The organism is Bradyrhizobium sp. AUGA SZCCT0169, assembly GCF_018130085.1.
GTDB lineage: Bacteria > Pseudomonadota > Alphaproteobacteria > Rhizobiales > Xanthobacteraceae > Bradyrhizobium.
Window position 1 is genome coordinate 112367 of the sequence record NZ_JAFCMC010000014.1, and the last position, 55058, is coordinate 167424.

The 55058-nt window shown below is 61.5% G+C and carries 58 protein-coding genes and 3 pseudogenes (1 of these 61 cut by a window edge); 33 read left to right on the forward strand and 28 right to left on the reverse strand.

Annotation, left to right across the window (positions count from 1 at the left end):
• Together gpt and JQ609_RS18095 are read left to right on the forward strand one after the other, a co-directional pair.
• On the forward strand, nucleotides 1-39 hold the end of the coding sequence (gene gpt / locus JQ609_RS18090; protein WP_212274392.1) for a xanthine phosphoribosyltransferase. It extends 477 nt beyond the left edge of the window; only the last 39 of its 516 coding nucleotides appear in the window; the start codon falls outside the window, past its left edge; it ends in the stop codon at nucleotides 37-39.
• A 73-nt stretch (nucleotides 40-112) separates the two neighbouring features.
• A complete protein-coding gene (locus JQ609_RS18095) occupies nucleotides 113-739 on the forward strand; it encodes a hypothetical protein (RefSeq protein WP_212204764.1) in 627 nt (208 codons plus the stop codon).
• 122 nt (nucleotides 740-861) lie between these two features.
• Here the strand turns inward: JQ609_RS18095 and JQ609_RS18100 are convergent, their stop codons facing one another.
• Nucleotides 862-1884, reverse strand: a complete 1023-nt coding sequence (locus JQ609_RS18100) for a methionine synthase (protein WP_212274393.1) — start codon at nucleotides 1882-1884, stop codon at nucleotides 862-864.
• 119 nt (nucleotides 1885-2003) lie between these two features.
• Between JQ609_RS18100 and JQ609_RS18105 the strand changes: the two genes are divergently transcribed.
• The 3 genes from JQ609_RS18105 (at nucleotide 2004) to JQ609_RS18115 (ending at nucleotide 4476) form a co-directional block, all read left to right on the forward strand.
• Nucleotides 2004-2705 (forward strand): glutathione S-transferase N-terminal domain-containing protein, encoded by a 702-nt coding sequence (locus JQ609_RS18105; protein ID WP_212204775.1) that lies wholly within the window; start codon nucleotides 2004-2006, stop codon nucleotides 2703-2705.
• Between the two features lie 176 nt (nucleotides 2706-2881).
• Complete coding sequence (locus JQ609_RS18110) at nucleotides 2882-3502, forward strand: 2-hydroxychromene-2-carboxylate isomerase (RefSeq protein WP_212274394.1); 621 nt, start codon at nucleotides 2882-2884, stop codon at nucleotides 3500-3502.
• Nucleotides 3502-4476, forward strand: coding sequence for an NADPH:quinone oxidoreductase family protein (locus JQ609_RS18115; RefSeq protein ID WP_212274395.1), 975 nt, complete (start codon nucleotides 3502-3504; stop codon nucleotides 4474-4476). Before JQ609_RS18110 ends, JQ609_RS18115 begins: the two co-directional genes overlap by 1 nt.
• A gap of 144 nt (nucleotides 4477-4620) precedes the next feature.
• On the opposite strand, the gene JQ609_RS18120 is transcribed toward JQ609_RS18115, so the two are convergent.
• From JQ609_RS18120 to JQ609_RS18145, 6 genes are all read right to left on the reverse strand, one after another.
• On the reverse strand, nucleotides 4621-5286 hold the full coding sequence (locus JQ609_RS18120) for an alpha/beta fold hydrolase (RefSeq protein ID WP_249128133.1): 666 nt from the start codon (nucleotides 5284-5286) through the stop codon (nucleotides 4621-4623).
• A gap of 94 nt (nucleotides 5287-5380) precedes the next feature.
• Complete coding sequence (locus JQ609_RS18125; protein ID WP_192734048.1) at nucleotides 5381-6271, reverse strand: crotonase/enoyl-CoA hydratase family protein; 891 nt, start codon at nucleotides 6269-6271, stop codon at nucleotides 5381-5383.
• Between the two features lie 184 nt (nucleotides 6272-6455).
• Entirely contained in the window at nucleotides 6456-7877 is a 1422-nt protein-coding gene (locus JQ609_RS18130; RefSeq protein ID WP_212204801.1) for an amidase, read from the reverse strand.
• A gap of 6 nt (nucleotides 7878-7883) precedes the next feature.
• Nucleotides 7884-9047, reverse strand: coding sequence for a M20 aminoacylase family protein (locus JQ609_RS18135; protein ID WP_212274397.1), 1164 nt, complete (start codon nucleotides 9045-9047; stop codon nucleotides 7884-7886).
• 6 nt (nucleotides 9048-9053) lie between these two features.
• Nucleotides 9054-10583: a M81 family metallopeptidase gene (locus JQ609_RS18140; protein WP_212274398.1), complete on the reverse strand. Its 1530-nt coding sequence runs from the start codon at nucleotides 10581-10583 to the stop codon at nucleotides 9054-9056.
• Nucleotides 10584-10844: 261 nt separating this feature from the next.
• Nucleotides 10845-11975 (reverse strand): M20/M25/M40 family metallo-hydrolase, encoded by a 1131-nt coding sequence (locus JQ609_RS18145; protein ID WP_212274399.1) that lies wholly within the window; start codon nucleotides 11973-11975, stop codon nucleotides 10845-10847.
• Between the two features lie 391 nt (nucleotides 11976-12366).
• Between JQ609_RS18145 and JQ609_RS18150 the strand changes: the two genes are divergently transcribed.
• From JQ609_RS18150 to JQ609_RS18165, 4 genes are all read left to right on the forward strand, one after another.
• A complete protein-coding gene (locus tag JQ609_RS18150) occupies nucleotides 12367-13947 on the forward strand; it encodes an ABC transporter substrate-binding protein (protein ID WP_249119465.1) in 1581 nt (526 codons plus the stop codon).
• Between the two features lie 61 nt (nucleotides 13948-14008).
• On the forward strand, nucleotides 14009-14950 hold the full coding sequence (locus JQ609_RS18155; RefSeq protein WP_212205015.1) for an ABC transporter permease: 942 nt from the start codon (nucleotides 14009-14011) through the stop codon (nucleotides 14948-14950).
• Nucleotides 14950-15873, forward strand: a complete 924-nt coding sequence (locus JQ609_RS18160; protein ID WP_212204809.1) for an ABC transporter permease — start codon at nucleotides 14950-14952, stop codon at nucleotides 15871-15873. Before JQ609_RS18155 ends, JQ609_RS18160 begins: the two co-directional genes overlap by 1 nt.
• A 1-nt stretch (nucleotide 15874) precedes the next feature.
• Nucleotides 15875-17491, forward strand: a complete 1617-nt coding sequence (locus JQ609_RS18165; RefSeq protein WP_212204811.1) for an ABC transporter ATP-binding protein — start codon at nucleotides 15875-15877, stop codon at nucleotides 17489-17491.
• 205 nt (nucleotides 17492-17696) lie between these two features.
• On the opposite strand, the gene JQ609_RS18170 is transcribed toward JQ609_RS18165, so the two are convergent.
• Entirely contained in the window at nucleotides 17697-18557 is an 861-nt protein-coding gene (locus JQ609_RS18170; RefSeq protein WP_212295617.1) for an alpha/beta fold hydrolase, read from the reverse strand.
• Nucleotides 18558-18711: 154 nt separating this feature from the next.
• Between JQ609_RS18170 and JQ609_RS18175 the strand changes: the two genes are divergently transcribed.
• The gene (locus JQ609_RS18175) at nucleotides 18712-19449 is read left to right on the forward strand and encodes a 1-acyl-sn-glycerol-3-phosphate acyltransferase (RefSeq protein ID WP_212204813.1); all 738 of its coding nucleotides are present in this window, start codon (nucleotides 18712-18714) and stop codon (nucleotides 19447-19449) included.
• Here the strand turns inward: JQ609_RS18175 and JQ609_RS18180 are convergent.
• Nucleotides 19446-20003, reverse strand: coding sequence for a TMEM175 family protein (locus JQ609_RS18180; protein WP_249128153.1), 558 nt, complete (start codon nucleotides 20001-20003; stop codon nucleotides 19446-19448). The two genes, JQ609_RS18175 and JQ609_RS18180, sit on opposite strands and share 4 nt — an antisense overlap.
• Before the next feature lie 658 nt (nucleotides 20004-20661).
• On the opposite strand from JQ609_RS18180, the gene JQ609_RS18185 reads away from it, so the two are divergent.
• Nucleotides 20662-21099: a twin-arginine translocation pathway signal gene (locus JQ609_RS18185; RefSeq protein ID WP_212274401.1), complete on the forward strand. Its 438-nt coding sequence runs from the start codon at nucleotides 20662-20664 to the stop codon at nucleotides 21097-21099.
• A 46-nt stretch (nucleotides 21100-21145) separates the two neighbouring features.
• On the opposite strand, the gene JQ609_RS18190 is transcribed toward JQ609_RS18185, so the two are convergent.
• Complete coding sequence (locus JQ609_RS18190; protein WP_212274402.1) at nucleotides 21146-22345, reverse strand: FAD-dependent monooxygenase; 1200 nt, start codon at nucleotides 22343-22345, stop codon at nucleotides 21146-21148.
• Between the two features lie 10 nt (nucleotides 22346-22355).
• Nucleotides 22356-22601 carry a zinc-finger domain-containing protein gene (locus tag JQ609_RS18195; protein ID WP_192734038.1) on the reverse strand — a complete coding sequence of 82 codons (246 nt, stop codon included), beginning with the start codon at nucleotides 22599-22601 and terminating at the stop codon, nucleotides 22356-22358.
• A 250-nt stretch (nucleotides 22602-22851) separates the two neighbouring features.
• On the opposite strand from JQ609_RS18195, the gene JQ609_RS18200 reads away from it, so the two are divergent.
• Both JQ609_RS18200 and JQ609_RS18205 read left to right on the forward strand, forming a co-directional pair.
• On the forward strand, nucleotides 22852-24000 hold the full coding sequence (locus JQ609_RS18200; protein WP_212274403.1) for a hypothetical protein: 1149 nt from the start codon (nucleotides 22852-22854) through the stop codon (nucleotides 23998-24000).
• 56 nt (nucleotides 24001-24056) lie between these two features.
• Nucleotides 24057-24809: an alpha/beta fold hydrolase gene (locus tag JQ609_RS18205; protein WP_212204824.1), complete on the forward strand. Its 753-nt coding sequence runs from the start codon at nucleotides 24057-24059 to the stop codon at nucleotides 24807-24809.
• Here JQ609_RS18205 and JQ609_RS18210 read toward each other — a convergent pair.
• Nucleotides 24795-26147 (reverse strand): hypothetical protein, encoded by a 1353-nt coding sequence (locus JQ609_RS18210; RefSeq protein ID WP_249128135.1) that lies wholly within the window; start codon nucleotides 26145-26147, stop codon nucleotides 24795-24797. The genes JQ609_RS18205 and JQ609_RS18210 overlap by 15 nt on opposite strands.
• Nucleotides 26148-26402: 255 nt before the next feature.
• Here JQ609_RS18210 and cysE point away from each other — a divergent pair, with 255 nt between their 5' ends.
• Both cysE and JQ609_RS18220 read left to right on the forward strand, forming a co-directional pair.
• A complete protein-coding gene (gene cysE, locus JQ609_RS18215; protein ID WP_212036171.1) occupies nucleotides 26403-27230 on the forward strand; it encodes a serine O-acetyltransferase in 828 nt (275 codons plus the stop codon).
• A gap of 108 nt (nucleotides 27231-27338) precedes the next feature.
• Nucleotides 27339-27557, forward strand: coding sequence for a DUF3126 family protein (locus tag JQ609_RS18220; RefSeq protein WP_192734033.1), 219 nt, complete (start codon nucleotides 27339-27341; stop codon nucleotides 27555-27557).
• 77 nt (nucleotides 27558-27634) lie between these two features.
• Here JQ609_RS18220 and JQ609_RS18225 read toward each other — a convergent pair whose 3' ends face one another.
• Nucleotides 27635-28348: a hypothetical protein gene (locus JQ609_RS18225; RefSeq protein WP_212204826.1), complete on the reverse strand. Its 714-nt coding sequence runs from the start codon at nucleotides 28346-28348 to the stop codon at nucleotides 27635-27637.
• A 222-nt stretch (nucleotides 28349-28570) separates the two neighbouring features.
• On the opposite strand from JQ609_RS18225, the gene JQ609_RS18230 reads away from it, so the two are divergent.
• Together JQ609_RS18230 and JQ609_RS18235 are read left to right on the forward strand one after the other, a co-directional pair.
• Nucleotides 28571-28900: a DUF6949 family protein gene (locus JQ609_RS18230; RefSeq protein WP_211996228.1), complete on the forward strand. Its 330-nt coding sequence runs from the start codon at nucleotides 28571-28573 to the stop codon at nucleotides 28898-28900.
• 118 nt (nucleotides 28901-29018) lie between these two features.
• Complete coding sequence (locus JQ609_RS18235) at nucleotides 29019-29549, forward strand: gamma carbonic anhydrase family protein (RefSeq protein WP_211996227.1); 531 nt, start codon at nucleotides 29019-29021, stop codon at nucleotides 29547-29549.
• Between the two features lie 9 nt (nucleotides 29550-29558).
• Here JQ609_RS18235 and JQ609_RS18240 read toward each other — a convergent pair whose 3' ends face one another.
• A complete protein-coding gene (locus JQ609_RS18240) occupies nucleotides 29559-29726 on the reverse strand; it encodes a hypothetical protein (RefSeq protein WP_212274404.1) in 168 nt (55 codons plus the stop codon).
• Nucleotides 29723-29959 carry a hypothetical protein gene (locus JQ609_RS18245; RefSeq protein ID WP_212274405.1) on the reverse strand — a complete coding sequence of 79 codons (237 nt, stop codon included), beginning with the start codon at nucleotides 29957-29959 and terminating at the stop codon, nucleotides 29723-29725. The genes JQ609_RS18240 and JQ609_RS18245 overlap by 4 nt, the downstream gene beginning before the upstream one ends.
• Nucleotides 29960-30073: 114 nt before the next feature.
• Here JQ609_RS18245 and JQ609_RS18250 point away from each other — a divergent pair, with 114 nt between their 5' ends.
• Both JQ609_RS18250 and JQ609_RS35580 read left to right on the forward strand, forming a co-directional pair.
• On the forward strand, nucleotides 30074-30562 hold the full coding sequence (locus JQ609_RS18250; protein ID WP_212274406.1) for a hypothetical protein: 489 nt from the start codon (nucleotides 30074-30076) through the stop codon (nucleotides 30560-30562).
• 198 nt (nucleotides 30563-30760) lie between these two features.
• Nucleotides 30761-30895: a hypothetical protein gene (locus JQ609_RS35580; RefSeq protein WP_283813865.1), complete on the forward strand. Its 135-nt coding sequence runs from the start codon at nucleotides 30761-30763 to the stop codon at nucleotides 30893-30895.
• A 94-nt stretch (nucleotides 30896-30989) separates the two neighbouring features.
• Here the strand turns inward: JQ609_RS35580 and JQ609_RS18255 are convergent.
• The 4 genes and pseudogenes from JQ609_RS18255 to JQ609_RS18270 form a co-directional block, all read right to left on the reverse strand.
• Nucleotides 30990-31295 (reverse strand): annotated as a pseudogene (locus JQ609_RS18255) (dienelactone hydrolase family protein); the annotation flags it as partial.
• A 573-nt stretch (nucleotides 31296-31868) separates the two neighbouring features.
• Nucleotides 31869-32384 (reverse strand): hypothetical protein, encoded by a 516-nt coding sequence (locus tag JQ609_RS18260; RefSeq protein ID WP_212274407.1) that lies wholly within the window; start codon nucleotides 32382-32384, stop codon nucleotides 31869-31871.
• Between the two features lie 158 nt (nucleotides 32385-32542).
• Nucleotides 32543-33439: an alpha/beta hydrolase gene (locus JQ609_RS18265; protein ID WP_212274408.1), complete on the reverse strand. Its 897-nt coding sequence runs from the start codon at nucleotides 33437-33439 to the stop codon at nucleotides 32543-32545.
• A gap of 337 nt (nucleotides 33440-33776) precedes the next feature.
• A complete protein-coding gene (locus JQ609_RS18270) occupies nucleotides 33777-34763 on the reverse strand; it encodes an ABC transporter substrate-binding protein (RefSeq protein ID WP_212274409.1) in 987 nt (328 codons plus the stop codon).
• A 52-nt stretch (nucleotides 34764-34815) separates the two neighbouring features.
• On the opposite strand from JQ609_RS18270, the pseudogene JQ609_RS18275 reads away from it, so the two are divergent.
• Nucleotides 34816-35516: pseudogene (locus JQ609_RS18275) on the forward strand (IS5 family transposase).
• 164 nt (nucleotides 35517-35680) lie between these two features.
• On the opposite strand, the gene JQ609_RS18280 reads toward JQ609_RS18275, so the two are convergent.
• The 4 genes from JQ609_RS18280 to JQ609_RS18295 form a co-directional block, all read right to left on the reverse strand.
• Nucleotides 35681-36310, reverse strand: a complete 630-nt coding sequence (locus tag JQ609_RS18280; RefSeq protein WP_212274410.1) for a transglutaminase-like cysteine peptidase — start codon at nucleotides 36308-36310, stop codon at nucleotides 35681-35683.
• A 331-nt stretch (nucleotides 36311-36641) separates the two neighbouring features.
• Nucleotides 36642-37256, reverse strand: a complete 615-nt coding sequence (locus tag JQ609_RS18285) for a PilZ domain-containing protein (protein ID WP_212204845.1) — start codon at nucleotides 37254-37256, stop codon at nucleotides 36642-36644.
• Nucleotides 37257-37352: 96 nt separating this feature from the next.
• Nucleotides 37353-38516: a CynX/NimT family MFS transporter gene (locus JQ609_RS18290; RefSeq protein WP_212204847.1), complete on the reverse strand. Its 1164-nt coding sequence runs from the start codon at nucleotides 38514-38516 to the stop codon at nucleotides 37353-37355.
• Between the two features lie 102 nt (nucleotides 38517-38618).
• Nucleotides 38619-38981, reverse strand: a complete 363-nt coding sequence (locus JQ609_RS18295; RefSeq protein ID WP_212274411.1) for a hypothetical protein — start codon at nucleotides 38979-38981, stop codon at nucleotides 38619-38621.
• A gap of 171 nt (nucleotides 38982-39152) precedes the next feature.
• Here JQ609_RS18295 and JQ609_RS18300 point away from each other — a divergent pair, with 171 nt between their 5' ends.
• A complete protein-coding gene (locus JQ609_RS18300) occupies nucleotides 39153-39926 on the forward strand; it encodes an enoyl-CoA hydratase-related protein (protein WP_212274412.1) in 774 nt (257 codons plus the stop codon).
• Here JQ609_RS18300 and JQ609_RS18305 read toward each other — a convergent pair.
• Nucleotides 39913-40473: a PAS domain-containing protein gene (locus JQ609_RS18305; protein ID WP_212274413.1), complete on the reverse strand. Its 561-nt coding sequence runs from the start codon at nucleotides 40471-40473 to the stop codon at nucleotides 39913-39915. The two genes, JQ609_RS18300 and JQ609_RS18305, sit on opposite strands and share 14 nt — an antisense overlap.
• A gap of 335 nt (nucleotides 40474-40808) precedes the next feature.
• Here JQ609_RS18305 and JQ609_RS18310 point away from each other — a divergent pair, with 335 nt between their 5' ends.
• The 9 genes and pseudogenes from JQ609_RS18310 (at nucleotide 40809) to JQ609_RS35910 (ending at nucleotide 49378) form a co-directional block, all read left to right on the forward strand.
• Nucleotides 40809-42077: a tyrosine-type recombinase/integrase gene (locus tag JQ609_RS18310; RefSeq protein ID WP_212274414.1), complete on the forward strand. Its 1269-nt coding sequence runs from the start codon at nucleotides 40809-40811 to the stop codon at nucleotides 42075-42077.
• Nucleotides 42078-42832: 755 nt separating this feature from the next.
• Complete coding sequence (locus tag JQ609_RS18315; RefSeq protein WP_212274415.1) at nucleotides 42833-43204, forward strand: hypothetical protein; 372 nt, start codon at nucleotides 42833-42835, stop codon at nucleotides 43202-43204.
• A complete protein-coding gene (locus JQ609_RS18320) occupies nucleotides 43201-43518 on the forward strand; it encodes a hypothetical protein (RefSeq protein WP_212274416.1) in 318 nt (105 codons plus the stop codon). The genes JQ609_RS18315 and JQ609_RS18320 overlap by 4 nt, the downstream gene beginning before the upstream one ends.
• Nucleotides 43515-44786 (forward strand): bifunctional DNA primase/polymerase, encoded by a 1272-nt coding sequence (locus JQ609_RS18325; protein WP_212274417.1) that lies wholly within the window; start codon nucleotides 43515-43517, stop codon nucleotides 44784-44786. The genes JQ609_RS18320 and JQ609_RS18325 overlap by 4 nt, the downstream gene beginning before the upstream one ends.
• A complete protein-coding gene (locus JQ609_RS18330) occupies nucleotides 44783-46027 on the forward strand; it encodes an AAA family ATPase (protein WP_212274418.1) in 1245 nt (414 codons plus the stop codon). The genes JQ609_RS18325 and JQ609_RS18330 overlap by 4 nt, the downstream gene beginning before the upstream one ends.
• A gap of 575 nt (nucleotides 46028-46602) precedes the next feature.
• Entirely contained in the window at nucleotides 46603-47190 is a 588-nt protein-coding gene (locus JQ609_RS18335) for a hypothetical protein (RefSeq protein WP_212274419.1), read from the forward strand.
• A 379-nt stretch (nucleotides 47191-47569) separates the two neighbouring features.
• Nucleotides 47570-48244 carry a recombinase family protein gene (locus JQ609_RS18340; RefSeq protein WP_212274420.1) on the forward strand — a complete coding sequence of 225 codons (675 nt, stop codon included), beginning with the start codon at nucleotides 47570-47572 and terminating at the stop codon, nucleotides 48242-48244.
• 499 nt (nucleotides 48245-48743) lie between these two features.
• Nucleotides 48744-48926, forward strand: a complete 183-nt coding sequence (locus tag JQ609_RS35905) for a DUF6894 family protein (RefSeq protein ID WP_409411185.1) — start codon at nucleotides 48744-48746, stop codon at nucleotides 48924-48926.
• Nucleotides 48927-48938: 12 nt separating this feature from the next.
• Nucleotides 48939-49378 (forward strand): annotated as a pseudogene (locus JQ609_RS35910) (YybH family protein).
• A 627-nt stretch (nucleotides 49379-50005) separates the two neighbouring features.
• Here JQ609_RS35910 and JQ609_RS18350 read toward each other — a convergent pair.
• Nucleotides 50006-50194, reverse strand: coding sequence for a hypothetical protein (locus tag JQ609_RS18350; RefSeq protein WP_212274421.1), 189 nt, complete (start codon nucleotides 50192-50194; stop codon nucleotides 50006-50008).
• Between the two features lie 433 nt (nucleotides 50195-50627).
• Nucleotides 50628-51656: an ABC transporter substrate-binding protein gene (locus tag JQ609_RS18355; RefSeq protein WP_312014869.1), complete on the reverse strand. Its 1029-nt coding sequence runs from the start codon at nucleotides 51654-51656 to the stop codon at nucleotides 50628-50630.
• 376 nt (nucleotides 51657-52032) lie between these two features.
• Here JQ609_RS18355 and JQ609_RS35790 point away from each other — a divergent pair, with 376 nt between their 5' ends.
• Nucleotides 52033-52554, forward strand: a complete 522-nt coding sequence (locus JQ609_RS35790; protein WP_212274423.1) for a septal ring lytic transglycosylase RlpA family protein — start codon at nucleotides 52033-52035, stop codon at nucleotides 52552-52554.
• 521 nt (nucleotides 52555-53075) lie between these two features.
• Here the strand turns inward: JQ609_RS35790 and JQ609_RS18365 are convergent.
• Nucleotides 53076-53663 carry a hypothetical protein gene (locus JQ609_RS18365; protein WP_212274424.1) on the reverse strand — a complete coding sequence of 196 codons (588 nt, stop codon included), beginning with the start codon at nucleotides 53661-53663 and terminating at the stop codon, nucleotides 53076-53078.
• A 55-nt stretch (nucleotides 53664-53718) separates the two neighbouring features.
• Here JQ609_RS18365 and JQ609_RS18370 point away from each other — a divergent pair, with 55 nt between their 5' ends.
• Nucleotides 53719-54225, forward strand: a complete 507-nt coding sequence (locus tag JQ609_RS18370; RefSeq protein WP_409411186.1) for an NUDIX domain-containing protein — start codon at nucleotides 53719-53721, stop codon at nucleotides 54223-54225.
• A gap of 223 nt (nucleotides 54226-54448) precedes the next feature.
• Nucleotides 54449-54640 (forward strand): hypothetical protein, encoded by a 192-nt coding sequence (locus JQ609_RS18375; protein ID WP_212274426.1) that lies wholly within the window; start codon nucleotides 54449-54451, stop codon nucleotides 54638-54640.
• Nucleotides 54641-54718: 78 nt separating this feature from the next.
• On the opposite strand, the gene JQ609_RS18380 is transcribed toward JQ609_RS18375, so the two are convergent.
• Complete coding sequence (locus tag JQ609_RS18380) at nucleotides 54719-54901, reverse strand: CsbD family protein (protein WP_212274427.1); 183 nt, start codon at nucleotides 54899-54901, stop codon at nucleotides 54719-54721.
• Between the last annotated feature and the right edge of the window lie 157 nt (nucleotides 54902-55058).

The window sequence follows — 55058 nt, forward strand, 5'->3', positions numbered from 1 at the left end:
GCGCTGTCGTTCCAGCCGCCGATCCGCGACGGCGCGTAGTAGGGAGCGAATAGCGAATGGCGAGTAGCGAATAGGGACATACCATTCGCTATACGCCATTCGCGGTCGCACAATGCCGCTGCAAAACCGCGTCACCCCCTCAGGCGACATCATCGCCGATCCGCACCGCGGCCTGTTCACCGGCAATCGGGGCATCATCCATGATCCCCTGACGAAGACGCTGCTGAACAAGCGCTGGGCGAGCCCGGCGTGGATCACCTGTGTCTGCGAGTTCAGGGGATGGCGGCGCCAGGTGATGGGGGCGCGCAGCTGGACCGAACTGTTCTTCCTCGATGAAGCGACCGCGTTCGCGGCCGGCCACCGTCCATGCTTCTTCTGCCGCCGCGATGACGCCAACCGGTTTCGTGCGGCGTGGCAAGAGGGCAATGGCGTCGCCAACGTCCTCGCGCGCGATATCGATGCCGTGCTGCATCGGGAGCGGCTGGAGAAAGGCAAGAAGCGGCTGCACGCGCTGCCGATGTCGGTTGAGAAGCTGCCTGATGGGGCGATGGTGCAGGCGGGGGCGGAGAGTTTTCTGGTCCTGCAAGGCAGGGCGCTGCAATGGTCGATGGCAGGATATCGACAGGCGGGCCATGCGATCGAGGACGCGATGCTGCTGACGCCGCCGTCGACGCTGCGTGCGATGGGTGCCGGATATCGGCCGGTGCTGCATCCCAGCGCGGGTGAATTGAAGGATTGAGCCGGACTCTATTCTTCGTCATGCCCGGCCTTGTGCCGGGCATCCACGCCTTACTTTGCTCATCGAAGAAAGACATGGATGGCCGGGTCAAGCCCGGCCATGACGGTGGTTGGGAGCGCTGCTCACCCCAATTGCTGCCGCGCCAGTTTCGCTCCGGCCCCGAGCGCCGCCAGCTTCGCCTCCGCGATATCCCGGCGCATCGGCGCCATGCCGCAATTGGTGGTCGCGACGATGTTGGCCTTCGGCACGAATTTCGACACCGCGTCGATCACCTTGACGACGTCTTCGGCGGTCTCGACCGTGTCGCTGGCGACATCGATCACGCCGGCCTGGACGATCTTGCCGGAGAGCAGCGCCAGCAAGTCGAGCGGCACCTTGGAATTGCGACATTCGATCGCGACCTGCTGGATCGAGCTTTTGGCGATCGCCGGGAAAATCTCCTCGTACTGCCGCCACTCCTTGCCCAGGGTTTCCTTCCAGTCGGTGTTGGCCTTGATGCCGTAGCCGTAGCAGATGTGCACGGCGGTGGCGCAGGTCAGGCCCTCAGCGGCGCGCTCCAGCGCCTTGATGCCCCAGTCCGAAACCTCGTCCATGAACACGTTGAAGGCGGGCTCGTCGAACTGGATGATGTCGACGCCGTCGGCCTGCAACGCCTTGGCTTCCTCGTTCAATAGTTCGGCAAAGGCGAACGCCATCTTGACGCGGTCGCCATAATGGCCGTCGGCGACGGTGTCGATGATCGTCATCGGGCCGGGCAAGGTGAATTTCAGCTTGTGCTTGGTATGGCTGCGAGCGACGCGGGCCTCGTCCGCGTGGACGCGGCCTTTCAGCGTCAGCGGCGCCACCACCTGCGGCACCATCGCCTTGTAGCGGTCCTTGCGGATGCCCATTTCGACCTTGTGGGCGAAATCGATGCCGTCGACTTTTTCCAGAAAGCCGTGGACGAAATGCTGGCGGGCCTGCTCGCCCTCGGTGACGATATCGACGCCGCAATCCTCCTGCAGTTTTACCGCCAGCATGGTAGCGTCGCGCTTGGCGCGGGCGAGCTCGTCGCCCTTGGATTTCCAGGGTGCCCACAGCGTGTTGGGCTCGGCCAGCCATTCCGGCTTCGGCAGTGAGCCTGCGATCGTCGTTGGAAACAGCATGGGAGCCTCCCGGGTGGTTCTGATTGAGCGCCTGTCTGCCATGTCTTATGATCGCCGTACAGAACAACAAAGTCGTTCTCGCCGGGAATAATCCGGCAGGTCCGGCAGCTGGGGAAACCATGATCGACCTGCATTACGCGCCGACGCCCAATGGCTGGAAAATCTCGATCATGCTGGAGGAACTCGGGCTCCCCTATACCGTGATCCCGGTCAACATCCGCGCCGGCGAGCAATTCAAGCCGGAGTTCCTCGCGATCAGTCCCAACAACCGCATTCCGGCCATCGTCGACCATGCGCCGGCCGACGGCGGCGCGCCGTTCTCGGTGTTCGAGACCGGCGCGATCCTGATCTATCTCGCGGAAAAGACCGGCCGTTTTCTCCCTGCGGACATGCGCGGCCGCTCCCACGCGGTGCAGTGGGTGATGTGGCAGATGAGTGGGCTCGGGCCGATGCTCGGCCAGCACGGCCATTTCGCGCTCTATGCGCAGGAAAAGATCCCATACGCGATCGAGCGCTACCGGGATGAGGCGGCGCGGCTGTACCGGGTACTCGATACGCAATTGGGCAAGACCGGGGCCTATATCGCGGGCGATTATTCGATCGCCGACATCGCCTGCTTTCCCTGGACCATGACCCACAAGGCACAGGGCTTTACGCTCGACGATTATCCGAACATCAAGCGCTGGTACGCCGTCGTACGGGCCCGGCCGCAGGTGCAGGCGGGATTGGCGATCGGCAAGTTCGTGAAAGAACCGTTCGACGAGGAAGCGCGGAAGAACATGTTCGGCCAGAAGGCGAAGGAGATGGTTGGACGGAAGTAGGTAACGTCATCCCGCGTAACGGCTTCGCCGTTATCGCTGGAGGTGCGAGCCCTTGCGAGCCTCGAAGGATGCGAAGGCACGGGCCCTCCACCCTTCGAGGCGGCCGCTGCGCGACGGCACCTCAGGGTGACGGGAATGTATAACGCGGCAAACACGATAAATAATAAGGAAACGCCATGATCGAATTTTTCTTCGACTGCTCCAGTCCCTGGACCTATCTCGCCTTCCACAACATCCAGCCACTTGCAAAAGAGCTCGGTGTCGAGATTTCGTGGCGGCCGATCCTGGTCGGCGGCATCTTCAACACGGTCAATCCCAGCGTTTACGCCCAGCGCGAGACGCCGGTGCCGCTGAAGGCGCGCTACATGAAAAAGGACCTTGCCGACTGGGCGCGCTCCGCGGGGCTTGCGATCAAGATGCCGCCGACGGTGTTTCCGGTGAACAGCGTCAAGGCGATGCGCGGCTGCATCTGGCTGGGCAACGAATCTGAAAAGCACATGGTGCCGTTCGCGCGCGCCGTGTTCGAGACCTATTGGGGCGGCGACAAGGATATTTCGCAGGACTCGGTATTGACGGAAGTCTGCAAGAGCGTCGGCGTCGACCACGTCAAGTTCTTTGCCGGCATTGGTGAGCAGGCAATCAAGGACCAGCTCAAGGTCAACACTGACGAAGTAATGGCGCGCGGCGGCTTTGGTTCGCCGACCATCTTCGTCGGCAAATCAGACATGTACTTTGGCAACGACCGCATGCCGCTGATCCGCGAAGCCGTGCTGCGGCTGCAAGAGAAGGCGGCCTGATGCCGAAAGCCGTCGTCTGCCGCGAACTCGGCCCGCCCGAAAGCCTGCGCCTGGAAACGTTCGACTCGGCACCGTTGGCGCCGGGGCAGGTGCGTGTTGCGATCCGCGCCGCCGGGATCAATTTTCCTGATATCCTGATGGCGGCCGGTCAATACCAGCTCAAACCGCCATTGCCGTTCACGCCCGGCGTTGAAGCCGCCGGCGATGTCGTCGAGGTGAATGATGCAACGGGTGTCAAGGTCGGTGACAAGGTGATCGTCAAGATGCGCCATGGCGCTTATTGCGACGAGGCCGTAACCACGCCTGCCCATCTGGTGCGGTTACCTTCGACCTTCGACTATGCGGAGGGCGCGACGTTCCTGGCCGGCCACGGCACCGCCTATCATGCGCTGATCGATCGCGGGCAGGTGCAGCCGGGTGAAGTGCTGCTCGTGCATGGTGCCGGTGGCGGCGTGGGACTAGCGGCGGTCGAGATCGGCAAGATGTTGGGGGCCATCGTGATCGCGACCGCGTCGAGTGACGAAAAACTTGCGATCGCCAAAGCGCGGGGCGCCGATCATCTGGTGCGCTACGACCAGGAGTCGTTTCGCGAAGCGGTCAAGCGCATCACCGACGGGCGGGGCGCGGATGTCGTGTTTGATCCCGTCGGCGGCGAGGTGTTCGAGAACTCCATGCGCTGCATCAACTGGGGCGCGCGGCTCTTGATCATCGGATTCACCGGCGGTATCGGGCTCGCCAAAACCAATTTACTGATGATCAAGGGTGCGAGCGTGCTCGGCGTGCGCGCCGGCGAAGCGGTGCGGAAAAATCCTGTTCTCGGCGAGGTCAGGATCAAGGCGCTGACGGAGTGGGCGGAAGCCGGAAAAATTCGCCCCAACATTTCGCACCGGCTGCCACTGGAAGACTACGCGCGCGCGATGCGGCTGTTGATCGACCGCAAGGCGATCGGTCGCGTTGCGCTGACGATGGGGTGATTACGTCGTCCCGGCCTTGAGCCGGGACCCATACCGCGTGATGTAGCGAGGAAGCAAAGTGGTAGACGCTCTTCGCAAAACTAAAGCCGGTGGCTATGGGTCCCGGCTCAAGGCCGGGACGACGCGAGGAGAGTTGGCTCCTTCTCATCCGCTCTCTTGCCTGTCGAACCTTCCATCCCTCAGAAATGCAATCGTCTGCGCAATCGCCACACGATTCCCCGGCAGCCAGGGATGCGCCGTGGCGATCACAACATGATCCGCCATCCCGTCAAGCTTGGTGTTCTCCACCGATACCCTGCCGTCATGCGGCTTCGGCAGGAACAATGAGGATGTCGGATCGATCGACTTGTTTCCCGCGATGATGCCGACGGGATAATCGACCGGCGGAAACAATGCGCCGGTTGCGGCATCGCGCCGGGTCACGAGTTGCTCGCCGGCGGGTCCAAACCAGCCGCGGTAGAGCGATACGTTCTTCAGGCGATCGGCGATCTCGCTGCCGCCATTGGGCGTGCCGAGCATCACCACGCGGCCGAGGCGCTCCGGCCGGTATCTGGAAAGGTAGACGCGGGCCAGCAGGCCGCCCATCGAATGGCCGACGAAATGAAGTTGGCCTGCGATCCCAGCGGCTAAGTGTGTGACGGCGGGATGGATGTGCTCAGCCAGCGCTTCCAGCGCGTGATGGCGGCTGGGATAGTCGATGTTCAGCGTGGCGAAATCGGCGGCCTCGAGCGCGGTCTGCATTTTACGGAATGACAGGGCCGTCCTGCTGATGCCATGCAACAGGACGACGCAGTCTTGAACATCCGTCATTTCGCGATCCGTCATTCCGGGATGGTCCGAAGGACCAGACCCGGAATCTCGAGATCCCGGGTTCGCTTCGCGCCCCGGGATGACCGCTGCGCGGTCACTTATACTCCCGCTCGTCCCACCACGGGTAATAGTCGGGCATATCAGATGAAACCTTGTTCTTGAATTGCGCCGGGCGCTTTTCCAGGAACGAGACCACGCCCTCCCTGACGTCATCGGAGCGTCCACGGGCATAAATGCCGCGGCTGTCGACCTTGTGGGCTTCCATCGGATCGTCGGCGCCCATCATGCGCCACATCATCTGGCGGATCAGCGCCACCGAGACCGGCGCGGTCTTGGCGGCGATTTCCTTGGCGAGTGCGCGGGCGGTCGGCAGCAGATCGTCCGGCGGCACCACCTTGCTGACGAGGCGGCCGGCGAGGGCCTCCTGCGCCGGGAAGACGCGGCCGGTGTAGCACCACTCCAGTGCCTGGGCGATGCCGACGAGGCGCGGCAGGAACCAGCTCGAGGCGGCCTCCGGCACGATGCCGCGCTGGGAGAACACAAAACCGAAGCGCGCGGCTTCAGAAGCGATGCGGATATCCATCGCGAGCTGCATGGTGACGCCGATGCCGACCGCGGGACCATTCACCGCCGCGATAACGGGTTTTAGGCACTTGAAGATGCGCAGCGTCACCTGTCCGCCGCCGTCGCGCACCTGCGGATCGCTGTAATCGACCGTGCCATCCGCAAGCCGCTTCACCGGCCCGCGCCGCGCGTCGCGATCGAACGTGTTGGCGCCGGAGGAAAGGTCAGCGCCGGCGCAAAAGCCGCGGCCGGCGCCGGTGACGATGATGGCCCTGACATTGTCGTCCTTGTCGGCCGCGTCGAACGCGTCGATCAATTCCTGCTGCATGGTGCCGTTGAAGGCGTTGAGCTTGTCGGGCCGGTTCAGGGTGATGGTGAGAATCTGCTCGGCGACCTCGTACTTGATGGTCTCATACGCCATGGGGTGTCCTCTCTCTAGATTGTTTTTTTCGTCTAGCTCATCCGCATCGTCATGCCCGGCCATAGCCGTCTGAAGGACGGCGTCGCTTTGCTCGCCTATGTGCCGGGCATCCAAGTCTTTCCTTGGCAGTAGCCAAGACGTGGATGGCCGGGTCAAGCCCGGCCATGACGGCGTTGAGGGATAATTACTTCTTCGGCGGGGCCGGCCACGGCTTTTGCGGGCCGCGCAGGCCTTCGAACGCCTTGGCCATGCCGAGCACGCCGAGATCGTCGAACCGCCGGCCCACGATCTGCACACCGATCGGAAAGCCCTTTTTGTCGTAGCCGCCATTGATCGAGATGGCCGGGTTCTCCGACATATTCCACGGCACGGTATAGGCGATGTGCTCGAACGGTTTTTCGGGATCGTTGACCGGGGAAGCGAACTCGGCCGGGAAGTTCACCACCGGCGAAACCGGGGAGACCACATAATCGAGATCGCAGAACAGCTTTGCCGCGGCGGTGCGGATCGCCATGGTGGCGTTGAAGCCCCTGATGACATCAAGACCTGACAGCTTCGCGCCGGCCTCCGCCCATTGAAGGATGTAAGGCAGCGTCTTGCTGCGCTCCTCCGGCGTCAGCCTGGACATATCGTCCCAGCTTCGCGCGCGAAAGAAATTGTCGATCCCGTCGAGCATCTCGCGCGTCAATATGCCGTCGATTTCGGTAACGACCGCGCCGGCGGATTCGAACGCCTTGGCGGCCTTGACGGCGACCTCGCGTACTTCCTTCTCCAGCGGCAGGCCGGTGCCGGCATCGAGCATCAAACCGATGCGCACTTTGCGCGGCGACTTGTCGAGCGCCTTCCAGGCGATTTCATGCGCGGGCAGGCTCATGCCGTCGCGCCGGTCGGGACGCGACAGTACGCTCATCATCAGCGCCGCATCGTCGACGATGCGGGTCATCGGCCCGGCGACGCGTCCGACATAGAAGGGATCGACCGGAACGCGTCCGAGGCTCGGCTTCAGCCCGACCAGGCCGCACCAGCAGGCCGGCAGCCGCACCGAGCCGCCGATGTCAGTTCCAAGATGCAGCGGGCCGTAACCGGCCGCACCCGCAGCACCGGCGCCGGAAGAGGATCCGCCGGGGTTCTTGCTGAGGTCCCAGGGATTGCGGGTGAGGGGATGGAAACTCGAAAGGCCCGACGACAGCATGCCGTAATCCGGCATCGTCGTTTTGGAGAAGATGATGGAGCCGGCTTCGCGCAGCCGTGCGGCGGGCGGCGCGTCCTTCGGTGAAGGCACCAGCTTGACGCTGGCGGCGCCGAGCGGCACCGGCTGGTCCTTGGTAGCGATATTGTCCTTGATGGTTACGGGCACACCGTCGAGCGTGCCGACGGGCTCGCCCTTCTGCCAGCGTTCGGTCGAGGCCTTGGCGACGGCGCGGGCGCCCTCGGGATCGAGCAGATAGAGCGCCTTGATGTGCGGCTCCCAGGCCGCGACATGATCAAGCACTTCCTCCAGCACTTCGGACGGCGAGAATTGCTTGGCACGGTAGCCGGCGAGAAGGTCGACGGCGCTGAGATCGTGCAGCGACGTGACCTCTTCTTCTTTTTTGGTTTTATGCATGGGCACCTAACCTACTGGCATGCGGGTCTCGACGATGCGCGCGAACATGCTGGCGCCGATCGGCAGGATCTTGTCGTCGAGGACGAAACCAGGGTTGTGGACGGGCACCGAGCCTTCATGACCGACCCAGAAATAGGCGCCAGGCACCGCCTGCATCATGTCGGCGAAATCCTCGCTGCCCATCTTCGGCTCGGTGCGGGTGATCACCTTGTCCGGATCGACCACCGTACGCGCCACCGCCTCAACGATCCGCGACTGCTCTTCCTGGTTCACCAGCACGCTGAAGGTGTCGCGGATGTCGGCAGTGATCTCGCACTGGAACGCGGCCGCGATGCCGGCGCAGATCGCGCGCATGCGCTCGCGGATCAGCGCACGCACGCCGTCATCGAAGGCGCGGACCGTGCCGCACAGCTTGGCCTGGCCGGGAATGACGTTATAGGCCGAGCCGGCATGGATCTGCGTGATCGACAGCACCGCCGGATGATGCGGGGGAACATTGCGGCTGACGACGGTCTGCAGCGCCTGTGCCAGCGTGGTGGCGATGATCACGGCGTCCTTGGAACGTTCCGGCATCGCGCCATGAGCGCCATAGCCGTCGATCGTGATGTCGAAGAAATCGGCGCCGGCCATCGCCGGGCCCGGCAGGATCGCGATCTCGCCATGGTTCAGGTCCGGCGCGTTATGCAGCCCGTAGACCTCGTCACAGGGAAATTTCTGGAACAGGCCATCCTTGATCATGGCGCGCGCGCCGCCGAGGCCTTCTTCGGCGGGCTGGAAGATGAAATGCACCGTACCGTCGAAGTTTTTGGTCTCGGCCAGATAGCGCGCGGTGCCGAGCAGCATGGTGGTGTGCCCGTCATGGCCGCAGCCGTGGAAGCGGCCGGGAATGGTCGAGCGCCAGCGCAGATTGGTGTTCTCTTCCATCGGCAGCGCGTCCATGTCGGCGCGCAGGCCGATCTTCATGCCGCTGCTGCCCTTGCCCTTGAGCACGCCGACGACGCCGGTGCCGCCTAGGCCGCGATGCACCTCGATGCCCCATTGCGTCAGCTTGTCGGCGACGATGCCCGACGTGCGGACCTCCTCGAAGCCGATCTCGGGATGCGCATGAAGATCGCGCCTGATCGCGGTGAGTTCTTCGGCATAGCCGTCGATGCGTTCGATGGTGGGCATGTCTGTTTATCCGGTTGCGGTTGAACGAGATTTGGCTGGAGTCGCAAAAGCAGGGCCGTTCGGCTTGATGCGGATACCCGGACGCAGCCGCGTCCAGGGCAGGGTGGCGGTATCGGCCGGCATCGCACCGGGCGCGGCGCAGATCAGCAGTTTTTCGGCGATCGGCTCGAAATCAGCGCGGAAATGCACCGAGCTCTTGTTGACCAGGATCGCCTGTTCGGTCGGCTCGATCCCGACATAGCGGTACATCGCCTGGTCGGCGAGTTGCGCCTTGTAGGAACTCACGACCACTCTGACATCGTCGATGCGCAGGCACGCCGACGGTCCCATGTCCATGTCGCGGCCGCCATAATAGGGGCCGGACGCCACGAACTTGCCGTCCGACAGTTTTTCGACGACGAACGTTTCCTGATACGGCGCGTCGCCCGGGATGCCGGATTTGCCGCCGAGCGAAAGCGTCACGGTGGCGCCGACGCCCGCGGCATGCGCGGCCTTGGCTGACTCGGGATCATAGATCACGCCGGTCGCCGCGCGCGTCGCCTTGTTGCGGACCAGCGCACGCAGCATGCCTGTCGTATCGGAATCGCCTCCGGCGCCGGGATTGTCCTGGGTGTCGGCGATGACGATCGGCTTGCTGGCGCTTTTGGCCAATTCCATGGCGTGGCGCACGCCGTCGTCGGGCGAATAGATGCGGCCGTCGAAATCGTCCTCGTGACTCTCGACCAGCGCTGCCAGTTTGTCGGCGGCTGCATCCGCATCGGCCTGCGTCGCGCCATAGGCGAATACGCTGGGGCCACAATCCCTGAAATCGGCGGCCGGAAAACCGGGCGCGAATGACAGCGTCGGAACTGAAGCGCTCTCCAGCGCCGCCAGCTTTTCATATATGCCTTTGGTCGGCTGGTCGTTGGTGCATTGCCAGCTGATCGGAATCAGGAACGGCAATTGCCGGAAGGCTTTTGCGTAGCGCGCCTTTGTCTTGAGCATCAACGCCAGATGGTTTGCGCAGGCCCGGCCGGTGTCGGCCATGTCGACGTGAGGGTAGGTGCGGTAGGCGATGAGCGCATCCGCATGTTCCATCATCTGGGGCGAGACGTTGGCATGGAGGTCGAGGCTGACGACCAGCGGCAGGTCCTTGCCGATCACCTTGCGCACCCGGGCAAGCGTTTCGCCTTCGCCGTCGTCGTAATGCTCAGTGACCATGGCGCCGTGCAGGTCGAGATAGACGGCATCGATCGGCCCCGCGCCCGCGATGCCATCGACCATTTCCTTCATGATGCGTTCGAAGGCATCTTTGGTGACATGGGCCGATGGAACAGCGGCCGCCGAGATCGTCGGCACCAGCTCCCAGCCATTGGCCTCGGCGGCTTCGACAAAGCCGGCAAGGCCGATATTGACCTTGCGCATCACCTTGAGCACGTCGGCGCCATGCGCCATCGACGGCCATCCGCCACCATGAACGAAATCGTCATAGGTCGCCTTGGTCGGCGCGAACGTGTTGGTCTCGTGCAGAAAGGCGCCAACGGCGATGCGGGTCATCAAGTTTTCCCAACCGGTGCATTCGTGGGGGACGTTAAGCGTGTCACTGCGCCAAGCGCAAGCCGTGGAGCAATTCCGTTTTGCATGCCGCCCCATCCGCCATTGCGAGCGAGTTAAAACGTCTTAGCTTGCTCCGTCATTCCGGGGCGATGCGAAGCATCGAACCTCAGATGCGCAACGCGCATTGGGGAATCTCGAGATTCCCAGGTGCGCAAGGGCGCACCATAGTTCGCTTCGCGCCCCGGAATGACCAAACACAACTTACGTCAATGTCGCCAGCAGACCCGCCATCAACCGGCCGCGCTCGGCCAGACTGTCGATCTCGATATGTTCGTTGAGCGTATGCGCGTCGGCACCGCGAACTCCCAGGCCGTCAAGGGTTGGGATACCCATCGCGCCGGTAAAGTTGCCGTCGGAGCCGCCGCCGGCGCTGGCGTGCGAGAGTTCGAGACCAAGGCCTTGTGCAATGCCGCGCGCCTGTTCGTAGAGCGCCATCGTGCCGGCGTCGGGCTCCCACACCGGCCGGGTCACACCACGGGTGACCTTGAACGTGACGTCATTGCTGGTCCCGGAAAGCGCGAGCATCCGCTCGACGCCGCGATCGAGATCTGCTTGCCGCTTGGCCATGCTGAGCGCCTCGCCGGTACAGGTGGTAGCGACGCAGTTCACCCACTGGCCGCCATGCACAATGCCGACCGAAAAAGTGCAATCTTCAGTCGTCATGCCGTCGATGGCGATAATCTGGCGTGCCATCTCGCGGATCGCGGAACGGCCGGATGAGAGCGTGGCGCCGGCATGGCTCGGCTTGCCGATCGCTTCGAGATTGAACCGGGCAATCGCATAACGTCCGGTGACGACGCCGTTGTTGGCGCGACCCGGCTCGGGCACCAGCACATACTTGTTGCGGGCGGCTTCGGCCTCGATGATGTCGCGGGTCGACGGCGTGCCGACCTCTTCGTCCGGGGTGAACAGTACCGTGATCGGCAGCGGCGTCGTGAACGAGGCGCGCGCCAGTTGCCGGATCGCCTCCAGGCTGAGGTAGTTGCCGCCCTTCATGTCGAAGATGCCCGGGCCGTAGCACTTGTTGCCCTCGCGCCGCCACGCCAGCTTTTGCAGCGTGCCGACGGGATGGACGGTATCGAGATGGCCGGCGATCAGGATGCCGGGGTCGCCCTGTTTCGGGTGGGGAAAGCGCGCTCGGACGCAGCCGGCAAAGCCCTGCCGCCCGGCGATGCGTTCGATGGTCGCACCCATGATGGCCATCTCCCGCGCTGCAAGATCGAGCATGCGGTCGACCGCGCCGGCGTCCCAGGTGGGGCTTTCGCATTCGACCCAGCTCCGCAGCCCCTGCAGCATGGTCTCGGAATCAAAGGGAAGGTTGGCAGGATTCATCTGGGTTCTCCCGGTTCGGCCGGAATGTTTGGGCTCGGTGCCGATGGGTCCGTACGAGAGGGAGCGGCGGCGATTTTGTAAAGGGAAAACATGCCGCCGTCAGACTTTCGCCGTATCGGATCGGGGGAATGGGAATTCTGGCATCATTCTTGATTGTAGATTTTTGTGGAGGCGTGTTGGCGTAGCCGGATAGGGGCCACCCAGCGGCCAGCGCAAGCCAGATGCGGATGAGGGCTATCCCGACTTCCACCTGAACGCCGGCGTCATCCCTGTCGTCGGACCAAAAGGGTGTTGTGAAGCTCAAGATCGACCCTATAGTCCGGTCAGAAACCGGGCAGGGGGCCCGAACAAGAAAAGCGTTCGGGCGCCGAGCGACAATGGAGGTGAAGGAATGAATGCGTTCAAAAAAGTAATTCTTGCTGCGACTTGCGTTGGCAGCCTGACAGCGGTGGCGTCGCCGGCGACGGCCCAAACTACCTTGCGCGTCGTCATGCACTCGGATCTGAAGATTCTGGATCCGATCTGGACCACGGCCTACATCGTCCGTAACCACGGCTACATGATTTACGACACGCTTCTCGCCCAGGACGAGAAGGGTGAGGTAAAGCCGCAGATGGTCGAGAAGTACGAAGCCGCGGCGGACGGCAAGGGCTATACCTTCACGCTGCGCGACGGACTGCTGTGGCACGACGGCAAGCCGGTGACGTCGGAAGACTGCATCGCTTCGATCAAGCGCTGGGCGATCAAGGACTCGCTCGGTCAGAAAATGATGACCTTCGTCGACTCCATTAACGCCGTCGATGCCAAAACTTTTACCATCAAGCTCAAGGAACCGACTGGCCTCGTTCTGCTCGGCCTGTCAAAACCATCGTCCAACGTGCCGTTCATGATGCCCAAACGCGTCGCCGAAACGGACGCCAACAAGCAGATCGAGGATTTTACGGGATCCGGCCCCTTTGTTTTGGTCAAGGATGAGTGGAAGCCCGGCGACAAGACGGTTTACGTCAAGTTCGACAAGTACAAGCCGCGCTCCGAGCCGGCCTCGGGCCTTGCCGGCGGCAAGATCGCCAAGGTCGATCGCGTCGAGTGGCGCGCCATTTCCGACGCGCAGCAAACGGTCAACGCGCTGTCGAAGGGCGAGATCGACTTCATCGAGGCGCCCAGCCACGACCTGCTTCCAACCCTGAAGAAGGATCCGAACGTAAATATTGTCGTGTCGCCGTTGGCGAAGCTGCAATACGTCTTCAGGCCGAACACGCTGCACAAGCCGTTCGACAATCCGAAAGTCCGCCATGCGTTGTGGTACGCCTTCAATCAGGAAGATTTCCTGATGGCGACCATCGGTGACGAGAACTACATCAGGCCGTGCAAGGCGCTGTTCATCTGCGACACGCCTTTCGCCAGCACCAAGGGAATGGACGGGCTGCTGACCTCCAACGCCAAGAAGGCCCAGGAGCTTCTGAAGGAGGCGGGCTACGACGGCACGCCGGTGATGCTGATGCACTCCACCGACCTCAAGACCCTGACCAACCTTGCTCCGGTGGCGAAATCGCTGATGGAAAAGGCGGGCTTCAAGGTCGACATGCAGTCGATGGATTGGCAGACCCTGGTCGCCCGCCGTGCCAAGAAGGACCCGCCGGAGGCGGGCGGCTGGAACGCCTTCCTCACGGCCTGGGTCGCTGCCGACGTGATGAACCCGATCTCCACGGCCTATGTGAACGCGGCTTGCGACAAGGCGTCGTTCGGCTGGCCCTGCGACGAAAAGCTGGAGAAGCTGCGCGACGACTTTGCCCGCGAGACCGACCCGGCCAAGCAGAAAGCGATCGCCGAAGCGGTACAGCAACGCGTCATCGAGTTCACGCCGGAGATTCCAGTCGGCGAGTACGTTCAACCCGTTGCCATGCGCAAGAACGTCAAGGGGTATCTGATTTCACCGGTGCCGGTGCTCTGGAACGTGGAAATCACGAAGTAAGTTGACAACGGGCGGCGGTTCGCCGCCGCCCATTCGGTTATAGGATCGCGCTTCCATGTCGATGTACGGCTATCTCTTTCGGCGTCTGCTCGGCACGATCCCCGTGATGCTGGTGGTTGCGGTCTTCATCTTCCTGATGCTGCGGCTGACCCCCTCGGATCCTGCGGCGATCATCGCCGGCGACAACGCCACCACCGAACAGGTGGCGCAGATCCGCAGCCAGCTCGGCCTCGACCGGCCGATGATCGAGCAGTTCGTGATCTGGTCGGGCCGGGTGTTGACCGGCAATCTCGGCGAAAGCTTCTTCTTCAAGAAGACGGTGGCTGCGCTGATCGGCGAGCGGATCGAGCCGACCTTGTCGCTTGCGCTGTTCACGATCCTGATCGCGGTGTTTGTCGCCGTTCCGCTCGGCGTGCTGGCCGCGCACCGGCACGGGTCGTGGATCGACCGCATCGTGATGGGCTTTTCGGTGCTCGGATTTTCCGTGCCCGTGTTCGTGATCGGCTACCTCCTGATCTATTTGTTCGCGGTCTATTTGAACTGGCTGCCGGTGCAGGGCTATCAGCGCATCTCGGAGGGGGTCGGCGGCTGGGTGCAGCGGCTGATCCTGCCGTCGGTGACCTTGTCGGTGATTTATATCGCCCTGATCGCGCGCATGACGCGCACCAGCGTGCTGGAAGTGCTGTCGGAAGACTATATCCGCACCGCGCGGGCCAAGGGACAATCCGAGCGAAAGGTGCTGTTCCGTCATGCGCTGCGCAATGCCGCCGTCCCGATCGTCACGGTGATCGGACTTGGCGTGGCGCTCCTGATCGGCGGCGTGGTCGTTACCGAAAGCGTGTTCACGATTCCAGGTCTCGGCCGGCTCACGGTTGACGCGGTGCTGGCGCGCGACTACCCGACGATCCAGGCCGTGATCCTGCTGTTCTCATTCGTCTACGTCATGATCAACCTGTCGGTCGACATGCTCTACACCATCCTCGATCCCAGGATTCGCTACTGATGGCCGACGCAACCATCCTCGAACCCGTGCTGCCGGCGAGCCCGGCCAAGCCGGCCGCGTATCGCAAATTGCTGCGCAACCCGGGCGTGATGTTCGGCAGCACCGTCATCATGATCGTATTGCTGATGGGGCTATTGGCACCCTGGCTCGGAACCATCGATCCGACGGCGATCAGCCCGATCGCGCGAAACAAGGTTCCCGGCGCCGAAATCACGATACGCACGGACACCGGCGAACGCATCAAGATGATCGCCAAGTTAGGCACGGACAGCCTCGGACGTGACGTCTACAGCCGCGTGGTCTATGGCGCGCGCGTTTCGCTCTTTGTCGGCGTCACGGTGGCGCTGATCAGCGTCGCCTGCGGCCTGTTCATCGGCCTGCTTGCCGGCTTCTTCCGCATTCTCGACGCCATCATCATGCGGATCATGGACGGCCTGATGGCGATCCCGGCCATTCTGCTGGCGATCGCCATGGTGTCGCTGTTCCGTTCCAGCGTGTGGACGGTCATCATCGCCATCACGGTTCCGCAGATTCCAGGCGTGGTCCGGCTCGTGCGGTCCATCGTGCTCAGCGTGCGCGAGGAGCCCTATGTCGAGGCGGCGGTGACGCTCGGCACTTCGACCCCGAAACTGCTGTGGCGGCATGTGCTGCCGAACACGATCGCGCCCATGATCGTGCAGGGCACCTTCATCTGCGCCTCCGCCATCCTCATCGAAGCCATCCTGTCCTTCCTTGGCATCGGCGTGCCGCCGGAAGTGCCGACCTGGGGCAACATCATGGCCGCGGGGCGAGAGGTGTTCAGCCTCTTCCCGCACAACATCATCTATCCCGGCGTGTGCCTTGCCTTGACCATTCTGGCCGTCAACGTTCTCGGTGACGGTCTGCGCGACACGCTCGATCCCAAGATGGCGAAGCGGGTGTGATGTGAGCAACACGGTCCTTGAAGTTTCCGATCTTTCCGTCGTCATCAGGGGCGGCGACCGGACCCACGCCGTGCAGGGCATCAACCTGGCCGTCAACGCCGACGAGATCGTTTGCGTGGTCGGCGAATCCGGCTCCGGCAAATCCGTGACTGCGCAGGCCGTCATGGGCCTGTTGCCGAAAGGCGCGATGCAGGTCGAAACCGGCTCGATCCGGCTGCAGGGCGATCAACTGCTTGCCAAGTCAGATGCCGAACTGCGCGCGATCCGCGGCACCCGCATGGCGATGGTGTTCCAGGAGCCGATGACCGCGCTCAACCCCGTCGAGCGGGTCGGGGATCAGATCCGCGAGGTGCTGGAAATCCACACCGATCTCGATCCGAAGCAGCAGCGTGCGCGCGTGCTCGAGATCATGCGTTCCGTGCATCTGCCTGATCCCGAACAGATGATCGACGCCTATCCGCACCAGCTCTCCGGCGGCCAGCGCCAGCGGATCATGATCGCGGCGGCATTGGTGCTCGACCCGGCTCTGTTGATTGCGGACGAGCCGACGACGGCGCTCGACGTCACCACGCAGGCGCAGATCCTCAAGCTCGTGCGGGAGATGCAGGGGCGCACCAAAACCGGCGTGCTGTTCATCACCCATGATTTCGGCGTCGTTTCCGAGATCGCCGACCGCGTCGTGGTGATGCAGATGGGCCGGATCGTGGAGCAGGGCCCTTGCGAGGAGGTGCTGCGCAATCCGCGCGAGGACTACACCAGGATGCTGCTGCGCGCGGTGCCGAGCATGACGCCGCCGAAGCGATCTCCGGTGACCGGTCCGGTGGTCTTGCAGACCGAGAATCTGTTCAAGACCTACGGCAAGCGATCGCTGTTCAATCCGAAGGCGCGCGTCGTGGCCGCGGTCAAGGACGTCTCGCTGACGATCCGTCGCGGCGAAACGCTGGGCATTGTCGGCGAGTCCGGTTCGGGCAAGTCGACGGTGGCGCGTTGCGTCGCGCGGCTGGTCGAAACCTCCGGTGGCGGCATCAAGATTGACGGGGTCGATATCGCGGCCATGCGCGAGACGAAATTTCGCCCGATGCGCCGGCGCATCCAGTTCATTTTCCAGGACCCATATCGATCGCTCAATCCGCGCCGCACGGTCGGTGAGGCGATCATCGAGGGGCCGATGAATTTTGGCGTCAGCCGCAAGGAGGCGCTGCAGCGTGCGCGCGACCTGATGGCGATCGTGCACCTGCCTCCGGCCGCGATCGATCGTTTCCCGCACCAGTTCTCCGGCGGCCAGCGCCAAAGGATCTGCATTGCGCGGGCGCTGGCGATGGAGCCTGAATTGCTGATTGGTGACGAGCCGGTGTCGGCGCTCGACGTCTCCGTACAGGACCAGGTGCTGAAGCTGCTGGACGAGGTGCGTCGCAAGTTCAATCTGGCGGTGCTGTTCATCACCCATGATTTGCGCGTTGCAGCCCAGGTCTGTGACCGGATCGCGGTCATGCAGCGCGGGGTAATCGTCGAACAGGGCACCACGGCGGAGGTCTTCGCCGCGCCCCAGCACGAATATACAAGGGCATTGTTCGACGCCGCGCCCGGCCGGCATCAGGAATTCGCCGCCAGCGCTTGATGGCTCTCCTAGCAGTTGCTGTCGCGCAGCAGTTCTGGCCCGTCGTTCGAGAGCGGAGACGGGATTTGCGGCCGTGGCGAAGGCGAGTGCGGATCCCTGGCCGGCTTGCATCCCGTGGCATCAGATTTTTCGGTAGGTTGTTCGCTGGCCATGTCGTCATGCTCCAATTGCTGCAGGACAACATTTTAGCGCGCATCAGGTTCCATCAATCCGGGTGCGCTGCGATATGCGCCAGCAATAATTCACTGACCCGTTCCGGCGTCTGATCGGCCGCGAAATGCCCGACGCCGGGCAGGACTTCGAATTGATAGGGCGCGGCGACGAAATCGCGGGTGCCTTCGGCGGCGATACGGCCGACGGTGTCGTCGGCGTCGCCCCAGATATAGAGCGTCGGTACACGGATCGGACCGAGCGGCCCGCGGATCGCGCCGCGCGCGCGGTACCAGGCCAGCGCCGCTTCCATCGCGTCCTTGTTGCCGAGCACGGCCAGATGCCGTTCGATCGCCTCAGCGGGAACGCCGTTGGCAATGAGCCGATCGCGCAGCCATTTGGCGTTGTCGGCGAGCACTATGTCGGCGGCGTCAGGTTCGAGGAACGCCTTGTGGTGCCGCGAGCGACTAGCCTGTTCGCCGTCGGCCATGTGCAGCGCGCGATTGAACGCGTTCGGATGGGGCCGCGAAAGAATGCTGAGGGAGGCCAGCCGCTCGTGGCAACGGTCGGCCAATCCCCAAGCGATGCTGCCGCCCCAGTCATGGCCGACCAGGTGAAAGCGCGCCTCGCCATAGCCCGAGGCCGCGGCGATGGCCAGCGCGTCGTCGATCAGGCGGTCGATCAGGTAGTGCGAGAACTCGCGCGGGTTAGGCCGCGCGCCCGGAGAGTAACCGCGCTGGCTCGGCGCAATCGCGCGGTATCCCATATCGCCGAGCGCCGTAACCTGGGCGCGCCAGCAATGCATCGATTCGGCAAAGCCGTGCAGCAGCAACACCAGCGGCGCGCCGGCCTCGCCCGCGACGAGGGCGTCGAAGGTGAGGCGCGGGGAGATGGTGATCTGTTCCAGGGCCGGCACGTGACAATCCTAGATAGACAATGCCGGCCGGTCCACGGCGAAACGGATTTTCTTTGGGGCAGGCGGCCGTCTGGGCCCGTCCGGAATTATGCAAGGGTCGAAAAGTACTGTATTCGGGGCCCGTCAATCGCAGAAGCCTCAAGGGACATTATCGTTGCATTATCTGAGATCGGTCGCATTCGATGCGTTGGTGGTGCTGTGGACGCTGGTGCTGTCGCCGGCGATACCCCTGTTGTGGGTTTTCGATGCGAGCAGCGCAAAGGTTCGCGCGGTGTCACAATTGTGGTCGCACGGCATCGTGTTTCTTCTGAAATACGTGGTGGGGCTGGATTACAGGGAGCTAGGCCGCGACAACATTCCAATTGGCCCGTGCATCATCGCCTGTAATCACCAATCGCTGTGGGAGACGGTTGCGCTCTGCGTGATTTTTCCCGATGCCAGCATCGTCGCCAAGAAAGAACTGCTCAATATCCCGGTGGTCGGCTGGTTCCTTCACCGCTATCCGATGATCCTGGTCGACCGGTCGGCGGGCCGGCAGGCGCTCAAGCAAATGATCGCGGAAGCAAGGGCCGCGATCGGCGAAGGCCGCAAAGTCTTGATATTTCCGCAAGGCACGCGCCAGGCGGTCGACGAGCCCATGACATTCCATGCGGCCGGCATCGCCGCGCTGTACACCAATCTCGATATCCCGGTGCTGCCGACGGCGCATAATTCCGGATTGTTCTGGGGCAAGAAGACGCTGATGATTCACAGCGGCAACATTTCGCTGTCCTACCTGCCGCCGATTCCGCCGGGGTTAGATCGGAAAGAGTTTCAGGCGAAGGTCGAGCGGCAAATTTCCGAAGAGGCGAGCCGATTGATCAAGGCGGCCGACGCGAAGGTCGTTCGTTAGCGCGACCATCGTTCGGCGAGCCAGCCTGCGATCGGCGAGAAAAAGGCCAGGCACCAGATGAATTGCGCCACCTTGGGGGAGAATGTGGCGATGGCTGTTCCGATGACGAACACCAAAATCGGAAATAATACCGTCACCCGCAATGGCATGTCGCGGCGGCCCCTGAGGGCGATAACCCACAGCAGCCCGTTCAGCGTGGCGATCGTAGCGAGATGCATCCCGTAGATCACGGCGACCACGCCGTCGAGCCGATAGCTGCCGTAGAGGCCGTTCGTCACCGGCAGGATGATGATCGACAGCAGAAACAGCAGATTGAGGAAGACCACGCCGCGGCTGGCTTCCGGCGCCACGGCGAGCCGCCGGTGATGGCTGAACCAGAACAGGCCGGCGACAACGAAGCTGATCGCCAGCGCGATGACCGGTTGCGCATAGACGCGAACGAGGTCGATCCAGGCCGGCGCGCTGGCGAAACTGTTGGCCTTCGGCAGGTCGTAGGCGAGCAGCGTCATGGCAACGCCGAAGATGGTGTTGCTCAGCATCTCCAGCCGGCGCATTTCGAAAAGGCTTGTTTGCTGCAATGCCGCTCCCCCGACCGCCATCAATTCATGCTGTCCAAGCGAATTATAACCGTGTGAAGCTTTAACGCTGGAATGGCGAGCAGCATTCGAAACAATTTTCGGTCTTTCGAGGAAGAAATCTGCGGCACCTCAATTGGTGCGGGCGGCCGGACTCGAACCGGCACAGTCCTTTCGAACCGAGGGATTTTCATACCAGCTACGGCTTTCGCCGCCTTGCTTCTGCGTGTTCACGCATACCAGCTCGTTTGTGGTCTGGACTATACCTTCACCGTGGTGCTTTCGCGCGTTAGGTGCTGCCCGTCTAGTCTCTACACCTTCGCGCCAGCCTCTCGGCGGGAGCGCTTGGCTCGGGGTTGCCAGTTAAAAGGTTTCCCCGAATTTGAGCAGTTCTACTCCTTAGGTTTCCCTAAGGGCACTCAAAGACTTAAGTCCCTTGCGTCTACCATTTCGCCACGCCCGCTTTAGTCAGAAGATCAGGTACTTAGCGCGTTTGCCGGCGAAGTGGAAATGGGATAATCCGCCCCCGGAAACCGCGCCTTTCGTTTAAGGGAACGCGGGGCCGGACGCAAAGCCTCAATGCGGACATCTGGTCCTGCTTTAGGCAATCTCAACGTTGTAGGCTTATGAAGGTCCGATGTCCGAATCCACGTCCCATCGCCGGCGAATTTCGTGTGCCGCAGGCGTGTTGGCGCTGCTCGCGGCAGGGGCAGGGCTCTCCGGCTGTGCCAGCGTGGGCGACAACATGTCGACGGCTTTCGCCGATCCCGCCAAATACGATCTCTACGAATGCAAGCATCTCGAGACGGAACGGGCCCGGATTGCCGGGCGCAAGGCGGAACTGCAGGGCCTGATGGCGAAGGCTGAAACCGGCGTCGGCGGCTCGGTGGTGTCGGAGCTTGCCTATCGCAACGAACTCATTGCGACCCAGGGACAATCGAAATTCGCCGAGGAGGCGTGGCGGCGCAACAAATGCCAGGAGGCGCCGCCGGAATCCAAACCTGCCGCGAGCGCGGCGGCGACGCCGCCTGCGCCACCTGCAGGCGTCAGGGGATCCCGTCCATCGTCGCGATAACGCGTCCTGCGGAAGTCCTCCCGCGCCATGCGCTCGCGTCGGATGTTCACACCCGCCAGTCGTAAATCCAGTCCTGCCGCGCCAGCATTCGCCTTGGACCGAGCGACTTGATGGCGAGATCGCGCGCGAGCGCCAACGGTCCGGTCAGATGATAGATTTGTCCGGACCGCCTTGCGGCGCGCTGAACCCTTAACACGCGGGCGCGGCGCAGCCGTCCGTAGCGCTTGAAGGCCGCCGGGATGCCGGCGGTATTGTCGCCGGCGCATTCGCTCAAGGCTTTCGCCAGTACCGCGGCGTCCTCGATCGCCATTCCCGCACCTTGGGCTGCGAACGGCAGCATGGCGTGCGCGGCATCGCCGAGCAGCGCGATCGCGCCGTCGCTCCATTCGCGAATATCGGGTACCGTGAACAGCGCCCATCGCCGCCATTCATCGACGGCGCCGATCAGCATTCGCGCGGTCGCCGGCCATTGTTGAGAGAACGCCGCCTTGATTTCGTTAGCCTCGCCCGGTGCGCTCCAGCCCGGCCTGTTCCACGTTCCCGGCACGATCGCGACAACGTTGATGCGCCGCCCGCCCGAGATCGGATAGGCGACGAGATGCGCTCTTGGTCCCATCCAGAGCTGCACCCGGGGCGAAGTATATTCGCGCGGCAGCGCCGTCGCATCGAGCGTGCCGCGCCAGGCGATCAGACCGGAGAATTGCGGCTGGACCTCCGGGAATAAATGATGCCGGACCGCCGACCAGATGCCGTCGGCGCCGATCAGCGCCACCGCCAGTTCCTGTTGCCGCGCGTTGCCGCGGCGCCCCACGACCGTCAGTCCCTTGGCGTGCGCGGCGACGTCCTCAAACTGGCAGCCAAGCCGCAATTCGATGTCGGGACTGTGATCGATCTCTGCCTGCAACGCCGCCTGCAGATCGGCGCGATGCACCACCCAATAGGGTGCGCCGGCGCGAAAATTCGCGGCCTCACCGAGCGGCAGGCGGGCGATCTCGCCGCCCTCCCGGGCACTCATGATGTTGATGGATTCGGGCGTCACGGCGCGCGGCGCGAGCCGCGGCTGCAGACCGAGTTCGACCAGGATGCGGCTGGCGTTGGGCGAAAGCTGCAGGCCGGCGCCGGCTTCCTCCAGCCGCTCGGCCTTTTCCAGAACGACGACGCGAAAGCCTTGCTTTGCGAGCGCCAGCGCCGCGGTCAGTCCTCCGATCCCGGCACCAGCGACAACGATGGTGCGCGTAACCGCCACGGCGGACCTGTCAGGCGACTTTATCTTTCAGCACGCATTCCGGGGGGCGCGCTTCGCCGGCCTTGAGATCGGCGGCAAACCGGTAGAGCGTCGAGCAATAGGGGCAGATGATCTCGTTGTCGTTGCCGAGATCCAGGAAGACATGCGGATGGTCGAACGGCGGATTGGCGCCCACGCACATGAATTCCTGCGAGCCGATCTCGATTACCGAGACGCCGGCGTCGTTGTGAAAGTGCGGGACGACATGGTCGGACATCTTGTTTCACCTTGGATAGCAATGACGGGCGGACGCAACCAACACGGCGCCCGACCCGAAATGCCGCGCACCATACTGACGGGTTCCGTTGATTCCTAGAGCCCAGATTCTTGAAGGTCGCCGCCGCACATTTGCTCATGCAAATTCGACACAATCTTGTCGTCCCAGAGAAGCCCTTCTTTCGTCGGGGACGTTGTGTCGCAAATGCGGCACATTATGTTGAGGGCAGCGAAAACCCAGGTTTTGCAGGATGAAGCGGGCAGGGCTCAGTTTGGCGGTGGCGGGCATGGCGGCAACTATCGCCGTGGGTGCGGCGCTATGGCCACACGCGCGCGACGCTTTTGCGATCCTGGCGGCGCAGGACGAACCGACCGAATTGGCCGATCTGAGGATCAATTCTGCCCTGCGGAACAACCCGGCGCTGATTACAGAAAATATCGAGTCCGCGCTGGCGGCAGGCGATGTCGATCTTGCCGGCAGCTTTGCCGCATTGGCGCGCGACAAGAACATTGTCATCAGCGAAGAACTGTCGCAGGGCGTGAACGAAGCCGTCACGGACGCGAACTCAACCTCGCATTTTGCTAAACGTTTCGCGATCGGTCTCGTCACCGGCAACGCCGAGGATGTCGCGAGCCTGTCGGGCACGGTGGCTGGCGATCTCTTTGTGTTCGGCGATATCCGCGACGTGGTGCGCGAAGGCAAGCATCTGGCGATGGGCGAGGATACCGATCATCTGATACTTGGGCTTGCGACGGTAGGCCTGGCGGTGACGGCGGCGACCTATGTGTCGGTCGGTGGCGCGCTACCGGTGCGTGCCGGACTGACCATGGTCAAGGATGCCCGCAAGGTCGGACGTCTGGGCGAGGGGCTGACGCTATGGGCCGGCCGCTCGGCGCGCGAGGTCGTCGATGGGCCGATGCTGCAGAAGGCGGTCGCCTCCGGCTCGGTGCTGCGGCCCGGCGCGACCGTCAGCGCGATCAAGGCGGCGTTCCGCGCTGAGAAGGCCGGTGCGCTGGTTCGGCTGGCCAAGGACGTCGGCCGCATCGGGCAAAAGGCCGGTACGCGCGGTGCGCTCGACACGCTGCGCATCGCCGAGGGCCCGAAGGATATCGCGCGCGCCGCACGGCTCGCGGAATCCAAGGGTGGCCAGACCCGGGCGATCCTGAAACTGTTCGGCCGCGGCGCTCTGCTGCTGGCGGCCGGCGCATTCAATCTGTCGCTGTGGCTATTCAGTGCGCTGCTGGCGCTGTTCGGCTTCTTGTCGTCGATCAAGGCGATCACCGAGCGCGCCACCATGGCGTATCTGCGCCGCAAGAAGGCGAGGCGGCAGCGTGAGCAGGCGGCGGCCGCGGCGTTGCTTCCCGGCCCGGCTCTGGCGGGTGCCGCCACCTGCGGCTAGAGTTGCGATCGTTTTCCGATCGCGCATTTTGAACTCCCCAAAAAATGGAACGAGCGATGCCGAGTTTTCACAACGGCGATATCGAAATTGCCTATCTCGACGAAGGCGAGGGCGATCCGATCGTTCTCGTACACGGCTTTGCCTCGAGCAAGAACGTGAACTGGGTCTATCCGACCTGGGTGTCCGACCTGAAGAAAGCCGGGCGCCGCGTGATCGCGCTCGACAACCGCGGGCATGGCGATTCCGGCAAGCTGTACGACGCCGCGCAGTATGAGATCGCGATCATGGCCGGCGACGTCATCGCGCTGCTGGATCATTTGGAAATCGAGCGGGCCGACGTGATGGGCTATTCGCTGGGATCGCGGATGACGGCGGTGATGGCGCTGGGCCAGCCGCAGCGGCTGCGCTCGGCCATCCTGGGCGGCATCGGGATCGGGATGATCACGGGCGGTGGCCCCGGCGAAAACGTAGCCCTCGCACTCGAGGCGCCGTCGCTGGACGACGTGACCGATCCGGTTGGGCGGACGTTTCGCGCTTTTGCCGACCAGACCCGTTCCGACCGCCGCGCGCTGGCGGCCTGCCTGCGCGGCTCGCGGCGCCTGATGACACGGGATGAAGCCGCCGCTATCCATGTGCCCGTGCTGATCGCGGTCGGCACGTCAGACGAAATCGCAGGCTCGGCGCAGGCGCTGGGCGAGATCATTCCGGACGCCGAGGTGCTGGATATTCCGAACCGCGATCACATGCGCGCGGTCGGCGACAAGGTCTACAAGGCCGGCGTCATCGATTTCCTGTCACGGCGAAGCTGAGCCTTCGCGTGGGTCCTCGCCGAAGAATTGCCGCGCCGCCGCGATCAGCACCACGAAGGTCGCGACCCACGCCATGCGCGCGCCATAGCGGTCATGCGGGCCTGATATCACGGCGCAGATAAACGCGTTGCCGAGCACGGCGAATGTAACGGTTCCTGCGAGGAGCGTGAGATCATCGAACGGACGCCGCCACAGGCCGCGACCGAACACGATTACGGCCAGCAGCATCGAGACGAGCGCCACCGGAACGTGGAGACGGTTGATGGCGGCAAAGTCGAGCCGCCAGCGCTGCTGGTTCGCGGCGCGCATCGCCTTGACCTGCGTCGGGATATAACGCTCGATGATCCCGTAGGTGTGGCCGATCCATTCATTGGTGCCTTCGCCGGTCGCGACATGGACCAGTTGCCGCGCGGTTCCGGTGATCGCCGCCTCGATCTGCCGTGCTGGATATTCGACCAGCGAACGCAGCACGATGAAGCCCATCTCGTCGCCGAGGCCCTTGAAGCGACCAAGCGTGTTGAACACGCTGCTGCCCCACAGAAACTGATCTGCCGTTGCAGGCAACTGGTCGCGATAGGGACAGAGCTTCAACTGCTGCTGCGGACAATGCTCCTTCAGGTAACGCGCGACGATGCCGTCCTGCAGCATACGTCCGAAGGCGACGCCATAGCCGCCGGGCGTCCACGCCACTTTCCCCGACAGTGCGAAATTCGCCGCCAGCAGCATCGCCGCGCCGGCGACGAGGGTGAGGCTGCCCTGCAGCAGTCCGGAAACCGTCATCCGTCCGCGCGAAAACGGACGCACGATCCACCCCACACAACACAGCCCGAGCAGCACTGCCAGCGTGGCGCTGTGCGAGGCCGCGGCGAACGCCGTCAGCGCGAACAGCGAACATTTTTCGATTGTCGAAGTGCGCTCGCCCAGCACGACCAGAATGAAGAGCGACAGCACCGACAGGCCGGCGTAGAGGTCGGTCAGAAGCGTGCTCGCGAGCCACGGCAGTGCGGTGGCCAGGGCCAGCACCAGGCCCATTGCGAGCAGCCGCAAGGGTTGGGCGATTTCGAATGCGCGCAGCGTCAGCTGCAGGATCCACAACGTTGCCAGCGCCTGGATTCCGAGATTGATCCAGAACGCGGAGTCTTCGCCGAAATGCAGATAGAGGCCGAACACCGTGGAGCGGCTTGGCACGAGGTAGCCTTCATACCAGCGTGCCAGATAGCCGCCGGTATCCCATTGGAGCAGCGGGTAGCCGTTCCACAGGGCAGGGGCGAGCAACATCAGGGGGATGGCGATGGCGGCGATCCAGGCCAGCCGCGAGTCGGCCGTCCGCGCGCGCAAAATCTGCGTGTTGATGTGGTTTCCCCCCAGTTTCGGCCAGCTTGCCCGGAATGGCCGGGGGGCCGAAATTCACCAATAGTCGGAGCTTGCCCGGCTTGATTTCCTGAAATCGCCAACCACCTTGAACTGACCCTAACCGTTCCTGGGGCGTTCGGCGGGGATTTACTCTGCCGCCGCCTGCCCCGGGACAGCCATCCGTCCGCCATGCTATAACGCCGGGCGAAACAAGCCCCGAGAACAAGCCGAGATAATCCCATGGCAGTGCATCAGGTCAGTCCGCAGGGTTCGAAGCTGGCCGCGCTCGATCCGATCTGGGATCGCGTGCGGAACGAAGCGGAAGACATCGTTCGCCGCGAGCCGGAACTGGCGTCCTTCATCTACTCGACCGTGCTGCATCACGAGCGACTGGAAGATGCGGTCATCCACCGCCTGGCCGAGCGGCTCGATCATTCGGCGCTGTCGGGCGATCTGATCCGCCAGACCTATGACGAGGCGCTGCGCGACGAACCCGATTTCGGCAATGCGTTCCGCGCCGATCTGGTCGCGGTCTATGACCGCGATCCTGCGACGTCGCGCTTCATCGATCCCTTGCTTTACTTCAAGGGCTTCCACGCCCTGCAGACTCATCGGCTGGCGCACTGGTTGTACAAGCGAGGGCGCAAGGATTTCGCCTACTACCTGCAGAGCCGGGCGTCCGCGGTGTTCCAGACTGACATCAACCCGGCGGCGACCATCGGCCGCGGAATCTTTCTCGATCATGCGACCGGTTTCGTCTGCGGTGAGACGGCTGTCATCGAGGATGACGTTTCGATCCTGCACGGTGTCACGCTCGGCGGCACTGGCAAGGAGAACGAGGATCGCCATCCCAAGATTCGCCACGGCGTGCTGATCGGGGCCGGCGCGAAAATTCTCGGCAATATCGAGATCGGTCACTGCGCGCGCATCGCTGCAGGCTCGGTGGTGGTCAAACCGGTGCCGCATAATGTCACCGTGGCGGGTGTTCCGGCCAAGATCGTTGGCGAAGCCGGCTGCGCCGAGCCATCGCGCACCATGGACCAGATGCTCAACGCCATCGGGATCTAATTTTCAAGGACTTTCTGACCTGTCGATCTCGTGAAGATACGGCTGGCGGTTCGCGCCGTCTCGGCCTAAAACTCCCCGGAAACCGCATATATCCGATTGGAGACCGCCGTGGACGTTCAGGAAGTCAGGAAGCTCGACGCCTATCTCAAGCGCGTATTCGGCAACCAGAAAATTCGCGTGGTGCCGCGCCCGAAAAAGGATGATTCCGCCGAGGTCTATATCGGTGAGGAGTTCATCGGCGTCCTGTTCGTCGACGACGAAGACGACGACCGTTCCTTCCAGTTCCAGATGGCGATCCTCGAGGAAGACCTGGTCGACCAGGGTTGAGGCGAAGCGCGGCCATAGCGTTTCGAGCGAAGTGGGTACCGGTTCGCGCAAAGAAAACGCGTCAAGACAAGGCGCCGCTATTTTTGCAGCCCGTGCAATTGCGCTGTCAAACGGTTCATCGCATTGGCGACGTCGCGCCATTGCGATAGCCAGCTCCGCGGAAATCTGAATGTCAGGTCGGCGCCGTCGACCCGGCGCTCGCTCAGGCACATTCCGGGCGTCACCCCGTCGCGCGTGCAGCGCGCGTTGAGGACGGGCGCGCTCGCGGTGAACAGATCTTCGTTGGCATAGGGCGAGCCGTCGCGAAACGCGCGCATCGCCAGTCCGTCGTCGATCGGCGTTGCGGGTGGCTCCAGATAGCGTGGATAGATGGTGCGGACCCGGACGTCGGGCGCCAGCGTGTCGTGGTGCGCCGAGATCGACAGGAAGATCCGGTCGATCGGCTGCACCTTTTCTTCGACCGTATCGGCGCTGACGTGCCGGGGCAACTCGGGCGCTTCGAGTGAAGGGAATGTGAAGTTGAGATCGACGCGTTCCTGTGGACCGGAATGGCGCTGGATTTTCCTGCGGATCGCCGACGTCGGCACGTTGAAGAGGGTGCCGCCCACGCTGACCGGTAACCGCGACGGCGCGTTGGCTACGCCATTGCCCCAGGTCGGCCATAACAGATAGGCCACGAGCCCGATTGCGCCTGCGGCGATGGTCGCTGCCACCACGATCAGGACCATGTGCGAGCGTGGGTTTTTTCGCGTGTCGCGGGCGATGTGTTGGGCCGTCGAAAGCAATGTCATGAAAGAAATATCGGTCGAGTTCGAGGCTGAGGCCGAATCACCCGGCGAATATGCCACGGGCGGCGGGATTTCCGTATGATTTCACCGGCATCGGGCAAGCGCGAGCCATGCGCGAACGGGATTGTGGCCTTCAGCTGTTAACCCTTCCTTAAGGATGCTGTGGCGGCGGGTCCCCGATTTTGCGAAAGCAGGGCGCGGTTTGTTCTGTAGCGGATGTGTTCGATGTCGCCCGATGCGTTGAATTCCCTGTTTTCCCTTTGCATCGGTTTTGCGCTCGCCGGCGCGTTGACCAGCGGCTACCAGGCCATGGCGGCGCGGCCCGCCGGTTTCGGGCTGCTCGGGAATGGCGTGGCGCCAAAAACGTTTGCGGCGGTTCCGTTCCTGGTTTTTGCCGCCCCCTTCATCATCATGCGCAATACGCTGCGCGGCGCCAGAATCGAGCGCCGCCGCTTCGAATTCGTGATGATGGCGACCGTGCTCGCGGGCTTCTGGAGCCTGATGTCCGGCACGTTCTTCCTGATGACGCTGCGGGCCGCAGGTCTGTTCGCTTAAAGTCTGTTCGCATAAAGTCTGTTCGCCTGGAGCCTGTTCGCCTGAGGCGTATCCGCCCTTTGCTTGATCATGCGCTGGCGGCTGTGCCAAGGTCTCCACAAACGGAGACCTGATCATCATGGCGATCTACGAACTCGACGGGCAGGGGCCCGATCTTCCCGCGGACGGAAACTATTTCATCGCGGATACCGCCACCGTCATCGGCAAGGTGCGCCTGAAGAATGGGGCCAGCGTGTGGTTCGGCGCGGTGCTCCGCGGCGACAATGAGTGGATCGAGATCGGCGAAGGCTCCAACGTGCAGGACAATTCGACCTGCCACACCGATCCCGGCTTTCCGCTGACGATCGGGAAAAACTGCACCGTCGGCCACAACGTCATCCTGCACGGCTGCACGCTCGAGGATGGCGCGCTGGTCGGGATGGGCTCGATCGTGATGAACGGCGCGAAGATCGGCCGCGGCAGTGTCGTCGGCGCGGGATCCGTTATCACCGAGGGCAAGGAATTTCCCGAGCATTCCCTGATCATCGGATCGCCCGCGCGCGTGATCCGCACGCTTTCGCCCGAGCAGGCGACGGCGATGGGACGCGCGGCGAAATCCTACGCCATCAACGGGCCGCGTTTCAAAAAAGGTTTGAAGAAGATCGGCTGAACACAGCGGTCAGGTATCTTCGGATTCGCTTGCCTCCGCCGCGCCGGCTACCTGCTCGTGCCCGGCGGCCCAGAGCGCATGCTGTTCGCTGCCGTCTTGATAGGGATTGGCTTCAGCCGGGATATTCTTGCGTGCCGCGCGCTGGCCCTGCTCGAACGGATCGGGATCGGTCGTCATGATGTTGCCTTCCGGGCTTTTGATTTCTTCTGTTTTGCAATTTTTTCTGTTTTGGCGCTGGAAAGTCTTGCGCTCTTGCGCAGTGCGTCCTTGAGATCGATCGGGATGCCGTGCTTCTTCAAAACGTCAGCAAAGGCTTCATCGGCCAGTTCCTGAATCGTCGCCATCCGATCGCGTCCAAGCTGGGTCAGCTTGTCGAACGTGTCGTCGTCGAAAGCGATCAGTTTGCGCAAGCGTCGTCGGCTCCGGCAACGTGGCGGATATGATTGCATAATGGTCCGCGCCCGAAATCGTTCCGGCCGGAACAAGCCGGTTTCGCCGTCGTTGAACCAGGAAAGGAGTTCTCGATGACCAAACCAACCGCATTTGCAGCAATGATAGCGCTCGCCATCCTGACCGTGCCTGGCATTTCGTTCGCGCAAAGCGCAGGCGGCGGCAGCGGAAGTGCTGGCAGCACAAGTGCCGGCGGCGCCGCAAGCGGCTCGACAACAGGAAGCAGCAGCGCGGTGGGCACGCCCAATGCGGGATCGGCGGGCGCCGGCCCGACTTCCATCCATGGCGTGCCACCCGGCCCGGCAAACGCGGCCGGTCTGAACAATTCGGGCAACGATCCGAGCGGCACAGGCAACGCGGCCAGGCTTCCCGCTGCGCCCGGCACCAACAGCGCCGGCACCGCCCAATCGTCGGGCCGGGCCGCGAACACCGGGGCCGGGGTCACGACCGGCGCTGCGGGCACAGGGTCGACGGCGCAACCGCATGCCGATGTCGACGCCGCCATCCAACAGGAAAACAGGACCATCGACCGCAAGGTGAAGAGCATCTGCCGCGGCTGCTAGCGACAGCGGCTGCACGTTGCCCGGTCGCGCAGCAGTGCGAACACAAGCCGCGCGATTGCGCCGGTTCAGGTTGCAACTAATCCCGGCCTGGCGGGTTATTGGGATTATTTCGGCGGCCCCGGTGTTTAATCACCGAGGCCGCGTTTGGTTTGGTTGGTTTGCTGGTACGCCGCTTGCATCGCATCGGGGATGCTGAACATGCTCACAGTCCCGGCTTTGACGTTGGTGCTCCTGGGTGTCGTTGTCAGTCTGGGAGCGGCCGTCGTCTGGATGCTCTGGGCGATCGAGCAGACGGTATCCAGGCCGCATCGCAACAGCGATCGCGCCGGATAGGCCGTCTCTCGAAACAGCGCGCAGCCATTTGCTGCGCGCCATTTTTCACGTCTGTGGTTTGCCCGCAGGTATTCTTAGAGTTTTGACGCGTTTTCTACCGCTGCGCCCACGCGTCGTCGGCCGCATCCTTGCGATAGCTGGCACGGTAGTCGGCGTGGAACCCATGCGGGGCGCCCGGATAAATCTTGAACTCGGCGGTCTTCTTGTTCGCCGCCAAGGCGGCCTTCAGGGCTTCCACGGTGGCGACGGGAATGCCGCTATCGGCTTCACCATAGAGGCCCAGCACCGGCGCCTTCATCTCGGGCGCGAGCTGCGTCGGGCTCTTCGGCCACAGCGGGTTCGGCGGATCGACCGGCGGGCCGTAAAACGCGGCGCCTGCCTTCAGCGTGGGACTATGGGCAAGGGGATCCCTCCGCATAGCGATCAAGTTTACGCAGATTGCGTAGATTTACCTGCGCCGAAAACGCATCAAAAACAAACGGGTAGAGCGCGATCCTCATGCATCAGGACCGCACGGGCTCAAGGGAAATGCATTCAGCAAACAATGTCGGCCAAAGGCAAATCACCTGCCTGCGAGGTTCAATTTGATCGTGAATTTCGGAAGCGCCGGGGCGAGGGATGAACGCGGGCAAAAAAACAAGGCCGTCGACGCAGTATACCGTCAACGACCTTGCCAGCCCCGGATATTGAAATCGGCTCACGCCATCCGGTGAACTGCAGCATGCAGGAGATTCCCACGGCCATATGTGAAGCAGTTCACACTCGGAACACAAAATTGGCAGGAAAGCGGGTTTTTGGTGGCATGTGGTGGAGAATTGCCGCCGGGGTCTGCAGCCGGGCACGGCGAACCTGCGCTGAATGCGTCACGATTAGCTAGGCCAAAAGGCGCTGATCGTGCGGGGCACATCGCGGAAGTGCTCGGTCCGTTGCTCTCGCTTTGAGGGGCGGTCCCGGACCGCGTCCGGAACGGGCGTCAGCCGTTCGACCTGCCGCGCTTGAGGGCGCTCTTGCTCGCGCGCGGCTTTGCCGCGCTGGATTTCCTGACCGACCGTTTGCGGGTAGAGGGCGGGGCGGCCGGTTCGGCCGCCTGCGCGCTTGCGAACGATTGCCGCAAGCCGTCGATCGATTCCGTCAGGGTGCCGACCTGTTCGGAAAGCTTTCTGGTATCGGCCTGCTGCGCGGCGAGCAGACGGCGCACCGTCAGCAATTGATCCTGCACCACCTGGAGCTGGTCGATCGATTCCTGCTGGGTGGCTTCGAGGCCCTTGGTTTTCTCGACCAGCTGTTCGGACGCCTGCGCGGTACGCGCCTGCAATTGCCTGACCGCAACAACGCGGTCGGTTTCGGGCGCAGTGCCGGTATAGGCCCGCCACAGCGTGATCGAACCTATTCCCAGCACGACGATGACGAGGGCAACTGCGCCGATCGCAATTGGCTGACCGCCGATACGCGCTAGCGCACTGGTATTCCCGGGGGCGGGCTCGATCATGAGATTCCAAATCCGGACGTAATTTCAATACCCTCGCTTACCACAGGCTTGGCGGCCCCGAAACCCGGGATTAACCGAATCGAGGCGGGATTCCGGGTAAAACTTCAATATTTCCGGGGTTTTGCGCCGCGAGATGGTCTCGGACGGCCTCACACGCTCTACGGCGGCCCTTGCAGATGCGCGCGGATAAATTGCCCCGCCTTCGCCAATGCGCGGCGGCCATCTTCCAATCCCGCATTCCAGACCGGCCACGCATGGATCATGTGCGGCCAGATTTCGAGGCTCACCTCGACGTCATTAGATCCGGCGGCGGCGGCCAGCCGTGTGGCGTCCGCCAGCAGTGTTTCCGCCGAGCCGACCTGAATCAGGAGCGGTGGAAAGCCCGCAAGATCCGCAAATAACGGCGAGATCAGCGGATCTCGGCGATCGAGCGGCGACGGCGCATAGGCGTCCGCAAGTTCGGCGAGATAAGTCCGGTGGATCAGCGGGTCGATGGCATCCTTGGTGTCGAGCGTGGTGCCCGACATTGTCAGGTCGGTCCAGGGCGAGACCAGCCAGGCGCAGGCCGGTAGGTCCTCGCCGGCCGCGCGCAACCGGCTGATCAATCCGAGCGCGAGATTGCCGCCGGCACTGTCGCCGCCGACGGCGATGCTTGCCGCCGGTATGCCTTGCTTGCGCAGGAAGCGCCACGCCGTCAGCGCGTCCTCATGGGCAGTTGGGTAGGGGTGCTCGGGCGCGCGCCGATAATCGATCGCGAGCGTGCGCGCTTGTGCGGCGCGGCCCGCTTCCGTCACCATCCGGCGATGGCTCAGTATCGAACCGGAGCAATAACCGCCGCCGTGAAAATACAGCAGCACGCGCGACGGGTCGCTGCCTGATACAAGCGACCACTCGCCGGGCACGCCATCGCAATCGACGGCGTCACATTTCACATCGGAAGCGATCGGCCAGGTCGATCCGACTTCGTCGAGCCGCTGGCGCCGTTCCGACCAGCCGACCGGCCGCGGCTTCGAGCCCAGCAACGCGCGGATGGCATCGATCTCAGTGGCGGCCAAGGTGCGTTCTCCCGATGAGGCCGGCCATCATCGCACGTCGGCCGGGCAGCGGAAAAGCCGAGAGGCGGGCCTATCTCGAAGAGGCCGCAAGAGAGCACAGGGACCCGTTTCAATTCCTCTCGCGCAACCCGAATTGGCAACGGCGTCGAAGGACCGGCGAAACCAAACGCATGCTCGCGTTCTGGCTGCCGGAAGGCTAGGCCGTGAACCCATAAACCCAGCGGCGTGATGCTAAGGCAATGTCCGCTTTGCCCTTATAGCGGCCGGAGTTGTGCGGCAGCGCAAAATGTCGCGATGGGCCACTTTCTGCCGAGAGCAGATGCGGCAAACAGAAGCGCTACTCAATCACCTCGTCGGCGCGTTGCTGAAGGCTCAGCGGCACATTCAGGCCGAGCGCTTTGGCAGTCTTGAGATTGATCACCAACTCGAACTTGACCGGGGCCTGGACCGGAAGCTCGCTCGGCTTGGCGCCCTTGAGGATGCGATCGCCATAGGTCGCCGCGCGCCGATAATTATCGACCTGGTCATTTCCGTACGACAGCAGGCCGCCGACTTCAGCGAAGAGACGGAACGGATAGACGGCAGGTACACGATAGCGAGCAACCAGCGATGTGATCTCTACGCGATAAGCGGTCAAGAAAATGTCCGGCATCACGATGAGGCCACCATTCGGCTCGCGTGCCAATGCGGCAACGACGGATTCGAGCTCGGACGGGTCGCGAACAGGTGCGGCGATCGCCTCCACGCCGAAGGACGCAACGGCGGCTTTGAAAGGGGTCATGTAATATTCGACATAGGGCGCGGTTGCCGGGTTAAACAGGAATGCGACCCGGGCGACGCGCGGCGCTATCTCCTTGAGCAGCCCCGGCCACTTGCCGGCCATCGTCGGCTCGTACAACGTGAACCCGGTGGCGTTGCCGCCCGGCCGCGGAAAGTTCGCGACGAAGCCGCTGCCGACCGGATCGGCAACGTTCGCGAAAATGATGGGGATGGTGCGCGTTTGTTGCAGCATCGCCGCTGTGGTGGGTGTGTTTTGCGTAAGAATGAGGTCGGGCTGCAGCGCGACGAGTTCCTTGGCGAATCGTTGCATCGTCTTCACGTCGGCCGCTGTCCAACGCGTGTCGATCCGGATGTTGCGGCCCTCGGCCCACCCGAGCTTCTGGAGTCCTTCCCGGAACGCCGCGACGAAGGCCTGTCCCTCCCGGTCGTTTTCGGCATAACCCATCAGCACGCCGATCCGCCGCATCGGCTGCTGCGCGCGTGCTGTTAGCGGCCAACCCGCAGCCGCGCCGCCGGCAAGAGCTATGAAATCGCGCCGCCTCAAGACCGCTCCCAGGCTGGACAAGGCATCATACCGATCAAGTCTAGCACACTGGATGCGTGGCGTTCCTCGGGTAAAACGACCGCCGTGTTCTCAATGGCATTTTCTGGGTCTTGCGATCCGGAGCACCTTGGCGTGATCTGCCCGAGGCGTTTGGTCCGTACACCACTTGCTATAACCGCTTCGTTAGGTGGCGGCGGGCTGGTGTATGGGACCGCATCATCGACGCGATCGCCGCTGCCCATGATGCCGCTGTCCAGATGATCGATACATCCATTGTCCGCGTGCATCAGTATGGAGCCTGCATCACACGAAACCAGCGCCAATCGTTGGGGAGGTCACGCGGCGGCTTGACGAGTAAAAATTCATGCGGTGGTCGATAGCAATGGTCTGCCGGTACGGCTGGCGCTGAGCCCCGGTGAGGCCCACGGCGTTCGACTTGCCGGAAAACTGCTGTCTCGTCTGAAAGTCGGGTCAATGCTGCTGGCCGACCGTGGCTATGACGCCGACTGGATCAGAGAGCTTGCCATGAAGAAGGGCGCGTGGGCCAACATCCCGCCGAAAAGCAATCGCAGCGATCCGATCTGCTTCAGCCCCTATCTCTACGCGCTCGCAACCAGGTCGAGCGGTTCTTCAACAGGATCAAACAATGTCGTCGGGTGGCGACGCTACGACAGGCTCGCCGCGAACTATCTTGCCTTCGTTCAACTTGCGTCGATTAGACTGTGGCTGCGTGTTAATGAGTCCACGTCCTAGATCAGCGCAGCTCACCCGGTCTATCTGTCCGCACGCCGGCTGCGCTTTGATCCCAAAAAAGGTTGCGGCCAGCCATTGGGGGATGGCTGGCCGCGCGCGAACCGGTCTGGGACGGGGAGGGGTGGGGATGTGACCGGGTCGCGGGTTCGTGAATTCCTTTGTCGTTAGCGATCGCGAGAACTGGCGGTGGCGACCGCAGGGCGGTTGTCACCGAGCGACACCCACAGATTGGGATCGCTCTGCGACTGACGCTTGACGAAGCGGTAGCCGGTCTCCGTCCAGGCGAGGACGTTTTCGTTCTGGTTGTCGAGCACGAATTCGCCCTTGTCGGTCTTGACCGTGAGCACCGCGTGGCCTTCGCCCTTCTTGTCGCGCACCACAGTGATCAGCAGCGCCTCGCGCGGCCAGCCGGCGTCGATCAGCATCTTGCGCTTCAACAGCACGTAGTCCTCGCAGTCGCCGTAGCCGTCAGTCGGCAACGACCATTTCTCGATCACACCCCAATGATCTATGTCGGTGATCGGCTTGATGGTCTCGTTGACCCACTTGTTGACTCTCAGCAAATCTCGCCATGCCGTCTGCGACAGCACGATGTCTCGCGGCTGTGACGCGCCGCCGCGGCAGTCGCCGGGATTCTCGGCGCAGAATTCGACCCAGCCGATCGGCGAACGCGTGGTATCGCCGAGGCTGGCATAGATCGCGTCACCGGCTTTCGCCGAGAAACCCGTAGAGACGCTCATCCCCAGCAGGATGGCGGCAACCGCCAATCCCTTCCCCTGTCCCCTGAAAAACATTGTGGCCCCCGTTTCTTGTTGGGACCATGTTTCGCACAAAGGATTTGCGCCGCCGCTAAGTCAGCCAAGTACATTTGACGTGAATACAAGTAAAAACCGCAGCAAATTCGATCTATACTTGAATAAAAATCGCCTAAAATTTGAAACAACTGCAATCGATTCAAATTTTATGCATTAACGCGCCAGGCGCTGCCGCAGCGGCATTTATGGTTGCAAAAGCTGCCGGCGTTAACCGGCTCCGGCAGGCGCCAGAGCGCACAAAGGCGGCATCCGGCAACGCGGATACCGCCTTTTGAGGCCGATAAATCGGGGATTTTGGGCGGCTGGTGCTTTACCGCGCGCTAACCGCGTCTTCGAGCGTCTCGGCAATTTGCTCGTGGACGAACTCGAGCGCGAAGCCTTCCTCGAGATTTCGCACCACCCGGGACTGGACCTTGCCCAGCATCACGAGTGATTTCAGCGGCGGGCGGTTTTCCGCGGCAATCGCCGCACCCGACGCCGAGAGGTCGATGATCCGGCAGGTCATCTTGCTGCCGTCCTCGAGCGTGAGCAGCGCGATCGGGTTGCGCGGCACGATACGGTCGTGGCGGCGGTCTTCCGGCAGATTGAGAATATCGCGGTTGGCGAGCCAGGTGAGCTGGGCGGCGAGCTTGTCGCGTTTGCGCGCGGTCGCCCCCACGGTCATGGCAAAACCGTTGTCGATGATGCGGGTGATCTTGCCCTCAACCCGGCCGATATGGTCGAGATAGGCGATGACGCGGTCGCCGACATTGCCGATGCCAGGCGCAAGCAGGGCCAATCCGCCCGGCGACATATTGATGATCTGGCAGGGAAACTCACGCCGGTCCGGCAGCATGTAGCGGCCGAGCAGGTGGACTTTCACGCGCTGGAAGCGCCGTCGCTCCTGGGCGACCGGTACAGTGGATTTTTTTTGCGCAAACGACATTCTTCGCCACCCGACGTCCGGTCCTTCGGCGTCAGGAAGACCCTAAGGCCGACAGGGTTAATGATGTGTTATCGCCGGTTGCATCAAGTATGTGCATCAAGCTGTGTGTGTCCGTGCCGCCGCCATCCGGTTGAACATCCACAGCAGCAGCGGACACAGCAAAACCATTGCCGCGCCGAAGTCGAATGCGGTGGCGGCGGTCCCCGTCCATTTGGCGAGGCTGCCGCCGACAAACGGCCCCAGCATCATGGCGGCATAGAACACCGTGAAAAACAGGCCCATGCCGATCGCCCGCGTCGCCGGCTGCAAGACCCGCGCAGGCAAGCTCATGATCGGGCCGGCCGGCTGACCGCAGATCAATCCGAGGGCCGCAACCGTCAGAACCACGGCGCTCGTCCGCGGCAGCAGGATCATCAGCATCGCAAAGACGAGAGCGGCGGCGACGAGGATGGTTTGCGGACGGCCGGTTCGATCGGCCAGGAAGCCGCCGAAGGGGACCGAGAATACCGCGATCCACAACACGATGCTGATGGCCGATCCCGCGGCGGCGATCGTCCAGCCGCGTTCGACCAGCATCGATGGTCCGAAACTGAAAATGATCGCAAAGCCGATGTTGAATAGACCCCAGATCAGACCCGCGGTGATGACGGCGAGAACGGTATTGCGGTCAAGGCGGGCGGCGGTTGTGGACGCCGCGGCATGATCAATCGGCGCACGATATAACAGGGCGATCAGTGCGATGCCGCAGGCGGTGAAGGCGGCGACGGCGAGATGCACGGCATCGACGCCCCAGCGCGTTCCGATCACGGGCAATGTCAGCAATGAGACGGCGATGCCGGCGGGCCAGGAGTTGACCAGGATCGCCATTGCGGTGGCGATCTCGCGACCTGCGAACCAGTCGGTGAGCATTTTTGTCAGTTGAACGCTGAGGACCACGCCGCCGGCGCCGGCAACCAATCGTCCGCAGATCTGTACGCCCCAGGAAGTGGCAAGGGCCATGGCGAGGCTGCCTGACAGCATCAGCAGCAGCGCGCCCAATGCCGTTTGCTTGTCGCCGAATTTCTGGCCGATCGCGCCGCCGGGCAGGGCGAGCAGGATGCCGGGTGCGAAATAGAGTCCAATCAAGAGGCCGATGTCGGCGATGCTGACGCCGAACTGGTTGCCGAGCAGCGGCGCCACGGCGGCGACGCTTTGAAACTGGAACGCCATGGTGCCGCGAACCACGAACAGGACGGCAAGGATTCCCCAGCGATTGTGCAACGCCTCACTCCCAAGAGTTGTCGTGAAGCCTCAGACCGCGCACCGTCTGTGTCAACGCGCGCACGTATTCTCGCGTGCCCGGTGCCCACCGATGCCGTGCAGCTACTTCTGGACCAGCTGATTGAGATCCTGCTTGATCGAGTTCAGCAGCGACTCCAGCCGTTCCTGCCTGAATGCGGGTTGCTCCGGCACGACAGCTTGAACGGCCGGCTCCGCGATTGCAGTTTGAACGCGCGTCTCGGTGATGCCGGGCTTCCCGGTGATGACGGGTTTTGCGGGGAAGACGGGTTTTTCGGGGAAATTCTGCCGAACCGCTTGAACTTTACGGACAGGCCGCTTCGGAAATACCGATCGAACGGGCTCTTCGGCCTGCGCACCGGCTTCGACGAACTCGCCGTGCAAAACATCCTCGCGCCGTCCCATCAGCCACAGGACCGCCCAATAACAAACCGCCAGCAAAATCACGCAAAAAATAATGATCTCAAACATCGCTCACGTCCAATCCGGTCAGTATCCCGGTAAAGGCCGTTTTCGGTCAAGACCGCTGAAAGCGATTGTTTGTCCGTGCGTTGTTTCGGTACCATGATGCTTAATGTCGGGCCCGCCAGGGCCGGCCAAATTTCGGGGAGGGATGAGATGGCTGGAGTGAAGCGAGACCGCGACAATGCCGTCGGCGTGCTGACACTGGACGAGCCTGCGACGCTGAATGCGATGACACCCGATCTGCTGGGCGATCTGGCCCTCGCGATCCCTGAGATGACCGAGGATCCCGGGGTACGGGCGCTGGTCCTGACCGGCGCCGGCCGCGGCTTTTGCTCCGGCCAGAACCTTAAGGCCGCCGCCATCCTCGGCGACGACATTGTCGATGGCGTGATGCGGTACTACTGGCCGGCTTTCAAGGCGCTGCGTGAATGCAAAGTGCCGGTCGTGGTGGCGGTCAATGGTGTTGCGGCCGGCGGCGGCTTCAGCCTCGCGATGGCGGGAGACGTGATTGTCGCGGCGCGCTCGGCGAGCTTCATTCAGGTTTTCAGCCGGATCGCGCTGGTGCCTGATCTCGGCTCGACCTGGCTGTTGCCGCGCCTGGTCGGCCGGCAGCGTGCGCTCGAACTGATGCTGATGAACGAGCCGCTATCGGCCGAGACGGCCCGGGAATGGGGACTGGTCCGGGAAGTGTTCGATGATGCCGCGCTTCAGGGCGGCGCGCTGGCGCTGGCGCGCAAGCTCGCAAGCGGTCCGACGCGGGCGCTGGTTGCGACACGCCGCCTGATCGAGGAGAGCGAACACTCAAGCTATGCCGATCAGTTCCGGCGCGAAATCGAGACGCAGGCCGAGATCCGCAAGAGCGCGGATGCGCTGGAGGGGCGCAACGCGTTTCTGGAAAAGCGCGCGGCGCGGTTCAGCGGCCGGTAATCCCTTCATAGACCATAAAGCCGCGCGCGATGGCGAGCTTGCGCAAGGCGCGGGGAACGAGTTTCTCCGGCCGGTGCAGATAGCGCCACGACGTCAGCCTGAAATCCTTCAGCATGCCGAGATCGTCCTCGAACGGCGCCAGCAGGCCGGTGATGCTGATCGGCGCGTGCGCGCGGTTGTTGAACGGCAGCAGCAGCAATTCCAGATGCGCCGTCCGCCCGTCTTCCGAGGTCGCGGTGATGCCGGCGACGGCGGCCAGCATTTCCTCGGCGACGTACGTCACGATGTCTTCGATTTCGCGGCGGCTCTCTTCAGCGAACAGCGCCGAGAAGCTGCTGTCCTTTGCGTCGCGGCCGAGCAGGGCGCAGACCCGGGTTCCGGCGACGCGGAAGGGGAAGCCGGCCTCGTTTTCGTAACCCAGCACGAAGATGTCGCCGAGCAGTTCGCGTACCGCTGATGGTTCGATCTCGCTGCGGTCAGGTGCCCGCGCGTGGCCGCGTTTTGCGTCCCAATAGGCAAAAAACTGACGGCTCGATGGATGTTTCATACGTTGGCCTTGCCCCCGCCCGTGGCCTGGCGGCACATATCTGTCCCGATTTTGCTCACGTGCTGTCCCTTCTGTGTTGTGCAGGACAGGCTGTGCAGCGTCCATGCCGTGGACGCGGTTTGGCCGCTTTGGCGGCGGCTTTGCGTTGTTAACGTTAAATTTACCAAGTCGGACCCTACAGGCTTTTAGGGCTAAAGCCTCGTAGGGTATGTTATTGATTTGTCTTGTTTTTGTTGTCGTCGAACGGTGTTAAAGTGCTGCCGCTAAAACACCGTTTGGCGGCCTAAAGGCGGAAATTGCCTTATTGGGACCGCCCAGCCTGGGAGGTAAGGGGCATGCCAACTACGAAGTTAACCCAAACCTTCGTTGACAGGTTACGCGCGCCGCATCCCAGCGGACTGCAAGTGGTCTATTTCGACACGGTCACGAAGGGTTTCGGTGTTCAGGTGTCAGGCAAAACGACCGCGAAGGACTACATCGCGCAGCGTGACCTGCCCAACAAGGTTAGGGGTGCAAAGAAGCAGACCCGCCGTGTCAACGTTGGACCGGCAGAGGCCTCGCTTCTAACAGTGGAGGTAGCGCGCGAGCGTGCCGAGGAGGCGCTGGACCAGATTCGGCGGGGCATCGATCCCAAGGCCAAGGCCGAGCCCGGCACTCAGGCGACGATGTACACGCTTCGCGAAGCGAAAGAGAAGTATTTCGTTGCCAACAAGAAACTGAGTGCGGGGAGCAAGCGCGCCTATGGCCAGATAGATCGTCACCTCGCAGACTGGATGGACAAACCGCTGTCGTCGATCACCCCCGATATGGTTGAGGAGCAGCATCAGACGATAGCAGCCGCAATCGCTACGAAGGGCGGTCGGTACGAGGGCAAGACGACGGCCAACGCTACGATGGTGACGCTCCGCGTTCTGTGGCGTTGGGCCGCGAAGCGCGTTGCGCTGCCAGCATGCCCAGTAAGTCGAATGCAGGATGAGGACGCATGGTTTCCTGTGCAGCGTCGGACCAGCCGAGTGCCCGCCGAAAAGCAGCCCGCGTTCTACCAGGCGGTTTGCGGGCTTGAAAACAGGACTTCGCGGGACTTCCTTTTGCTGCTCACGTTCACGGGTTTTCGAAAGACTGAAGCATCGCGACTGAAGTGGAGCGACATTGATCTTCTCCAGCGCATCATGACGCTTCCCGCTCCAAACACGAAGACAAGAAAGTCAGTCGAAATACCGATGAGTGATTTCATTTACGACCTGCTGGTTTCGCGCCGTGCGCTCGGCGACACGTCCGAGTACGTCTTTCCTGGCCGTCGGGTGGGCAAGCCGATCCGCGATACGCAGCGGCCGTTTGCGAAGGTAAACGAGTCAGCTGGAGTCGCCGTCAGCGCCCACTCCTTGCGCCGGGGTTTTCTCAAAGTCGGAGCGTCCGCTCGAGTAAACATCGTGTGGCTGAAGGTGTTGTGCAATCACGCGCTTCCGGCCGATGTCACTGCTGAGCACTACTTGGCCCCCGACATTGAGGATCTTCGCGAGCCTGCCCAGCAGGTGTGCGACAAGATGCTCGCGCTGTGCAGTATCCAGGCTGTCGTGGGAGGCAACGTCGCAAAGTTGCGCTAATCAGCCACCCACCCACGAGCTTTGCAATACACGGGCCTTTTTTTCGCATAACGTTGATTTCGGACCGAAATAGGCAAATTTCTAACCGCGCTAAAACAACATAGGGTCGCCACCGCTTGCCGAAACACCGTTTGTTGCTGTAACCTTAAAGCAGGCGTGGGTTGCAGGCCAGCAGCCCGGAAAAAACGCCTTGGTCCAGCATTCAAGGAGCGCCGCCGTAAGGCGGTGGCGGGTTCGGAGCCGTCGGCAACCCCAGCCGCATGTCCTTCGGGCGAAGCCCGAAGATAGGGGAACGGTTTGCAGGGCCTGTGACGGGCCTGTGTGATCGGCCCATCGGATCGCGCAAATGCAAGACCGTCCGAGCACCTAATCAGTGCCGGGCGGAGCTTTGCTTTGTTCCGGCGATTCCTTGGGCGAAAAAAATGGGTAATCCAACACGGTCTATGGCGGCAGCCGGAGCTGCTGCTCGAGTACGCCATCATCCAAAATTTCTCCTGCTTGATCGCCGCGCCTCGCACGTTGCGACTCTAGCCAGCGGAGTAAATCCCGACACGTTGCTTGACACCAAGCAACTGGCCGCTTGGCTCTCGGTATCAGTACAGTGGCTAGAGATAGGAAGATCCAAAGGCTACGGACCGCCCTATCGACGGCTCAGCACGAAGACGATCAGATATCATGTTGGCGATGTTCTGAAGTGGCTCGACGAGCGCTCGCACAAGTCAACCGCCGATTATGGCGCGGGGGAGATGTGAGCCATGGCCCCGAACAATAGCCTCCCGCGTGGCGTAGCACGTCCGACCAGCACAGAATACTTTGCTTATCACGACACAGCCGTGGCCCTCATACCAAGCCTGACCGAAGAAAGCGCTAATGTAATAGCACTACAAAGAAACCATGGCGATCGATGTTGGGTGGTGCGCTTCAATGCCTATCCGTCCTTCTCGATCCGTCATTCGCAGCTGCTGTCGGCAACAAGTTTTCGCAATGTTGCGGCACATCAGCTGTCGCACAGGCGTTGCAGGCTCGAATATTACCTCCACGACCTTCTCGCGCTCCCTGAAGAAGGCTGGGACGTCATCGTGGAGCGCCTTATCACGCACCTCCCTGGGGTCGGGGGTGGCGAATGATGGACGCTCGTACCGTTTCCACAGATACAGCTGCTTTATCTTCTGAGAATAGCGCAAGCACAGCCCGATCCGTAGTCACCACTAACCGCCCCGTAATCACCAGCATTCGGCGTGGGCCGGGTGGCAAGGCCGATTGGCTGGTATCGATCAAAGGCGTCTGCAGCGACACGCATTTTCGGGATCAGAAACTGCGCAACTATCAGAGGTTCTGCAACGCCATCAAGCATCGTTTCGGCATCACGTTTGATCCGATGTCGCAGGCTGATTGGGGGGCCATCGTCGAGGCGCCGATCGCGAATGGCGGTGCAGCATGAATGCACATCGCAACGCCGCTTTGGCCTGCGCCGCGCGCGGCTGGTTCGTGTTTCAGGCGCGGTTCAAGCCGGTGAAAATCGGCAAGTGGAACAAGCAAGGGCGCTGGTCAGGCAAGACAACGAACGGCCTCAACTGGGGCATGACAAAGAACCCGCGTGAGATACAAAGGCTCTGGGTCAAGTATCCCGACGATCCGCTCGGGCTTCCAACGGGATCGGTGAATGGTTTCTTCGTCGTCGACGTCGATACCGCCGCTGGCCACAAATACGATGGTTTCGCAGCCCTCCACGCGTTAGAGAACAAGTACGGTCGGCTGCCACCAACCCTGATGGCGCAATCCCCAACCGGGTCGATGCACTATTTTTTCCGACTGCCGCCAGGCATGAAGGTCAAGAACAGTGCGTCCGAGATCATAATTGAAGGCGACACCCGCGCGCTCGGCATCGATGTTCGAGGCGAAGGCGGCATGGTCATCGCGCCGCCGTCGAAACATCCGCGCGGCGGCCAGTATCGATGGCTCAACAACCTCGACATAGCGGACGCGCCAGCGTGGCTCATTGAAAAACTGCCCCAGTCAGGCGTCGTGCGACGGAAGCCTGGCACCGCTCATCTGCGCGTGTCTACGAAGCCACGAGTCGTCCGCAACTTAGATCCCGTGCTTGCCGCAATGATAAGGATCGACAGCGGCAAGGGTATTTCGATTGAGCCCGAGGACAACTTCATTCCGGATTTCGAGCGCGTAACGCTAGCGTGCAGGGCCATTCCGAACCGAGACCTCGGATGGGACGACTGGAACACTGTGGCCATGGCCATATGGCACGCTACCGGCGGCAGCGCGGAGGGTCTCACGACACTTCACGACTGGTCGCGCAAGAGCACAAAATACAACGCAGCCGAGACTGACGACCGCTGGGCCACCATCACCATGTGGCCGCCGACTAGGTTCAACGGCATGGCGAAGCTAGTCGTTCTTGCCAAGCTGGCCGACCCCTACTGGGAGCGGTGCAATCAGCGCCTCAAAATATGGGCCGCACTCGCCCGCTTGCCGTTCGACGAGAAGAATCAGAGTGCCGTTGGCTCGGCAGTTCGAGCTGAACTTGGCGAAACTGGTTCCGATCTATTCACCGATTGGGGCGGCAGCGGCTGGGAGCAGTGCATCGATGGTCCGGGGCACTGCGGCGACATCATCTATCGCCTCGCCGACGAGCACGACCCAACTTGGTGGCAACTTTACCGCAGGATGCTCGATGCGGGGGTGCCATCGTGAACGCCAAATCCAAGCTCGAAGAGAAGGCCGTGGCCGAGGTCAAGGCCAAGCGCGAGCCGGTGTTGATACCATTAGAATTCAAGCACTCGGAGCTGACCGCTACACCGTGGGTCGCGCTTGGCTTCGCGCTGCGCGGGGCCGTGACCATCATCTCGGCAACCGGCGGCACCGGCAAGACGCAGTTCACCCTCCAGGCGGCGATCGCCTTCGCACGTGGCGAAGATTTCGCGGGCTTTCACCCGATGCGCAAGGACCTAAAGATAGCATTCGTATCCGGTGAGGAGCCGCTCGAGGAGATTCGGCGGCGCATCGCAGCAATTGAGGTCGCCAGAGTCGGTTACAAGGCTGCGGACATCGAAAAATTTAAGGAGCCTTTGAAAGGCAGGCTGTTCATTTTCCAAGGCAAAAACGTCGCGTTGGTCACGAAGGGCAGCGGCCACAATGATGCTGCTAAGCGAACGCGGTTTTACGAGGAACTTTGCGAGGACATCATCGACCTAGGTATCGATCTGGTCATTCTCGACCCACTCATCCGCTTGCACGCCGGTCTCGACGAGAATTCTGCCGAGATGCAGGAGCTCCACAACGCCGCCGACGACATCGCCACGCGCGCTAACTGTGGCGTGGTGTTGGTTTCCCATACCAACAAGATGTCCAAGGGAACGGTGGACGATCAGAACGCAGCGCGGGGTACCAGTGCGATGACCGACGCGGCGCGCGTCGTAATCATCATGGCTAACATGACGAAGACGGAAGCTGAGGACCTACTGCCCAAGGGTGAGGAAGAGACCTACATGCGATATTGCCGCCTTGGTGATCCTAAGCAGTCCTACACGGTCAATTCCGTGCCGAAATGGTTTCGCAAGAAAACCATCAAGCTCCCCGTGCTGCTGGAAGACGGCACCGACGATTGTCGCTTCGTACATGAGCCGTGGAAAACAAGCAACGACGTGCTGACGGCGGAGTGGCTTCCAAGATTTCTGGAGCGGCTCAAGCAGGGTCGAAGCGACGGCGAAGCCTTCACGGCAGCAACCGACGGCCCGAAGGCTAATCGCGCCGATGCGTTGCTGCAGGGTGAGTTCAACCTTTCAAATAAGCGTTCCAAGGAGGCATTAGAACAACTGGTCAGGGCCGGATTTATCCGCGTTGTCGAGAAGTACAGCAGCAAGGGTAAGAAGATGGTCAAGGTCTACGAGGTGCTCAGTGCTGCACCGGCGGAGAGCGACGATGAGCATTTCTAGGGCCGAAATGCGCAGTCTCCGGAGTTAGCGCGCAGACGGACTGCGCACACCGCGCGAGCGCCGCGCGCAGTCTCAAACCCTATATACAGACTGCGGGACTGCGCAGCAGGCGGGCGGGCACCCCAGCAGCGCAGTCTGTAGGCCGCTAAAGCCGGGCCTACAGACAGACGCGGCCGGTGGTGTGCCTACGGCTTTGCAAGGGCACGGGCCACCTATGCTGGCCGGTACGCCCGTCAATCTGGAACGCTGCGAAGCGGCGCATCTCCCTGGCCGAGGGGCCCCTAGGGGCGGCCGTAGCGATTCCCTGCAGCAGCGACGCCCGTACGGGCCTTGCCGGGCCTACCTGGGCGAGGGTGGGGCCATGCGGAGGGCCGTTAAACCGGCGGCAACCCGGCACACCCCGCGGCTGCTATAGGTCACTGGGCAAACGGGTCGCAATGTGCTATCAAATCGGTAGCAGTTAAACTTAACTATGCCCATCGCAGTTGATTTCGTCCGTTCCGTTGTCTGAGCACGCCTGCACGAATTCGTGTCGGCGTGCGGTAGCGGTTTTCTTAGTCCCTTAAAGGAGTTTGATGGCAAAAAAGCCACCAGCAAAGCGCAAACGACCGAAAAAGATAGTTTCGCTTCAACCAGTCACGCTCGCGAAAGGCCGCCCTTCATCCTACCGTGAAGAATACGCAGAGCAGGCACGCAAGCTGTGTCAGCTCGGTGCTACCGATCGTGATCTAGCGGACTTCTTCGAGGTTACTGTAGTCACGATCTGGAGTTGGCAGTCTCGTCATCCTGAATTTTGTGCCTCGCTTAATCGCGGCAAAGAAGCCGCTGATGATCGCGTAGAACGTTCGCTCTATTCTCGTGCGACTGGATACACGTATGAGAGCGAGAAAATTATAGTCGTAGATAAGAACGTCCAGCGCTTGGATATCATCGAGCACGTACCCCCGGACGTGACGGCCTGTATTTTCTGGCTCAAGAACCGCAGGCCCGCAGAGTGGCGCGACAAGACCGACCACGATCACAATCACGCGCACACGTTGAAACTGCAGGGCGCGAACATGAGCATCGCAGAAGCGCAGGCACTGTTTCGTCAGGCGCGTAACATGCCTCTCGCTGACCTTGAGCGGAGCCTCAAGCTAGTGGGCAGCAACACCAACGAATGACTCAATTGGTTAGGAAGAACAATCAAACAATAAGGGCCACTCCAACCACCGCCGGCCTGTATAGGGCGCTTTGCCTGGCCGCGGGGGCGCCTTAAGCAAACCCCTGATTCTCCGCGCCAACGGCGCCCACAACCGGCCCCCGGCCGGTCCAGATTGCCGCGGGGCTGGTTCCAACCAAAGCCCCTTTGCCAGTGCAGCAGCGGCCCGCACATGCAATTTTTGGTGCTCCAACTGAAATTTGCCACCCCAACTTAGGGGCATACCGCGGCTTGCCTGCTCCGCAAAATATTACCAAAAAGTCATTCAATTACAGTATGTTAGATCACTTGTAACACGCCAACGCCGGTTGCCGTGTTGTACACTTTAGGATTATAGTCTCATGACCAAAACTGCCATTGCGTACATCCGCGTTTCGACCGTGCGACAGGGAAAATCGGGCCTTGGACTCGAGGCCCAGCAAGCGACGCTGGCCAGATTTGCCGAAGCCGAGGGCTACGACCTAGTCCAGACCTTCAAGGAGGTCGAGACCGGTAAAGGTGCGGATGCCCTCGATCGCCGACCGCAACTGGCGGCGGCGCTGAAAGCGGCAAAGAAGATCAAGGCGCCGATCATCGTTGCCAAGCTGGATCGGCTGAGCCGAGACGTCCATTTCATCAGCGGGCTGATGTCGCACAAGACGCCGTTCATCGCCGCAGAGTTGGGCGCCGATGCCGACCCGTTCATGTTGCATCTGTACGCCGCGCTCGCCGAAAAAGAACGGGCGATGATCTCCCGCCGCACTCGGGACGCGCTCGCCGCTAAAAAGGCTCAGGGCGTCAAACTCGGCGGGCTCAATGCACGAGGCATTGCGAACCGCGTCGAGGCGATGGAACGAGCCGAGCAGTTGCGTCCGATCCTGACTGAACTCGCGGGGCGGTCTGCCCGGGCCACGGCCGAGGTGCTGAATGAGCGCAAGATAGGGACCCCAACCGGCGGGAAATGGCACGCTGCTACTGTAATACGGGTTCAAAAGCGAATTGGAGAAAGGCACTCAACCTGTTGCGGCGCAGTTTAGCACCGAGAGCGCGGCCGACGATGTCAATATTCTCAGGCTCATCACCTGTAGGACAGCGGGGCCAACTGTTGGGCAATTATATCCAGGATGTCAGGGGCGAAAGGTGCCAAGCTTGAACCGCATCACGGCGTTATGCCGCCTTGGTGGCGTCGCCCCTCCGAACGGCCTGTTCACGAGCATCTCGTATAGCCTCCTCGATTCAAAGCTCGCACTTCGGTTCGAACCGACGCGACCAGCAAATGGGTGACAATTCTGACGCCTGCGCACTATCGGCACACAGGCGGCAGATGTCGATCACGCGTCCGGCGAGTTGTTGGCACATCGATTGCTGGTGAATAGCAGGTTGGGGATTAGATGCCCAGTTTGAGACAGGGCGCCGCCGGGACACCGTATTTCGAGCCCGGCGGCGCATCTTTTTGGGTACGCCTGCGCGACATCGGCACAGACAAGCGCATTCGCCCCGGGGGAACCATACCGCGGGCATCAGCATTTTCACTCAATGCCGCACTATCATTTTGAATTAGCAAATGGACATCGGATCCCTGACCCAAGGGGCCTCAACTGCAAAGATAACGAGGATGCGATCGCCAAGGCGCACCAAAGTGCGGATGCGATAGCCGCTGAGGTCGGCGAAACGCCTCGTTGCCTGGTCGTAGTGGACGATGAAGGAAACGATCTCTGAGAGGAGGTTTCCATGCGCTTGGCTCACACATCAGCATTAGCTGTATTTCTGCTCGCCGCCACCCCCGCGGCTTCGCTTGCCGAGGACGCAAAAGCCGCGGTCGAAAAGGCGTACACAGCATGGGATGCCGCGTTCAACAAGCACGATGCGAAAGCCATCGCCGCCAACTATGTTTCCGGCGCTAAGCTGATGCCGCCAACGCACCAAGTCGCGTCCGGCCCAGATGAGATCGAGAAGTTCTTTGCCGGGCTCCTCGCAAACGGCGTGACGGCCACAAGCTAGAGATGATCGACGCTGGCGGAGATGACAAGGTTGTCTTCGGCACGGCGAAGTGGAGCGCGACGGGCAAGGACAAGGACGGCAAGCCGACGCCTTTTAGCGGTCTCGCGATGCACGTATTCGAGCGCCAAGCGGATGGCTCGCTGAAGTTGAGGCTTCAGACCTTCAACTGAGTTGACCGAAGCGGCTCCGATCCGATGCCAGCGGCACTCTCAACCACGCGCTGCCACTCCACGCCGCGCGTTCGAGAGCCAGCGTGCTCATTAGCGAGCTTAGCGGCGCGACCCGCAGTCAAAACCGCTCTGACCGATGTCGCGATCCCGGCGCAGGTCGGCTGCAAGATCCTCGACAATGAACCGAAGCAAACACAGGGCAAGCGGATCAGTTACCTCACGAGATAGAAACTGATAACGCTCGATCTGAACTTCCTGCTCTCTCAACTGGCGGCTTGTGATGGGTCGTGCCCTCCGACAAACCTACGCCGAGACGGCTAACTTGTTTCGTTAAAGTTTTCGGATCATTTGAGATGGTTTCTATCTAGTAAATTCGTGTCCGCCAAAGCGTCACAAGACAGTGGCGGCAGTCGTACGACATTGTTCGCTTCGCCAAAGGTTGGCGCATCCTTGCTACGACATTTCACCTAAGCGCAGTGCCGACCCAGTGATTTCCGCTTTACGTAAGTGGCGGACCTCCGCGAGAGCCTTGCCCGATGCCAGCTTGAGCCAACGGGTGTCACCTCAGCCGGTTGGCCTGCATGGAGGTTCCTGCACGGAAACGCCGCGCCGGGTCTGCTGTATAGTTCACCCTTTCTGTTTTTCTTTTGCGCTTTTTCCATCGGAGCTCTTAGAGCGTTCTTCGAAGCGATCAGCGCCCTTAGCTAGGTCGTGCCCCGTCTTGCTCTCGTTTTTCGCTTCTTCCTTAGCAGTCGCCTCGCGCAAGCCTTCAGCGGCCCGCTTCCCCGCTTTTGATGATTTTCGTTCGTCATCCATTTGATGCTCCTTCCCTGATAAACACGCTTCTTCAGGAATACTTCCTTGTCTATCCCAGCAAGCCGTAACAATTTCAATCAGTTCGCTTGGACATTGTTCCAGTTCCGTTGAGGCTCTGCGCGCGTAAAGCTGACCTCTGTTGAGGCATCGCGGTCCATGTCCGCTAAAGAGCGGAAAAGCCGACATCGAAGATTACAAGCAGCATGTCCGCTAAGGGTCAAAATTGAGAAGTCCGGGCGTTCAAACGGCAAGTCAGCTTTACCCCCAACTCCGGACATCGCGCTGCACCGCACTAACTGACGCTATGTGGTAAGAACGGAAGTCGGCCGAACTTATTCGATCACCTCGTCAGCGAGCGCTAACAAGGTCGGGGGCACGACGATGCCGAGCGCCTTTGCGGTTTATGATTGATCACAAGAGCGAATTTGCTCGCCTACTCGATGGGGAGATCGCCGGGCTTGGCCCCATTCAAAATTTTCGCTGCATAGGCGCCCGCTTGGCGATAGCCATCCACCGGGTCGGTTGCATAGGACATCAGAAGCCCGGCGCGTCCCCAGTCTGGGTAAGGGCCGACGGTGGGCTTTCCTGATGCAGTGACGGAAGCCATGACGCGGGACATATTTCCGATCAGCAATGGCTCACCCGAAATATAGAACGCGCTCACGTTATCGCGCATACCCGCGGCAAAGGCGTCTTCCAGATCGTCAATTGTTTTGAGACCGTAGTGCGTGAACTCAAAACCGAGCCGGGTAGCCACTTTTTGTAGCGCATCCCTTTCCGTGATTACCAAAGCCTCGCGCTCGGATGCGATCATGCCGAGGCGTGTCAGACCAGGGACAAGCTCTTTGAAAAACCCGATACGCTTCTCGGTAACGGTCTCCTCGCCACCAACCGCGTTCATCACATTTCCGGTGATCATCCCGCCCGGGCGTTGATAGCTCTTGGCTAGGCCTAACGCGATAGGGTCTGCAGCAACGGCGGTAAAAACAACCGGAAGATCCGGAGAAAGTCGAACAACCGCGCTAATCCCCATGGGTGCAATGACGATGACCCGTGGCTTGAGCGCAGTCAATTCCCCCGCAAGTTGCGGTATGCGATTGAAATCACCTTCGAGAAACCGCATGGCAAGGGAATAGTTCTTCCCTTCAATGGAACCCCCCTTTCCTGCAGGCCTTTGCGGAGCGCGTCCACTCTCGATTTGGTGAACCCGGCGTTCTCCTTTAGCACAGACAGAAACCCTACTATCGGCAGGTCCGTCTTGCTCTGGGCATATCCCGGGCGCGGAAAACTCAACGCGGCCGTACCTATCAGTCCGATGAACTCCCGCCGTCTCATCAACGCCCCCAGCGATCAGTATCCGGCAGTGTAACTGTCTAACCTCGAAGTTTGGAAGGTGCCAAGGGCGCGGTCGAGTAAAATTCTTTCGGGGCGGCCGACGTCCGTTCTGGGTCAGTCGCGTCACTTTGAAAGCCTGCCGTGACTTCTGCCCTTACCCGATCATCGGACATCGCCGACGAGGGGCGCCAGGTCCGAAAAGCGCCAACAGATAAGCGCGCGTGCAGTAAGGCCGGGAGCAAATGCCTAATTGATGGGAGGATCTAAATTGTCGCACCTAGTCGCGGTTGATCTAACTCTCACTACCTCGCCGTGATAGGGAGCAACGAACTCTCACGCAAGCAATACCTCGGAAATAGGCGTTTGTTGCTGCGGTGCGCCTAAAGCACCAAACGGATGAGTTGGAAGCATCGGTATATATCCCTTGATCGCCTGCAGGACAGGAACAGAGCCTCAACAGCTTACGTTATTCATTTGTACTATTTGTTTGTGAGGCCCGTCCCATGCGCCCTATTTTTGGAATAGTTGCAATCGTATCAGTCCCCGTTTGGTTGTGCGTAAACGTAGATTCTGCTTCAGCGCAGACCTTTCTTGATCGATGGTCTATCATTCCAAAAGCGCACGCAGAACCGGCACCCGAGGCACAGGACCAGCCCAAACAGGATCCTTCGCTTGAGCAACCTCCGACCGGAGGGGAGACAGCTCGTCGTTCGGAAGAGCGCTCAGCCCCTCGATCTGTAAACCGGGTTTTTTCTGGAAAGGCCTCTTACTATTCATATCCGACAGGAAAAACAGCGAGCGGTGCCCCGTTCATTCGGAATTCTCTGACCGCTGCCCACCGCAACCTACCGTTCGGTACAAGAGTTCGTGTAACTGATCTTGCGAGCAGCAAGTCCGTAATAGTTCGTATCAACGACCGGGGACCCTGGGTTCGCGGCCGGGTCCTCGACCTTTCACTCGGCGCTGCGCGTCATTTAGGGATTACCGACCGTGGCGTGGCGCAGGTTCGCGCTGAAGTGCTTTAGCTTTTTGTCTGCTGAAGTCCTCCAAGGAATGTAGACACAACCTATCAGGAGGTGAGCCGCGTCGATGCGTCTCCTTCTTACGGTATCCAATGTTGAGCGCACAGGATCGAGCATGTATCTTAAGGGTCATTCGCGTCGTTCCGGTCTAATCCGAGCGGACGGAGCGCATCAAACTTCCAATAAGGGCCAATAACCGCGACATCACTTGTTCACCTCGTCGGCACGGCCGAGCAGGGTCGGCGGTATGATCAGGGCGTGACTGCTCGATCTGGCGCGTTATTTCGAAGCGGTTGGCGAATGGATGATCGTGATCTCATGGGGCGGCCGTGCTCGGTGGTTCACGCGCGTGACGGCGTCAGGGGAGACGTTGTTTCAGCGTCACAGGATGAAGTCGAGCTGCTCGAACCCGTCATTTTCGGCGTTTACCGAGCATGTCTCTCTGCCCGGGTGATGCAGACATCTACCTGCGGAGTCGCTAGACCCATTGGCGAATGGGGCAAATGAATGCAACAGATTGAAACCTAGGACGAACATGCGGGCGACAAATTCACAGCCCTCAACAGATCCCCAATAGGGCCAGGCCGGCTGCAAGGCTTCACCGGATCAGATGGTTTGGATCCATCCATAGCTTGATTTCGTTTGCGGTCGACGTTCTTTCTCGCCTTTCTGAATTCGCTCCGTCCCGAATCTTTGAGCGAAGGTGAAAAGGCATGAGGATCGCGCCAATGTCGGCTTATGATTTTGGTTTCCACCGGCGGGCTAGGCGGGATTACGACAGGTGCGGTTGGCTCGATTGGCTGCAAGACAGCTTGGGGCGGGGTTTCCTGACGCACGTAGTTAATCTCAAGTCGATCGGCCTTGCTGAGCGCGTGGTCAGCGTCAGCAATGCCGACGGTCGACCCGTCTGCTGACATCTCTGCGGCTGGGGTGCCGGCAGGCGTTCTGAGCACCTGGCCGACAGCCAAGGCGCTGAGCAGCGCTAGAGCATCGAGCATAGCCCGCAAAGTTGAGAAACACTCAGTTAAGATAGTTGCGAACCGTTTTGGATTTCGCTCCGCTATATTTCGTTTTTGGATGTTTTTTCGCTTGCACCACAATGCGTAATCCATTTCGTCTTCTGTGCAACTTCGATAAACCTGCGCAACGAGTAACGGTTGTGGGGAGGTGTCGTTGCCGGCGAAAGCTTCATCTCCTAAGGCTGAGAGTGCGGGTCTTCTCCTGTTCAGAAGACGTGATAGTGACATCCAGTTCTTGCTCGGCCACCCGGGGGGCCCATTCTGGAGCCGCAAGGATGCCGGTGCGTGGAGCATACCGAAAGGGCTGATTTCCCTGGGCGAGGAGCCACTTGCGGCCGCGCGGCGTGAGTTTGCCGAGGAGACCGGGCACCATCCGACGGGAGATTTCATCCCGCTCGGCGCCGTGAAGCAAGCGGGCGGGAAGGTGGTTCATGCTTGGGCTATTCAAGGTGACTGGGATCCTGCGGATCTGCGAAGCAATACGTTCGACATGGAATGGCCACCGCGATCCGGGCGGCGCCAGCCATTTCCCGAGCTCGATCGGGCAGCTTGGTTCAACGAGTACGAGGCGCGCCTAAAGATTCTGAAGGGTCAGGTCCTCCTTATCGATCGTCTGTTAGAGGCATTGGTGAGATTGACGAGAACTGATCATTAGCGAGAGAGTGTGTTTTCCATCGGCCGCGCCCAGCGTCGTATCGTCAAAAATCACCACCTCTCTGCCGCGTCGCCGACTACTGCGCGCGGCTAGTAGATGCGGCAAAGTTATCACTGAGCACGCCCGCTTCTGTACGCGTCGAGCATGGGCGTCCGATCAATAACCAGCAGCAGGTTGTCCGCTACTATTAGGAACCATCGTAAGATCGTTGCACTTGGTGGGCATGGCGAAAACTCCCCTCAGTATCGAGATCGTTCAGGAAGGTGAGGAGCGCTTCATCGTCAAAACCTTTGCCGACGGTAGCGAGCAGCGAGTGCCGATCGTAAAGATGCCTAGGAAGAAACGTTATCCAGATCGCCCGTACTGGACTTGGAACTTCGACAAATTCGACAAGAGTAAGAAGAAGGGGGTTTGAAAGTGGCAGGTGTGCCTCAGTAAAAAAGCCGGCGTACTGGATTAAGCCATACGTCCGGCTCGACCCAAGGTCGATACTTTACTTGTTGAGCACCTCGCGCGCCTTATCCTTGATGCCGCCGACGGTGTTCTGCACTTCGCCCTCAGCCTTTTCTGCAGTTCCTTCGGCTTCGGTCTTACTATCGTCTGTCACCTTACCGACGGTTTCTTTGATTGTGCCCTTTGCCTGCTTTGCGGCACCTTCGACGCGGTCCTTTTCCATGATCACTCTCCTTTGTGAGCGGTTGTAACGAAGGGAGAGCGCCGGGGTTGCTTAACGATTTGGTGACTAGTCTTCGGTCTTGACAGATGTTCACTGCTGATTGTCGATCGTCTTAGACGTAAACGGAGCTCGGTTTTTTTCCTTGGATGTCGGCTCT

What these genes read in the sequence shown, in the direction of transcription:
- JQ609_RS18140 (WP_212274398.1), bottom strand. Translation starts at nt 10,583, where the DNA reads ATGACCCGCATCGCCGTTGGCGCCTTTCTGCACGAGACCAACACGTTC.
- JQ609_RS18180 (WP_249128153.1), bottom strand. Translation starts at nt 20,003, where the DNA reads ATGCGCCGGCTGGAGATGCTGAGCAACACCATCTTCGGCGTTGCCATG.
- JQ609_RS18375 (WP_212274426.1), top strand. Translation starts at nt 54,449, where the DNA reads ATGGCGAAAACTCCCCTCAGTATCGAGATCGTTCAGGAAGGTGAGGAG.
- JQ609_RS18240 (WP_212274404.1), bottom strand. Translation starts at nt 29,726, where the DNA reads ATGACGACCGATCCCGATCCGTTCGAGCAGGGCCAGCGCGCGGCACGC.
- JQ609_RS18185 (WP_212274401.1), top strand. Translation starts at nt 20,662, where the DNA reads ATGTCCGAATCCACGTCCCATCGCCGGCGAATTTCGTGTGCCGCAGGC.
- JQ609_RS18125 (WP_192734048.1), bottom strand. Translation starts at nt 6,271, where the DNA reads ATGGCGTATGAGACCATCAAGTACGAGGTCGCCGAGCAGATTCTCACC.
- JQ609_RS18110 (WP_212274394.1), top strand. Translation starts at nt 2,882, where the DNA reads ATGATCGAATTTTTCTTCGACTGCTCCAGTCCCTGGACCTATCTCGCC.
- JQ609_RS18335 (WP_212274419.1), top strand. Translation starts at nt 46,603, where the DNA reads ATGGCAAAAAAGCCACCAGCAAAGCGCAAACGACCGAAAAAGATAGTT.
- JQ609_RS18250 (WP_212274406.1), top strand. Translation starts at nt 30,074, where the DNA reads ATGACCAAACCAACCGCATTTGCAGCAATGATAGCGCTCGCCATCCTG.
- JQ609_RS35580 (WP_283813865.1), top strand. Translation starts at nt 30,761, where the DNA reads ATGCTCACAGTCCCGGCTTTGACGTTGGTGCTCCTGGGTGTCGTTGTC.
- JQ609_RS18315 (WP_212274415.1), top strand. Translation starts at nt 42,833, where the DNA reads ATGGCCCCGAACAATAGCCTCCCGCGTGGCGTAGCACGTCCGACCAGC.
- JQ609_RS35905 (WP_409411185.1), top strand. Translation starts at nt 48,744, where the DNA reads ATGCCGCACTATCATTTTGAATTAGCAAATGGACATCGGATCCCTGAC.
- JQ609_RS18300 (WP_212274412.1), top strand. Translation starts at nt 39,153, where the DNA reads ATGGCTGGAGTGAAGCGAGACCGCGACAATGCCGTCGGCGTGCTGACA.
- JQ609_RS18285 (WP_212204845.1), bottom strand. Translation starts at nt 37,256, where the DNA reads ATGTCGTTTGCGCAAAAAAAATCCACTGTACCGGTCGCCCAGGAGCGA.
- JQ609_RS18260 (WP_212274407.1), bottom strand. Translation starts at nt 32,384, where the DNA reads ATGATCGAGCCCGCCCCCGGGAATACCAGTGCGCTAGCGCGTATCGGC.
- JQ609_RS18155 (WP_212205015.1), top strand. Translation starts at nt 14,009, where the DNA reads ATGTACGGCTATCTCTTTCGGCGTCTGCTCGGCACGATCCCCGTGATG.
- JQ609_RS18115 (WP_212274395.1), top strand. Translation starts at nt 3,502, where the DNA reads ATGCCGAAAGCCGTCGTCTGCCGCGAACTCGGCCCGCCCGAAAGCCTG.
- JQ609_RS18305 (WP_212274413.1), bottom strand. Translation starts at nt 40,473, where the DNA reads ATGAAACATCCATCGAGCCGTCAGTTTTTTGCCTATTGGGACGCAAAA.
- JQ609_RS18235 (WP_211996227.1), top strand. Translation starts at nt 29,019, where the DNA reads ATGGCGATCTACGAACTCGACGGGCAGGGGCCCGATCTTCCCGCGGAC.
- JQ609_RS18150 (WP_249119465.1), top strand. Translation starts at nt 12,367, where the DNA reads ATGAATGCGTTCAAAAAAGTAATTCTTGCTGCGACTTGCGTTGGCAGC.
- JQ609_RS18380 (WP_212274427.1), bottom strand. Translation starts at nt 54,901, where the DNA reads ATGGAAAAGGACCGCGTCGAAGGTGCCGCAAAGCAGGCAAAGGGCACA.
- JQ609_RS18145 (WP_212274399.1), bottom strand. Translation starts at nt 11,975, where the DNA reads ATGAATCCTGCCAACCTTCCCTTTGATTCCGAGACCATGCTGCAGGGG.
- JQ609_RS18325 (WP_212274417.1), top strand. Translation starts at nt 43,515, where the DNA reads ATGAATGCACATCGCAACGCCGCTTTGGCCTGCGCCGCGCGCGGCTGG.
- JQ609_RS18120 (WP_249128133.1), bottom strand. Translation starts at nt 5,286, where the DNA reads ATGACGGATGTTCAAGACTGCGTCGTCCTGTTGCATGGCATCAGCAGG.
- JQ609_RS18100 (WP_212274393.1), bottom strand. Translation starts at nt 1,884, where the DNA reads ATGCTGTTTCCAACGACGATCGCAGGCTCACTGCCGAAGCCGGAATGG.
- JQ609_RS18365 (WP_212274424.1), bottom strand. Translation starts at nt 53,663, where the DNA reads ATGGATTACGCATTGTGGTGCAAGCGAAAAAACATCCAAAAACGAAAT.
- JQ609_RS18195 (WP_192734038.1), bottom strand. Translation starts at nt 22,601, where the DNA reads ATGTCCGACCATGTCGTCCCGCACTTTCACAACGACGCCGGCGTCTCG.
- JQ609_RS18160 (WP_212204809.1), top strand. Translation starts at nt 14,950, where the DNA reads ATGGCCGACGCAACCATCCTCGAACCCGTGCTGCCGGCGAGCCCGGCC.
- JQ609_RS18310 (WP_212274414.1), top strand. Translation starts at nt 40,809, where the DNA reads ATGCCAACTACGAAGTTAACCCAAACCTTCGTTGACAGGTTACGCGCG.
- JQ609_RS18225 (WP_212204826.1), bottom strand. Translation starts at nt 28,348, where the DNA reads ATGACATTGCTTTCGACGGCCCAACACATCGCCCGCGACACGCGAAAA.
- JQ609_RS18095 (WP_212204764.1), top strand. Translation starts at nt 113, where the DNA reads ATGCCGCTGCAAAACCGCGTCACCCCCTCAGGCGACATCATCGCCGAT.
- JQ609_RS35790 (WP_212274423.1), top strand. Translation starts at nt 52,033, where the DNA reads ATGCGCCCTATTTTTGGAATAGTTGCAATCGTATCAGTCCCCGTTTGG.
- JQ609_RS18205 (WP_212204824.1), top strand. Translation starts at nt 24,057, where the DNA reads ATGCCGAGTTTTCACAACGGCGATATCGAAATTGCCTATCTCGACGAA.
- JQ609_RS18200 (WP_212274403.1), top strand. Translation starts at nt 22,852, where the DNA reads ATGAAGCGGGCAGGGCTCAGTTTGGCGGTGGCGGGCATGGCGGCAACT.
- JQ609_RS18230 (WP_211996228.1), top strand. Translation starts at nt 28,571, where the DNA reads ATGTCGCCCGATGCGTTGAATTCCCTGTTTTCCCTTTGCATCGGTTTT.
- JQ609_RS18135 (WP_212274397.1), bottom strand. Translation starts at nt 9,047, where the DNA reads ATGCCCACCATCGAACGCATCGACGGCTATGCCGAAGAACTCACCGCG.
- JQ609_RS18340 (WP_212274420.1), top strand. Translation starts at nt 47,570, where the DNA reads ATGACCAAAACTGCCATTGCGTACATCCGCGTTTCGACCGTGCGACAG.
- JQ609_RS18320 (WP_212274416.1), top strand. Translation starts at nt 43,201, where the DNA reads ATGATGGACGCTCGTACCGTTTCCACAGATACAGCTGCTTTATCTTCT.
- cysE (WP_212036171.1), top strand. Translation starts at nt 26,403, where the DNA reads ATGGCAGTGCATCAGGTCAGTCCGCAGGGTTCGAAGCTGGCCGCGCTC.
- JQ609_RS18105 (WP_212204775.1), top strand. Translation starts at nt 2,004, where the DNA reads ATGATCGACCTGCATTACGCGCCGACGCCCAATGGCTGGAAAATCTCG.
- JQ609_RS18130 (WP_212204801.1), bottom strand. Translation starts at nt 7,877, where the DNA reads ATGCATAAAACCAAAAAAGAAGAAGAGGTCACGTCGCTGCACGATCTC.
- JQ609_RS18280 (WP_212274410.1), bottom strand. Translation starts at nt 36,310, where the DNA reads ATGTTTTTCAGGGGACAGGGGAAGGGATTGGCGGTTGCCGCCATCCTG.
- JQ609_RS18350 (WP_212274421.1), bottom strand. Translation starts at nt 50,194, where the DNA reads ATGGATGACGAACGAAAATCATCAAAAGCGGGGAAGCGGGCCGCTGAA.